Annotated in this window: 50 protein-coding genes (1 of these 50 running past the window's edge); 22 read left to right on the top strand and 28 right to left on the bottom strand. The window is 60.7% G+C overall.

The window, feature by feature from the left end; translation table 11 throughout:
- Positions 1-172: 172 nt before the first annotated feature.
- Entirely contained in the window at positions 173-1,444 is a 1,272-nt protein-coding gene (gene purD, locus JNB88_RS19000; RefSeq protein WP_220356814.1) for a phosphoribosylamine--glycine ligase, read from the top strand.
- Between the two features lie 103 nt (positions 1,445-1,547).
- On the top strand, positions 1,548-2,012 hold the full coding sequence (locus tag JNB88_RS19005; protein WP_220356815.1) for a plant virulence effector HPE1-like domain-containing protein: 465 nt from the start codon (positions 1,548-1,550) through the stop codon (positions 2,010-2,012).
- Between the two features lie 106 nt (positions 2,013-2,118).
- Here JNB88_RS19005 and JNB88_RS19010 read toward each other — a convergent pair whose 3' ends face one another.
- Positions 2,119-2,343, bottom strand: coding sequence for a hypothetical protein (locus JNB88_RS19010; RefSeq protein WP_037135638.1), 225 nt, complete (start codon positions 2,341-2,343; stop codon positions 2,119-2,121).
- Positions 2,344-2,443: 100 nt separating this feature from the next.
- Positions 2,444-3,970, bottom strand: coding sequence for a winged helix-turn-helix domain-containing protein (locus tag JNB88_RS19015; RefSeq protein ID WP_220356816.1), 1,527 nt, complete (start codon positions 3,968-3,970; stop codon positions 2,444-2,446).
- Positions 3,971-4,368: 398 nt separating this feature from the next.
- Here JNB88_RS19015 and JNB88_RS19020 point away from each other — a divergent pair, with 398 nt between their 5' ends.
- Positions 4,369-6,186 (top strand): methyl-accepting chemotaxis protein, encoded by a 1,818-nt coding sequence (locus JNB88_RS19020; protein WP_220356817.1) that lies wholly within the window; start codon positions 4,369-4,371, stop codon positions 6,184-6,186.
- 309 nt (positions 6,187-6,495) lie between these two features.
- On the opposite strand, the gene JNB88_RS19025 is transcribed toward JNB88_RS19020, so the two are convergent.
- On the bottom strand, positions 6,496-7,002 hold the full coding sequence (locus tag JNB88_RS19025) for a 2-thiouracil desulfurase family protein (protein ID WP_220356818.1): 507 nt from the start codon (positions 7,000-7,002) through the stop codon (positions 6,496-6,498).
- A 96-nt stretch (positions 7,003-7,098) separates the two neighbouring features.
- Here JNB88_RS19025 and JNB88_RS19030 point away from each other — a divergent pair, with 96 nt between their 5' ends.
- Positions 7,099-7,539, top strand: a complete 441-nt coding sequence (locus JNB88_RS19030) for a YqaA family protein (RefSeq protein WP_220356819.1) — start codon at positions 7,099-7,101, stop codon at positions 7,537-7,539.
- A gap of 113 nt (positions 7,540-7,652) precedes the next feature.
- Here JNB88_RS19030 and glyS read toward each other — a convergent pair whose 3' ends face one another.
- The 3 genes from glyS to JNB88_RS19045 form a co-directional block, all read right to left on the bottom strand.
- On the bottom strand, positions 7,653-9,824 hold the full coding sequence (glyS, locus tag JNB88_RS19035) for a glycine--tRNA ligase subunit beta (protein WP_220356820.1): 2,172 nt from the start codon (positions 9,822-9,824) through the stop codon (positions 7,653-7,655).
- Positions 9,825-10,074: 250 nt separating this feature from the next.
- Positions 10,075-10,395, bottom strand: coding sequence for a hypothetical protein (locus tag JNB88_RS19040; protein ID WP_220356821.1), 321 nt, complete (start codon positions 10,393-10,395; stop codon positions 10,075-10,077).
- 104 nt (positions 10,396-10,499) lie between these two features.
- Entirely contained in the window at positions 10,500-11,000 is a 501-nt protein-coding gene (locus JNB88_RS19045) for an Lrp/AsnC family transcriptional regulator (RefSeq protein ID WP_220356822.1), read from the bottom strand.
- Positions 11,001-11,089: 89 nt separating this feature from the next.
- Here JNB88_RS19045 and JNB88_RS19050 point away from each other — a divergent pair, with 89 nt between their 5' ends.
- From JNB88_RS19050 to ubiA, 5 genes are all read left to right on the top strand, one after another.
- A complete protein-coding gene (locus JNB88_RS19050; RefSeq protein WP_220356823.1) occupies positions 11,090-12,262 on the top strand; it encodes an MFS transporter in 1,173 nt (390 codons plus the stop codon).
- Between the two features lie 378 nt (positions 12,263-12,640).
- Positions 12,641-14,950, top strand: coding sequence for a Tex family protein (locus tag JNB88_RS19055; protein ID WP_220356824.1), 2,310 nt, complete (start codon positions 12,641-12,643; stop codon positions 14,948-14,950).
- Between the two features lie 135 nt (positions 14,951-15,085).
- Complete coding sequence (locus tag JNB88_RS19060; RefSeq protein ID WP_220356825.1) at positions 15,086-16,345, top strand: SAM-dependent methyltransferase; 1,260 nt, start codon at positions 15,086-15,088, stop codon at positions 16,343-16,345.
- Between the two features lie 57 nt (positions 16,346-16,402).
- Positions 16,403-16,984 carry a histidine phosphatase family protein gene (locus JNB88_RS19065; protein WP_220356826.1) on the top strand — a complete coding sequence of 194 codons (582 nt, stop codon included), beginning with the start codon at positions 16,403-16,405 and terminating at the stop codon, positions 16,982-16,984.
- A 64-nt stretch (positions 16,985-17,048) separates the two neighbouring features.
- Complete coding sequence (gene ubiA / locus JNB88_RS19070; RefSeq protein ID WP_220356827.1) at positions 17,049-18,008, top strand: 4-hydroxybenzoate octaprenyltransferase; 960 nt, start codon at positions 17,049-17,051, stop codon at positions 18,006-18,008.
- 70 nt (positions 18,009-18,078) lie between these two features.
- Here ubiA and JNB88_RS19075 read toward each other — a convergent pair whose 3' ends face one another.
- The gene (locus JNB88_RS19075) at positions 18,079-18,645 is read right to left on the bottom strand and encodes a DUF6101 family protein (RefSeq protein WP_220356828.1); all 567 of its coding nucleotides are present in this window, start codon (positions 18,643-18,645) and stop codon (positions 18,079-18,081) included.
- 299 nt (positions 18,646-18,944) lie between these two features.
- Between JNB88_RS19075 and JNB88_RS19080 the strand changes: the two genes are divergently transcribed.
- Positions 18,945-21,680 carry a DUF1217 domain-containing protein gene (locus tag JNB88_RS19080; protein ID WP_220356829.1) on the top strand — a complete coding sequence of 912 codons (2,736 nt, stop codon included), beginning with the start codon at positions 18,945-18,947 and terminating at the stop codon, positions 21,678-21,680.
- 40 nt (positions 21,681-21,720) lie between these two features.
- Here JNB88_RS19080 and JNB88_RS19085 read toward each other — a convergent pair whose 3' ends face one another.
- From JNB88_RS19085 to JNB88_RS19095, 3 genes are all read right to left on the bottom strand, one after another.
- Complete coding sequence (locus JNB88_RS19085; protein ID WP_220356830.1) at positions 21,721-23,148, bottom strand: FAD-binding oxidoreductase; 1,428 nt, start codon at positions 23,146-23,148, stop codon at positions 21,721-21,723.
- Between the two features lie 19 nt (positions 23,149-23,167).
- Positions 23,168-24,142, bottom strand: a complete 975-nt coding sequence (locus JNB88_RS19090; RefSeq protein ID WP_220356831.1) for an L-threonylcarbamoyladenylate synthase — start codon at positions 24,140-24,142, stop codon at positions 23,168-23,170.
- Positions 24,143-24,245: 103 nt separating this feature from the next.
- Positions 24,246-24,854 (bottom strand): DUF6656 family protein, encoded by a 609-nt coding sequence (locus JNB88_RS19095; RefSeq protein WP_220356832.1) that lies wholly within the window; start codon positions 24,852-24,854, stop codon positions 24,246-24,248.
- A 412-nt stretch (positions 24,855-25,266) separates the two neighbouring features.
- Here JNB88_RS19095 and JNB88_RS19100 point away from each other — a divergent pair, with 412 nt between their 5' ends.
- On the top strand, positions 25,267-26,511 hold the full coding sequence (locus tag JNB88_RS19100; RefSeq protein WP_220356833.1) for an aromatic ring-hydroxylating oxygenase subunit alpha: 1,245 nt from the start codon (positions 25,267-25,269) through the stop codon (positions 26,509-26,511).
- Positions 26,512-26,580: 69 nt separating this feature from the next.
- Here the strand turns inward: JNB88_RS19100 and JNB88_RS19105 are convergent, their stop codons facing one another.
- On the bottom strand, positions 26,581-27,579 hold the full coding sequence (locus tag JNB88_RS19105; RefSeq protein WP_223217259.1) for a glycoside hydrolase family 25 protein: 999 nt from the start codon (positions 27,577-27,579) through the stop codon (positions 26,581-26,583).
- Between the two features lie 155 nt (positions 27,580-27,734).
- Here JNB88_RS19105 and JNB88_RS19110 point away from each other — a divergent pair, with 155 nt between their 5' ends.
- Positions 27,735-28,274 (top strand): BA14K family protein, encoded by a 540-nt coding sequence (locus JNB88_RS19110; protein WP_037135655.1) that lies wholly within the window; start codon positions 27,735-27,737, stop codon positions 28,272-28,274.
- Positions 28,275-28,325: 51 nt separating this feature from the next.
- On the opposite strand, the gene JNB88_RS19115 is transcribed toward JNB88_RS19110, so the two are convergent.
- Positions 28,326-29,327, bottom strand: a complete 1,002-nt coding sequence (locus JNB88_RS19115) for a transporter (protein WP_037135656.1) — start codon at positions 29,325-29,327, stop codon at positions 28,326-28,328.
- Between the two features lie 216 nt (positions 29,328-29,543).
- Between JNB88_RS19115 and JNB88_RS19120 the strand changes: the two genes are divergently transcribed.
- From JNB88_RS19120 to JNB88_RS19135, 4 genes are all read left to right on the top strand, one after another.
- Positions 29,544-31,322: an acyl-CoA dehydrogenase family protein gene (locus JNB88_RS19120; RefSeq protein WP_220356834.1), complete on the top strand. Its 1,779-nt coding sequence runs from the start codon at positions 29,544-29,546 to the stop codon at positions 31,320-31,322.
- Between the two features lie 9 nt (positions 31,323-31,331).
- The gene (locus JNB88_RS19125; protein ID WP_220356835.1) at positions 31,332-32,084 is read left to right on the top strand and encodes a crotonase/enoyl-CoA hydratase family protein; all 753 of its coding nucleotides are present in this window, start codon (positions 31,332-31,334) and stop codon (positions 32,082-32,084) included.
- A 195-nt stretch (positions 32,085-32,279) separates the two neighbouring features.
- Positions 32,280-34,367: a methyl-accepting chemotaxis protein McpU gene (gene mcpU, locus JNB88_RS19130; protein WP_276572936.1), complete on the top strand. Its 2,088-nt coding sequence runs from the start codon at positions 32,280-32,282 to the stop codon at positions 34,365-34,367.
- Positions 34,368-34,613: 246 nt separating this feature from the next.
- The gene (locus tag JNB88_RS19135; protein WP_220356837.1) at positions 34,614-36,428 is read left to right on the top strand and encodes a HAMP domain-containing methyl-accepting chemotaxis protein; all 1,815 of its coding nucleotides are present in this window, start codon (positions 34,614-34,616) and stop codon (positions 36,426-36,428) included.
- Positions 36,429-36,631: 203 nt separating this feature from the next.
- Here JNB88_RS19135 and JNB88_RS19140 read toward each other — a convergent pair whose 3' ends face one another.
- The 3 genes from JNB88_RS19140 to JNB88_RS19150 are packed head-to-tail and all read right to left on the bottom strand — an operon-like array spanning position 36,632 to position 39,068.
- Positions 36,632-37,045 (bottom strand): VOC family protein, encoded by a 414-nt coding sequence (locus JNB88_RS19140; protein WP_220356838.1) that lies wholly within the window; start codon positions 37,043-37,045, stop codon positions 36,632-36,634.
- A gap of 29 nt (positions 37,046-37,074) precedes the next feature.
- Positions 37,075-38,325, bottom strand: a complete 1,251-nt coding sequence (locus JNB88_RS19145; RefSeq protein WP_220356839.1) for a class I SAM-dependent RNA methyltransferase — start codon at positions 38,323-38,325, stop codon at positions 37,075-37,077.
- Positions 38,322-39,068, bottom strand: a complete 747-nt coding sequence (locus JNB88_RS19150) for a TlyA family RNA methyltransferase (RefSeq protein WP_220356840.1) — start codon at positions 39,066-39,068, stop codon at positions 38,322-38,324. Before JNB88_RS19150 ends, JNB88_RS19145 begins: the two co-directional genes overlap by 4 nt.
- 283 nt (positions 39,069-39,351) lie before the next feature.
- Between JNB88_RS19150 and JNB88_RS19155 the strand changes: the two genes are divergently transcribed.
- Positions 39,352-41,292, top strand: a complete 1,941-nt coding sequence (locus JNB88_RS19155) for a methyl-accepting chemotaxis protein (protein ID WP_220356841.1) — start codon at positions 39,352-39,354, stop codon at positions 41,290-41,292.
- Between the two features lie 185 nt (positions 41,293-41,477).
- On the top strand, positions 41,478-41,876 hold the full coding sequence (locus JNB88_RS19160) for a VOC family protein (protein WP_220356842.1): 399 nt from the start codon (positions 41,478-41,480) through the stop codon (positions 41,874-41,876).
- 62 nt (positions 41,877-41,938) lie between these two features.
- On the opposite strand, the gene dxs is transcribed toward JNB88_RS19160, so the two are convergent.
- From dxs to JNB88_RS19180, 4 genes are all read right to left on the bottom strand, one after another.
- Positions 41,939-43,861 (bottom strand): 1-deoxy-D-xylulose-5-phosphate synthase, encoded by a 1,923-nt coding sequence (dxs, locus tag JNB88_RS19165; protein ID WP_220356843.1) that lies wholly within the window; start codon positions 43,859-43,861, stop codon positions 41,939-41,941.
- A 106-nt stretch (positions 43,862-43,967) separates the two neighbouring features.
- Positions 43,968-44,891, bottom strand: a complete 924-nt coding sequence (locus tag JNB88_RS19170; protein WP_220356844.1) for a pirin family protein — start codon at positions 44,889-44,891, stop codon at positions 43,968-43,970.
- 100 nt (positions 44,892-44,991) lie between these two features.
- On the bottom strand, positions 44,992-45,243 hold the full coding sequence (locus tag JNB88_RS19175; RefSeq protein WP_025582353.1) for an exodeoxyribonuclease VII small subunit: 252 nt from the start codon (positions 45,241-45,243) through the stop codon (positions 44,992-44,994).
- A 2-nt stretch (positions 45,244-45,245) separates the two neighbouring features.
- The gene (locus JNB88_RS19180) at positions 45,246-46,181 is read right to left on the bottom strand and encodes a histone deacetylase family protein (protein WP_037135668.1); all 936 of its coding nucleotides are present in this window, start codon (positions 46,179-46,181) and stop codon (positions 45,246-45,248) included.
- Between the two features lie 160 nt (positions 46,182-46,341).
- Between JNB88_RS19180 and JNB88_RS19185 the strand changes: the two genes are divergently transcribed.
- Complete coding sequence (locus JNB88_RS19185; RefSeq protein ID WP_220356845.1) at positions 46,342-46,737, top strand: acyl-CoA thioesterase; 396 nt, start codon at positions 46,342-46,344, stop codon at positions 46,735-46,737.
- Here the strand turns inward: JNB88_RS19185 and JNB88_RS19190 are convergent.
- The 3 genes from JNB88_RS19190 to JNB88_RS19200 are packed head-to-tail and all read right to left on the bottom strand — an operon-like array spanning position 46,734 to position 48,604.
- The gene (locus JNB88_RS19190; RefSeq protein ID WP_220356846.1) at positions 46,734-47,297 is read right to left on the bottom strand and encodes a biotin transporter BioY; all 564 of its coding nucleotides are present in this window, start codon (positions 47,295-47,297) and stop codon (positions 46,734-46,736) included. The genes JNB88_RS19185 and JNB88_RS19190 overlap by 4 nt on opposite strands.
- 12 nt (positions 47,298-47,309) lie before the next feature.
- Complete coding sequence (locus JNB88_RS19195) at positions 47,310-47,930, bottom strand: CbiQ family ECF transporter T component (RefSeq protein ID WP_220356847.1); 621 nt, start codon at positions 47,928-47,930, stop codon at positions 47,310-47,312.
- Positions 47,927-48,604, bottom strand: coding sequence for an energy-coupling factor ABC transporter ATP-binding protein (locus JNB88_RS19200; RefSeq protein ID WP_220356848.1), 678 nt, complete (start codon positions 48,602-48,604; stop codon positions 47,927-47,929). Before JNB88_RS19200 ends, JNB88_RS19195 begins: the two co-directional genes overlap by 4 nt.
- A 148-nt stretch (positions 48,605-48,752) precedes the next feature.
- On the opposite strand from JNB88_RS19200, the gene JNB88_RS19205 reads away from it, so the two are divergent.
- Both JNB88_RS19205 and JNB88_RS34650 read left to right on the top strand, forming a co-directional pair.
- Positions 48,753-49,943 (top strand): winged helix-turn-helix domain-containing protein, encoded by a 1,191-nt coding sequence (locus JNB88_RS19205; RefSeq protein WP_220356849.1) that lies wholly within the window; start codon positions 48,753-48,755, stop codon positions 49,941-49,943.
- A gap of 123 nt (positions 49,944-50,066) precedes the next feature.
- A complete protein-coding gene (locus JNB88_RS34650; protein WP_223217260.1) occupies positions 50,067-50,411 on the top strand; it encodes a KTSC domain-containing protein in 345 nt (114 codons plus the stop codon).
- A gap of 45 nt (positions 50,412-50,456) precedes the next feature.
- Here the strand turns inward: JNB88_RS34650 and ribB are convergent, their stop codons facing one another.
- The 4 genes from ribB to JNB88_RS19230 form a co-directional block, all read right to left on the bottom strand.
- Positions 50,457-51,557 carry a 3,4-dihydroxy-2-butanone-4-phosphate synthase gene (gene ribB, locus JNB88_RS19215; RefSeq protein WP_220356850.1) on the bottom strand — a complete coding sequence of 367 codons (1,101 nt, stop codon included), beginning with the start codon at positions 51,555-51,557 and terminating at the stop codon, positions 50,457-50,459.
- A 10-nt stretch (positions 51,558-51,567) separates the two neighbouring features.
- A complete protein-coding gene (gene aroC / locus JNB88_RS19220; RefSeq protein WP_220356851.1) occupies positions 51,568-52,665 on the bottom strand; it encodes a chorismate synthase in 1,098 nt (365 codons plus the stop codon).
- A gap of 160 nt (positions 52,666-52,825) precedes the next feature.
- Positions 52,826-55,996, bottom strand: a complete 3,171-nt coding sequence (locus JNB88_RS19225) for a bifunctional diguanylate cyclase/phosphodiesterase (RefSeq protein WP_220356852.1) — start codon at positions 55,994-55,996, stop codon at positions 52,826-52,828.
- A 133-nt stretch (positions 55,997-56,129) separates the two neighbouring features.
- Entirely contained in the window at positions 56,130-56,348 is a 219-nt protein-coding gene (locus JNB88_RS19230) for a hypothetical protein (protein WP_220356985.1), read from the bottom strand.
- Here JNB88_RS19230 and JNB88_RS19235 point away from each other — a divergent pair.
- Positions 56,242-56,502 carry a DUF1344 domain-containing protein gene (locus JNB88_RS19235; protein WP_037135682.1) on the top strand — a complete coding sequence of 87 codons (261 nt, stop codon included), beginning with the start codon at positions 56,242-56,244 and terminating at the stop codon, positions 56,500-56,502. The two genes, JNB88_RS19230 and JNB88_RS19235, sit on opposite strands and share 107 nt — an antisense overlap.
- Positions 56,503-56,508: 6 nt before the next feature.
- On the opposite strand, the gene JNB88_RS19240 is transcribed toward JNB88_RS19235, so the two are convergent.
- On the bottom strand, positions 56,509-57,099 hold the full coding sequence (locus tag JNB88_RS19240; RefSeq protein WP_220356853.1) for a histidine phosphatase family protein: 591 nt from the start codon (positions 57,097-57,099) through the stop codon (positions 56,509-56,511).
- An 84-nt stretch (positions 57,100-57,183) separates the two neighbouring features.
- A protein-coding gene (gene fabI, locus JNB88_RS19245) for an enoyl-ACP reductase FabI (RefSeq protein ID WP_220356854.1) crosses the window boundary here: on the bottom strand, positions 57,184-57,671 show its 3' portion. Its footprint extends 331 nt past the window's final position; 488 of the gene's 819 nt are visible here — the last part of the coding sequence; its start codon lies off the right edge, out of view; the stop codon is at positions 57,184-57,186.

A 57,671-nucleotide genomic window follows, 5' to 3' on the forward strand; every position in this document is an offset into this window, starting at 1 on the left:
GTGGTGGCGGCGGCTGGTAAGGCTTCTTGCTCAAGCATTCTCGCTTGACCCCGGGCGAGCATTCTCGCTTGACCCCGGGCGAGCATTCTCGCTTGACCCCGGGCGAGCATTCTCGCTTGACCTTTCGGCGCTCTCCCCTTAACCGCCAGACGGAAACGCGAAAGGGACGGGCATGAAGGTTCTGTTGATCGGATCGGGCGGACGCGAACACGCATTGGCCTGGAAGCTGGCGCAATCGCCTCTCATGACGGAATTCTACGCCGCACCCGGCAATCCGGGCATTGCCGAGCACGCGACCCTAGTCGCCGTCAATGTCGACGATCATGACGCCGTGATTGCTTTCTGCAAGGACAAGGCGATAGACTTCGTCGTCGTCGGCCCGGAAGCGCCGCTCGTCGCTGGTATCGCTGACAAGCTGCGCGCCGCAGGCTTTGCGGTCTTCGGCCCGTCGGCTGCTGCTGCCCAGCTCGAGGGCTCCAAGGGTTTCACCAAGGATATCTGCGCCCGTTACGACATTCCGACAGGCGCCTACCAGCGCTTCAACAACGCCCCGAAGGCGAAGGCCTACATCCACCAGCAGGGCGCCCCGATCGTCGTCAAGGCCGATGGTCTTGCCGCCGGCAAGGGTGTGACTGTCGCCATGACCGTTGATGAGGCGCTTGCAGCCGTCGACGATTGCTTCGAGGGTGCCTTCGGAGCTGCCGGCGCCGAAGTCGTTATCGAAGCCTATCTCGATGGTGAGGAAGCGAGCTTCTTCTGCCTCTGCGACGGCAAGCATGTCCTGCCGCTCGCAACCGCCCAGGATCACAAGCGGGTAGGCGAGGGCGATACTGGTCCGAACACCGGCGGCATGGGCGCATATTCGCCGGCGCCTGTCATGACTACTGAGATGGTCGAGCGCACGATGAAGGAAATCATCGAGTCGACCATGCGCGGCATGGCCGACAGCGGCTATCCCTTCTCCGGCGTCTTCTTCGCCGGCCTGATGATAACCGCCAAAGGCCCCGAGCTTATCGAATACAATGTCCGCTTTGGCGATCCCGAGTGCCAGGTGCTGATGATGCGTCTGAAGAGCGATCTTCTGCCGCTTCTCCACGCCACCGCCACCGGGACGCTCGATCAGGTGTCCGCCGAATGGACGGATGATCCGGCCCTGACGGTCGTGATGGCATCGAAGGGCTATCCGGGCTCCTACGACAAGAACACCCCGATCCGCCACATCCCGGAAGCGGGCGAGGGCGCCAAGGTGTTTCACGCCGGCACAGCCCTCAAGGACGGAGCGCTGGTCGCAACCGGTGGCCGGGTCCTTAACGTCACGGCCACGGGCAAGACGGTCGGCGAGGCGCAGACGCGTGCCTACGCATTGCTCGACAAGGTCGATTGGGACAACGGCTTCTGCCGCCGCGACATCGGCTGGCGCGCCATTGAACGCGAAAAAGCGTGAGCAAACCCGAAATCGGGGCAGTTCTCTAAATTTTTACCCTTTCCCCTGACGGGATGGAAACAAAGCTCCGCTAGTCTCTTCTCAACGTGAGACGGAGTGTTCCATGCGTCAGGTCATCTTGGGTGCGATAGCTGTGTTTGCGGCAGGCTCTGCCTTGGCCTCCTCGATCGAGGTGGTCGGAAAGGACATGCGCGCCAACGGTGGGAGCATTAGCCAGGAAAGCTGCCAGAGCTGCCCGCCGCTTGAATCCGTCGAGCGCAAGAAGGACTACACCGTCCCGACCTTGGCACCTGGCTCGCTGCAATCCTCTGAGATTCGCGACGTCAACGGCGAGAAAAAGCTCTATCGTACCGAAGGCTGGATGGGCGGCTCGCCCGTCGTCTTCGTAACCAAGGCTCCGGCCGAGCCAATGACAGCTGCCACCCAGCCGGCAGACAATATCGACCGCGCCTCGACGACCGCTGCCGTCATCGGTGGCGACGTCAAGCCGATCGCGGCGGGCGTGTCCGGGGTGCCAACGGAACAAACGGCCCCGCTGGACGTTTCCAAGTTTGAGCTTCGGCCCTGATTTCCAGTTCCCTGCCCCAGCCTGACCAAAGTTTCGGTCGACCGGGGTCCACCCTCGCGGTGGATAAAATGCGTCCCTGAGAGAAGCAGGGACGCATTTTTCGTCTCTAGCGGGCTTTGCCGACAGGTGTGTTCCCGAAGGTTGGCGCAAGCACGCGCGCCAGCGCTTGCAATCCGCTCGAAACATTCAACCAACGCCGATGCGGCGTGCCTTGCGTGTCAGCCATGGCCGGTGCTTCGCCCTCGACAACCGTCGGTTCTTGCTCCGGCTCTGGCGGAGGGGAGTAGATGCGTCCCTGATCGAGGGAAAGGATGGTCAGCGTCGTTATCATGTCCGTCTCCCAATTGCGTGTTGCAGTTGGAGACAGTCTTTGCCGATTGGCGCCTTCCGGTCCTGAATCGTCCGGGGAAAAGTTCCGAAACGATCCGAAATCAGCGCTCAGGGACGCCAGCCAATCTCAATCCTTCGAGAATGCCTGCAATACGGTCCGGATATTTGCCCGGTTGGCCGGCGCGGATGCGCTCGACGGTGATATCGGGCGTCAGCCGCTTCAGCCCGGCCAGGTGACGATGGGCATCTTCCATGTGGCCAAGGTGCGCGTTCGCCGCGATCAGCATCCACAGCGTCGGCTCGAAATTCGGGTTGCTGGCGAGCGCTCTCGAAGCCCAGGCAAGGGCCTGGTCGTACTCTCCGAGAACCACATGGGCGTGGGCTATGCCGCAAAGCGATAGATGCGCGCCTCGATCACCCGGGGTCAGGCGATTGGCCCTGTGGTAATGGTTGAGTGCGTCTTCAACATTGCCGCAGTGCAGATGCCCGAGGCCTGCCCTGACAACGGCCAGCGGATTGTTGGGATTGGATTCCGCGGCCGCCTGCAGGACGGCGAGACCCCAATCGTAGTCCTTCACCGTCTGCATCAGAGCGACGCCGCAATGGGCCATGACCATGGCGTCGCCAGCACCATGTTCCAGCGCGCGCCGCGCCAACGCTGCGCACGCTTGCACATCGTCGTCGGTGAGCGCCGGCCAACCCATCGTGTAGCGATGCTCAAGCGCCCATGTTGCATGGGCAAGCAGCTGCGCATTGTCGGGCTCGACCGCAAGCCCCTGCATGAGAAGGGCGTAGGCCGCCGCATTGTCGCTTTCGATCTCGGTCGAGATCTTCGCTAGTGCCTGCAGGTAGATGTCGTAGGTAGCCACGCTTCCGGGCCGCTCTCGCCGTGATCGTTCGATCTCGGCGGATTGGATCAACGGTTCGATCAGCGTTGCGACGCGGTCGGTGATGCGATCCTGAAAATCGAATACCTCATCCAGAGCGCCATCGAATGTCTGCGCCCACATATGCGTTCCGCTTTGACCTTCGACGAGTTCGGCGACGATGCGGAGTCGATTGCCCGCTTGCCGGATGCTGCCCTCAAGCACGTATCGAACGCCGAGTTTGGCAGCGATCTTTCGCACGTCGATTCCCCTGTAGGCAAAGGAACAGTCCCGGGCGACCACGGCAAAGCTCCGGAATCGGCTGAGCGCAGCAATAATCTCGTCCACGATTCCATCGGCAAAATAGTCCTGCCGTGGGTCGCCGCTGAGATTGTTGAAGGGTAGAACGGCAAGGGCCGGCCGCAATTCGGGCGGCGAAGCTACTCTTGTCTCCGCATTCGTCCCGATGAAACGGTATCCGACACGCGGCACCGTCGCGATCCATTCCTGCCCGTCAGGCGCCGGGCCAAGCGCCTTTCTAAGCGCCGCCACCTGAACAGTCAGGTTGCTCTCTTCGACCGCAATTCCGGGCCAGACACGCTCCATCAACGCGTCCTTGGAAACGATGCTCCCGCGGGCTTCAAGTAGTGCTTCAAGAAGAGCGATGCCCCTCTGGCCGAGCGCGATCGCCCGCTTGTTCCGCAGCAGGCCGCGGCCGGGGTCGAGAACGAATTCACCGAAGGCATGCGGAGCCTCTGCCATGCAGGCAATATAGCTCAAGCAGCAGAACCGGAAAACCGGGCAGCGTGCTTTGTGACAGTGCTTCAACTTGGGCGCGCGGGTGAATCAGCCTCTCTGGCGGCTGCAGGAAAGTATTGATTATGCCTGATAGTCCTTCGGATCGGACGAACTTCAATTGATCCTGACTCTAACGATAAGGGGACACACCCTTCTGTTTGTTTTTGTTTGAAAACTTTCCGATTTCATCATCATGGGAAGATGTAGGGCCTGGTTAAGTATTCCTTAGAATAAACTGACCATTTTTAGCGCCGACCGGTAGCCGCATGTCAATTTCGCAGCAGTAGGAGGGGCCAATCAGCCCTCGTGTACGCGGTAGGAAACCGCACCGGATACCCAACCGAGCTCTGTTGCGAGGCACAATGAAGAATTTGAAGATTTCCAGACAGCTTTCGCTGCTGGTCGCGGGACTGATGGTGGCGTTTTGTATCGCCTCCTACCTGCAGATCAGCGCATCGACCACCGCCATTTACAACGAGCGCTACGACATGCTGCGCACCCAGGCGGAGTCGGGCATCTCGCTGCTGCAGCAGTATTATGACCGCGAGAAGTCCGGTGAACTCACCCACGAGCAGGCCCAGGCGCAGGCGTTCAAGGCCCTCGGTAGCCTGCGTTTCGAACCGGATGGCTATTTCATCGGCTACGACAACGACGTGGTACTGAGAGTTCACTACGATACCTCAAAGCTGAACAAGAGCAGCAAGGGTGTGCCGGATAGCCAGGGCAAGATGTACCGTGACGAAATCGTCAAGGTCGGCAAGTCAGGCGGCGGCATCGTTGATTTCTACGGTCCAAAGCCCGGCCAACCGGCCGACGTACTGGTTCGCAAGGTCGTCTACGCCAAGGGTTTCGAACCCTGGCAGATGGCGATCGCCACAGGCGTCTATCTCGACGATCTCGATGCACAAGTCCGGGCGACGATCTGGAAGGCGATTTCGGCCGGTATCGTCGTGCTGCTCCTAGGCACCGCCGCTGCCGTCTACGTCGTTCGCAGCATCTCCACGCCGCTGACCCGCATTCACGATGCATTGCGGTCTGTGGCCGATGAGGACGTCACGGTCACCATCCCGCACACCGACATGAACAACGAAGTCGGCATGATGGCCAGGGCCACGCAGTCGCTTCAGCAGAAGGTCAAGGAACGCCACGCCATGTCCGAGCGCGAGGCCGCGCAGCAGATGGCTCTCGACGGCGAACGCGAAAACAGCCAGCGCATGCAGCGCGAGGAAGCCAGCGCCCAGACCCACGTCGTCTCGACCATCGGCCAGGCGCTCGAGCAGATCGCCCGCGGCGACCTGACGGTCCGTTGCGCCGATCTCGGCCAGAAATACGCCGCACTTCGCGACAACTTCAACGATGCCCTGTCGCACCTCGAAGCCGCGATGGCAAAGGTCAGCGCCAAGGGTGGTGATATCGCCGTCAGCAAGGAAGAGATCCGTCGCGCCTCCAACGATCTGTCGCAGCGCACCGAGCGGCAGGCCGCGAGCCTTGAGGAAACCTCTGCCGCACTCGACGAACTCACCGTCGCCGTCCGCCAGACTGCCGAAGGTGCGCATGAAGCGAGCAAGCGCGTCGAAGCCGTCAGCGGCGAAGCGAGCCGCAGCGATGCGGTCGTCTCCGAAGCGATCGAGGCGATGAGCGGCATCGAGAAGTCGTCGTCCGAGATCGGCAAGATCATCGGCGTCATCGACGACATCGCCTTCCAGACAAACCTCCTGGCGCTGAACGCCGGTGTCGAAGCTGCGCGTGCCGGCGAATCCGGCAAGGGCTTCGCGGTCGTTGCTCAGGAAGTCCGTGAGCTGGCACAGCGTTCGGCCGCAGCCGCCAAGGAGATCAAGGATCAGATCGCCCGCTCGTCCGGTCAGGTCGATCAGGGCGTTCGCCTGGTCGGCGAAGCCGGCGAGGCTTTGAAGCGCATCTCCGACCAGATCAAGGCGGCCAACGCGATCGTTGCCAAGATCGCGCATAGCGCCTCCGAACAGGACACCACGCTGCGCTCGATCTCGTCCTCGATGAACCAGCTCGACGCCGCTACCCAGCAGAACGCCGCGATGGCCGAGGAGACGACTGCGTCGGCCGAGTCGCTCGCCAGCGACACGGACGAACTCCTCAGCCTCATCCGCGGCTTCCGCGTCGGCGGCGGCAACAATTATGCGGCGCAGGTTCGTCGCGCCGCCTGAGGTCAGGCGTCAGATATGAAAACGGCCGCCGGAGCGATCCGGCGGCTGTCAGCCTTTTGACAAAGCCTTACCGCTTGTTGGGATGAATGCCCTATCCAGCGTCACCCCGGTCGACGAGCCGGGGTCCAGGGCGCGCAAGTCCTTGCGTGCAAAAGGCTCTTTCGCACCGCAGACGCGGTGCAGCTGGATGCCGGCTCAAGGCCGGCATGACGGAAAAACGATCGTTCCGCGAGAAAGAACACGTTGTCAGCAGTCTGACGGCCGTCGGAGCAATCCGGCGGCCGTTTTGCGTCGATGGTGCAGGCCTGGTCAGGTGTTCGTTTCTGCCTCGTCGGCGGCGAGCCGCGTGACGAGCGCTTCGATATCGCGATCGGAGTAGATGGCAATGCCGGCCCGCTTCAGGAGCGCAGCGGTCACACCGTTGCCGGTGTGCTTTTGTCCTGAGAACGTGCCGTCATAAACAAAACCCGAGCCACAGGAAGGGCTGCCGTCTATCAGTAGCGCATAGCGGCAGCCGGTCTGGGTGGCGAGCACCAGGGCGTTCTCGGCGGCCTGCCTGAACTCGTTAGTTACATCGCCACCAGTGCTCTCGACGACGCGGGCGTTGCCGGCAAGCACATCCTCGCCCGTCGCCCCACCCACGATTTCGGCCGGTGGGCGCGGCACCGGCATTCCGGCTGACATCTCGGGACAGATGGTCACCAGCCTGCCTTCCTCAATCCACTGCGCGATTGCCGGATGGGCAAGCGGCTTCGATTGGCCGTCGTAGCGAACGGCATGGCCCATGAGACAGGCACTGACCAGAATCTTTTCCATGGCTTTGGCATAGCCCCAAGGACGTGATAGTTCCAGTCCGCCATCAAGAGTGAGGAAGGGGAAAAGGGTGCAGCGAAGCATTGGCGCGGACAGGCCATGACTGATCTCGCTGTCTATGCCAGCCTTTTCCTCGTGGCCTTCGCGGCAGCGACGATCTTCCCGATGCAGTCAGAAGCCGGTCTTGTCGCTCTCATCGCGATGAAACAGTACCCGGTGCTCGCGCTGATCGCCGTGGCGACAACAGGCAATGTTCTCGGCTCTATCGTCAACTGGCTGCTCGGCGTCGGTATCGAACGCTTTCGTCACAAGCGCTGGTTTCCAGTCAGTCAGCCTGCCCTCGACAAGGCGCAGGGCTGGTATCGCCGCTATGGCAAGTGGTCGCTGCTTCTGAGCTGGATGCCTGTTGTCGGCGATCCCATCACCATCGTTGCCGGCGTGCTGCGCGAACCGTTTCCGATGTTCCTGCTGCTCGTGACCATCGCCAAGACCGTGCGCTACGGTGTCCTCGCAGCCGCTACCCTCGGGGTGATGAGCTGACGCGTACAGAATTCCATCCTTGAATCAGAATCTGAACAAGGAGGAAATTCTGTAAATGACGCCAAGTGTTAGGGCGCCATCCGCATCTCAAATCTGACGCCGGAACTTTTGACTCAGCCCGAGATCTTCGAGAAGTCGGCGACGGTGCCGGTTGCCTCGCGGATCAGACGCAGCAGGGCCAGACGATTGGCGCGGATGGCCGCGTCCTCGTCATTAACAAGCACGTCCTCAAAGAAACGGTCGACCGGCGCGCGCAGCTTGGAAAGCGCCTCCATGGCCGAGCGGAAGTCTTCCTTCGCAACGGCAGCGGAAGCCTCGGCCGAAGCCTTGGTGATTGCCGCGTAGAGTTCCTTTTCGGCATCGAGCTTCAACAAAGCGTCAGAAACGCCGTCGGCGACAACAGTGCCCTTCTTCTCTTCAGCCGCGAGCAGCTGCGTCGCACGCTTGGTGCCGGCCAAAAGGTTCTTGCCGTCTTCCGAGGTGATGAAGGCCGTCAGTGCCTCGACGCGACGGGCCACCATCAACAGATCGTCCGTCTCGGGCGTCAGTACGGAATCGATGAGATCGTAGCGGGCGCCCTGATCGCGGAGGTAGACCTTCAGGCGATCGTGGAAGAAGGAGAGGAGGTCGAGGGCACGTGAGGCATCGGCGGTTTCGGCACCGAGATCGCTGTCGATCCGCGCCATGTGCGAGACAACAGGCGTCAGCAGCGGAATCCGGACCTTGCGCTCGAGCAGGATGCGGATGACGCCGAGGGCTGCGCGGCGAAGCGCGAAGGGGTCCTTCGAGCCGGTCGGCTTCTCGTCGATGGCCCAGAAGCCGGCCAGCGTGTCGAGCTTGTCGGCAAGCGCGACCGTGATCGCGACCTTGTCCTCCGGAACACGGTCGTTCGGCCCCATCGGCTTCCAGTGATCCTCGATCGCAGCGGCGACGGACGCATCTTCACCCTGGAGCGCCGCATAGCGACGGCCCATCAGGCCCTGCAGTTCCGGAAACTCGCCGACGGCTTCGGTGCGAAGGTCGGCCTTGGCAAGCACGGCCGCGCGGTCGACGAGCTTGTAATCAGCGCCGATCTGCATGGCGAGCTTGGCGGCCAGCGCACGGATGCGCTCCACGCGCGCGCCCTGTGTGCCGAGCTTGGCGTGGAAGGTCACGTTCAACGCGTCGAGCTTGGCCATGCGCTGGTCGAGCGGCTTCTTCAGGTCGAGGTCGAATTTCCTTGCCGAGGCTTCCAGCGTTTCGAGATCCGGCAGGCTGCCCTGGTCGCGCTTCCAGAAGTGCAGGGCGTCGGAAAGGCGCGCGCGCACGACCTTGCCGTTGCCGTGAACGATCTCCTTGCCGCCGTCGCTCGCCTGGATGTTCGAGACGAGGATGAACTTGTTGGAGAGCGTGTCGCCGCCCACCGGGCGCGTCACGAAACACTTCTGGTTCGTCTTGATGGTCAGGCGGATGATGTCTGAAGGGATCGAGAGATAGTCTTCCTCGAAGCTTCCCATCAGCACCTGCGGCCATTCGACGAGGCCGGAGACCTCTTCCAGCAGGCCTTCGTCCTCGACGAGTTCGAGGCCGCTTGCAAAGGCGATGTCGCGGGCGTCGTGCAGGATGATGTCCTTGCGGCGATCCGCATCGAGGATGACCTTCGCCTTCTCAAGGTTGGCGACGTAGTCGTCGAAGCGCTTGACGGTAATGGCGCCGGGCGCATGGAAGCGATGGCCGTAGGTCACGTTCGAGGCAACGATGCCATCGATCGCAAACGGGATGACGGCGGTTTCCTCATGCTCGGTTCCAAAGGTGCAGACGATCGACTGCAGCGGGCGAACCCAGCGCAGCGAACCCGGCTGTGCGGAGGCAGCACCCCAGCGCATCGGCTTCGGCCACGGGAAATCGCGGATGATGCCGGGCATCACATCGCTGATGATCTCCTCAGCGGCGCGGCCAGGCTTGGAGATGACGGCGATGTAGAAATCGCCCTTCTTCGGATCGCTCTGGACCTGTGCCTCCGAAATGGAGGAAAGACCGGCGCCGCGCAGGAAGCCTTCGATCGCCTTCTCGTTGGCGTCGGTGCGCGGGCCCTTCTTCTCTTCACGGACGTCGGCGGAGCGCGCCGTCAGGCCGCGGATGTCGAGCGTCAGCCGGCGCGGCGTCCAGTATTCGCGCGCACCCTCGTAGGAAAGTCCTGCCTCGACCAGCGCATCGGTCACGAGCTTCTTCAGGTCGCCGGCAGCCTTGCGCTGCAGGCGGGCCGGGATCTCTTCGGAGCGGAGTTCTAGGAGCAGATCTGGCATGTCACTTTCCTTGCCTTCCCCGGGGAAGGCGCCACAAAGGCGGGGCTAAAAACGGTCGCCTCTGCTAGCAAAGAATGCCGCATCTGCACAACCGCAAAAACGGATGACGGCGGCGGGGAGGGGATTTTGGTGGGCAGCGTGCCGTGCCGCGGCCTTTGGGGGTGGACATAGGCTCTTACCTCGCGGTCGAATGTCGATGTCGGCTATCGGCCCGAAGCGGCCATAGCCTTAGGGTCGTACAACGGCATTCCTATAGGTCCAACCTCAAAGGATCCAAGGATTGTATAAATGCGTACGGAAGCTGCCCAATTTCAACAACGTCGAAACTCTCAATGCCTGCGGGTGTGACGCGGAAATCGTATGTCTCAAAAGAGCCGTTGAAAACTTCGACTTCCATCGGCGGATCATCCCAGATTATGCGCACTGTGGGAAAGACCCCCTCTAGAATCTCGGACGGTGACACGAAGTTTGCGCTTCCATAGCTTACAAGGGATGCGACAGCAGACTTTGTAACTATGTCGATACGCTCTGATAAATGCTCAACGGCTTCCAAAACTTTCTCCCACTTCATGCCAAATCGCGCGCTCCGAGTGTGCCTATTAACATGCTGTCTAAGTCGCGGAACGAATGACTGCAATTGGCGCAGAGTTGTCTAAGTCCTCCGGCAATTCGTTGCTATTCTGGCAATGGCCCTCTCTCAAGGAATGTCGAAAGTGCAATGTAACTGCGTACGGATCGGACGCCTTCGAGACTCTGGATTTCCATCAGGAAATTCTCCAGCGACTCCGTATCGTTTGCCCGCACCTTCACAAGAACACATCCATCGCCGGCGACGGTGTGTATTTCCTCGACCTCGGGTCTGTCAGCGAACCTCAACAACGCACGCGTAGCATTGTAGCTGCTCGTGTCGATGACGAGGAATGTCAGCAACGTGCGGCCAAGCTTACATCCATCGAGCCTCGCGACGGTGCCCTTGATAACCCCATCGCGTTTAAGACGCTTCACCCGGTCGTGCACTGCGGGTGCCGAGAGGTTCACAATCGTGCTGAGTTCCGAATAGCTGCGCGTCGCGTCCTTAGCGAGTGCGCCTAATATCTTTCGGTCCGTGGCATCGAGGTCGGCCGGATTATGTCGCGCGAGCCGAACAGCATCTGTTTCTGTCTTTGACGTAGGCATTTTCTATTTACACCCGAATTTCATATCCAATATCAGCACTATTGCCGAACGCTGTTCGGATATCAATATTGCAATAGATGGAGTTGTGAATGCCCCTCGCTCTTTTTGCCCTAGCGATAGGCGCATTTGGTATCGGACTTACCGAATTCGTCGTGGCTGGCATCCTCCCTCAAATCGCCAACGATTTCGCCATCGACATCCCGACGGCGGGTCTTATGGCGACGACCTACGCCTTGGGCGTTTTCGTCGGCGCACCGATTCTGACAATTCTGGGAGCTTGCGTTCCGCGGAAGACGATGCTGATCGGCCTAGCCGTGATCTTCACCGTCGGGAATGTCATCACCGCTATCGCTCCAACGTTGCCGATTGCCCTTGCCGGACGAGTTCTGACGGCGTTCAATCATGGTACCTTCTTCGGCATTGGCTCCATCATCGCTGCATCGGTTGTCGCAAAGGATCGCCAGGCCAGTGCCATTGCCTTCATGTTTTCCGGATTGACGGTGGCGAACCTCTTGGGAGTGCCCCTTGGCACCTGGCTTGCACAGGTCTTCGGCTGGCGGTTGGTGTTCTGGATTGTCGCCGTGATCGGGCTCGTCACCATACTGAGTATTGCTCTCTTAGTGCCCAGGATTGAGGCGGGGAAGGCCATTCCAATCAAGGCAGAGCTCCGCGCCTTCGTCGATCCTCAGGTCCTGCTTGCCATGGGCATCACGATCTTCGGCCCAGCGGCCTTCTTCACCTCGATCACCTACATCGCTCCTATGATGGTGAATAACGCAGACTTTTCCGATAAAGGCATAGCATGGTTGATGGTGCTGTTTGGTCTGGGACTGGCCGGCGGCAACTGGCTTGGTGGTCGCTTTGCAGACAGATCGCTCTTCGGAACCTTGTTCGTGACGCTCGCGGCGCAGGCTGTGGTGCTGATCGTATTCTGGATCGGCGTAGAAAACGCCGTCGTCGCCTCGGTGTCGGTATTCCTGATGGCAGCCTTCGGCTTTGCGACGGTCTCGCCTATTCAAAAGCTGGTGATGGATCGTGCGAGCACCGCTGGCGCACCCACGCTGGCGGCGTCCGTAAACATCGGCATGTTCAACCTCGGAAACGCGATTGGCGCATGGGCTGGAGGAGCGGCCATCGCGGCAGGTTTTGGTCTGGCTTCCCCAAACTGGGCAGGGGCAATCCTATCAATTGTCGCTCTAGGGTTGGCAATACTGGCGTGGGCAAGTGCTGGTCGAGAAACTTCAGCGGTACCGGCAGAATGACGCTCTACTTTCCGTAACAAGCAGCAATGGAAGCCGGGCGCTTCCGCCTTCCATTGCGGTGCCGACACTCAGAGTACATCCGCTTTTGGCGCAAAGCGGTCAACCGCCGGCGTCGGCAATCGGCCCTAAGTGCGTATTCCGGACGACACCGGCTGGGTGGACCAGAGGGGATGAAGGCAAATAATCCCCGCCGATAGCTCTGGTGGCATGCTGTATTTTCGGAGCTGGCGCAGGCCGGAAAAGGCCAACACAGAGGGCGCAATGTTCCTGCGCCCAACGCGATCCCGACTACTTCCGCTGTGGAAACGCCACTAGGGCATTGCCTTGCCGCTTTTCGCCGCTATGGTCCCGCAACTTTCGTGAAACGCAGGAACTCTCATGGCCGCTGATATCCGTTCGCTCTCCGCAGTCATCTCTTCCGAAATCAACGCCCGGCCGGATCAGGCAAAGGCCGCGATCGAGTTGCTCGACGAGGGGGCGACCGTGCCCTTCATCGCCCGCTACCGCAAGGAAGTGACCGGTGGGCTTGATGATACGCAGTTGCGTAATCTGGCGGAGCGGCTGGTCTATCTGCGTGAACTGGAAGCGCGCCGCGATACGATCGTCGAGTCCATCAACGGCCAGGGCAAGATGACCGACGAGCTGATGGCGAAGATCGGCAAGGCCGGCACCAAGGCGGAGCTTGAGGATCTTTATCTCCCCTACAAGCCGAAGCGCCGCACCCGTGCCGAAATCGCCCGCGAGCGTGGCCTCGGTCCGTTGGCCGAAGCAATCCTCGGTGACCGCTCGAAGGAGCCCGCGGTCCTTGCGGAAGGGTTCATCACGTCAGATGTGCCTGATGTGAAGACGGCGCTCGAAGGCGCGCGAGACATCGTCGCGGAAGGCATCTCTGAGAATGCCGATCTGCTCGGCAAACTGCGCGCCCACATGCGCAGCGCTGCGTTGCTGAAGGCGAAGGTCGTCGACGGCAAGCAGGCGGCAGGTGAAAAGTTCTCCGACTATTTCGATCATTCCGAGCGCTGGGCGACGGCACCGGGCCACCGCGCGCTCGCCATGCTGCGCGGCTGGAACGAGGAAGTGCTGACGCTTGTTATCGAGGCCGATGCCGAGACCGCATCGCCGAACAAGCCGGTCGAGCGCATGATCGCCGCCGCCTACGAGATCGGCAGCAGTCGCCCCGGTGACCGCTGGCTGATGGAGGTCGCGAGCTGGACCTGGCGCGTCAAGCTCTCCATGTCGCTGTCGCTCGACCTGATGCGCGAGCTGCGCGAACGCGCCGAGGAGGAGGCGATCCACGTCTTCGCCCGCAATCTCAAGGACCTGCTGCTGGCCGCACCTGCCGGTTCGCGCGCCACGATGGGCCTCGATCCGGGTATCCGCACCGGCGTCAAGGTTGCCGTCACCGACGCAACAGGCAAGGTGGTGGCGACATCGACCGTCTATCCCTTCCAGCCGAGAAACGATGTGCGCGGCGCGCAGCTCGAACTTGCCTCGCTGATCCGCAAGCACAATGTCGAACTGATTTCGATCGGCAACGGCACCGGCAGCCGCGAGACGGAAAAGCTGGTGGCCGACATGCTCGCCGATCTGCCGGCGCCGAAGCCGACCAAGGTCATCGTCTCGGAAGCAGGCGCCTCTGTCTATTCCGCATCAGAGACTGCGGCTCTCGAATTCCCCAACCTCGACGTGTCGCTGCGCGGCGCCGTCTCCATCGCTCGTCGTCTGCAGGACCCGCTTGCGGAACTCGTCAAGATCGAGCCGAAGTCGATCGGTGTCGGCCAGTACCAGCACGATGTCGACCAGCAGAAGCTGTCGCGTTCGCTGGATGCGGTCGTCGAAGACGCGGTGAACGCCGTGGGTGTCGACCTCAACACCGCGTCGGCGCCGCTGTTGTCACGTGTTTCGGGCCTGGGCTCCTCGATTGCCGAGGCGATCGTCCGGCATCGCGACAGCGAAGGCCGGTTCGAAACACGTCGCGATCTCCTGAAGGTTGCCCGTCTTGGCCAGCGCACCTTCGAACAGTGCGCCGGCTTCCTGCGCATCCGGGACGGCAAGGAGCCCCTCGATGCCTCTTCCGTACACCCGGAAGCCTATGGCGTTGCCAAGAAGATCGTGGCTGCCTGCGGCCGCGACCTGCGCTCCCTCATGGGCGACAGTGCAACGCTGAAGGCGCTTGATCCCCGCAAGTTCATCGATGAGCAGTTCGGCCTACCCACGGTGAAGGACATTCTGGCTGAGCTGGAGAAGCCCGGCCGTGACCCGCGTCCGAGCTTCAAGACTGCAACGTTCGCCGAAGGCGTTCACGAGATCTCCGACCTCAAGCCGGGCATGACGCTGGAAGGTACGGTGACCAACGTCGCGGCCTTCGGCGCTTTCGTCGATATCGGCGTTCATCAGGACGGCTTGGTGCATGTGTCTCAGCTTGCCGACCGCTTCGTCAAAGACCCTCACGAAGTTGTGAAGGCTGGCGACGTCGTAAAGGTTCGCGTCGTGGAGGTTGATGCCAAGCGCAAGCGCATCGGTTTGTCGATGCGGAAGGACGATGGCTCGCAGGCTCCCGCTCCACGTGGCGAGTCACGCGGAAACCAGCCTGTTCGCGGCCAGAACGATCGTCGCTCGGCCCCTCCAAAGCAGGAGAGCCAAGGTGCCTTTGGCGCCGCGTTGGCCGAGGCGATGAAGCGAAAATAAGCGCTTAGCAATCACCTTTGCAAAAATGTCACACTTCGGCGATCATGTTGCCGAGGTGCGAAATACGGCGCTTGTAAGGCGGATGAGAGATACTAAGTTGATCGGACTATCCTGTCACATTGCGAGGCCTTACTTATGGCGTCGGCGTTTCTATCGATTGTCAAAAAAATCATCCGTAAGGGTAATCTGAGACTCACTCTCGCCAATGGCGAGACGCATGCCGTCGGCGACGGTTCCGGCGATCTTGTGGTCGTCCGCGTCGCCGATGAAGAGGCGGAACAGCTGATCCGCCGGGATCCCACCCTGAAGCTTGGCGAAATGTACATGGACGGCCGGTTCATTCTTGAACAGGGCAACATCTACGATTTCCTGTCGATGGTGAAACAGAACACCACCAACGAGATCTTCGATATCCCGATGGCGGCTCTCCTGATCGGTCGCATTGCCCTGCAGCAGCTGAAAAGCCGGCTTCCGATCAACCACAACAAGCGGAATGTAGCCCACCACTACGACTTGTCCGAACGGCTCTTCGAACTCTTTCTCGACGAGGACTGGCAATATTCCTGCGCCTACTACAATCCGCCCGGCATAAGCCTGGAGGAGGCGCAGGTAGCCAAGAAACGGCATATCGCCGCGAAGCTCCTGTTGGAACCGAACCAGCGTGTGCTGGAGATCGGCTCCGGTTGGGGCGGCATGGGCATGTATCTGGCTGAATCCACGCCGGGACTGGAGCTGCTCGGCATTACACTCAGCGAAGAGCAGCTGAAGATCTCGCGCGAGCGATCGCAAAAGCGCGGCCTTAACGATCGTGTCCGCTTCGAGCTGCAGGATTACCGCACGCTGACGGGCAAGAAGTTTGACCGCATCGTCTCGGTCGGCATGTTCGAGCATGTCGGCATCGGCAATTTCGGCAACTTCTTCAAGAAGGTGCATGAATTCCTCACCGATGACGGCGTCATGGTCCTGCATTCCATCGCGCGTCCGAAGCCGAGTTTCGGGACGAATGCCTTCATCGAGAAGTACATCTTCCCGCAAGGCTATATTCCCTCGATCGGCGAGACGCTGCCGTTCATCGAAAAGGCGGGACTTCTCGTGCGCGATGTCGAGGTTCTGCCGCTGCACTATGCATATACACTGCGCCATTGGCGCGAGCGTTTCGTGGCGCGCAAGGCAGAGGCGGTTGCTCTTTACGATGAACGGTTCTTCCGCATGTGGGAGTTCTACCTCGCCGGTTCGGAAATGGGCTTCCGCTGGGACGAACTGTTCATCATGCAGATCCAGATTTCGAAGAACCAGTATTCGACACCGGACAGCCGCGACTACATCCAGGCGACGGAGAAGAAGCTGAAAGAGTTCGAGGCGACGCGAGCGCCGCTCGAAAAAGTCATTCTCTGATCCAGATCAAGGGGCGCGGCGAAAATCGCGCCTTCTCAAATTCGGAGGCATCGTGGAATGGCAGGCGTCTTTCCGGAAATCCATCTCGTGCGTCACGGCGAAACCGCGTGGAGCTTGTCTGGCCGGCATACCGGTCGCAGCGACATCCCGCTCACGGAAAACGGCGAAGCTGCGGCGCGTCAGGTCGGCCCACGGCTTGCGGGCAGGAGTTTTGCCGCCGTCTGGTCTAGCCCCTCGCAACGGGCCCGCAACACCTGCGAACTTGCCGGTTTTGGTGCCGGCGTGATCGTCAAGGACGATCTGGCGGAGTGGGACTACGGCGCCTACGAAGGCATTACCACGAAGGAAATCCATGCGAGCCGGCTCGGCTGGCAACTGTTTCGCGACGGCTGCCCAAAGGGCGAGGCGGCGGCGGATGTCGGTGCGCGCGCAGACAGGGTCATCTCGGAACTGCGCCAGGCCAATACCTCGATCCTGATCTTCTCCAGCTCGCACTTCCTCCGCGTGCTTGGTGCTCGCTGGCTCGGATTGCCACCCGCTGATGGCGCGCGCTTCATCCTGGACACGACAAGCATCAGCGTCCTTGGCTACGAGCACGACTTGACAGAGCCGGTGATCAGACGATGGAACCAGCGCTGAAAGATCGCTGCGGTGGCTGAGAATTGACCTTGACCCGCGCCTTGACCGATCGCTAGATGGCGGCATGCAACAGATCGGCGGAATAAACGGGCGTGTCGCGGATGCGCCTTCGAACAACTGGGTTTATCGGGTCCTGCCGGCATGGCTCTGGCCCTATGCGCAGCTCGCGCGCTGGGATCGACCGATCGGCTGGCAGCTCCTGATGTGGCCATGCTTCTGGTCGGCGGCGATGGCTGCAAATGCGGCAAGTCATCTCGGCCAGTTCTCCGGCGGTCAGCTGATTTTCCATCTCGTGCTCTATTTCATCGGCTCCGTTGCCATGCGCGGGGCAGGGTGCACCTACAACGATCTCGTCGACCACAAGATCGACATGGAAGTGGCGCGCACCCGTTCGCGGCCGCTGCCATCCGGTCGGGTGACTCGAACGCAGGCCAAGGTGTTCATCGTCCTTCAGGCGCTTGTTGGGTTGCTGGTCGTTCTGCAACTGAACTGGTTCTCTGTCATTCTTGGGATTGTTTCGCTCGCCATCGTGGCGCTCTATCCCTTTGCAAAGCGCTTCACCGACTGGCCGCAGTTCTTCCTCGGCCTTGCCTTTTCCTGGGGTGCCTTGATGGGGTGGGCGGCGATTTTCGGCCGACTGTCGTTGGCGCCGATCCTCCTCTATCTCGCCTCGGTGGTCTGGACGATCGGTTACGACACGATCTACGCCCATCAGGACAAGGAGGACGATGAGCTGATCGGCGTTCGTTCCACCGCACGTCTGTTCGGCGACAAGACCAAGCAGTGGCTCGTCGCTCTCTATGGTTTGACCCTCGTGCTCGCCTTCGGTGCGTTCCTTGTCGCGGGAGTCGGCCTGTTTGGCTATCTCGGTCTGCTTGTCGCAGCCGGTATGTTTGCATGGCAAATCGTCACGCTGGATATCAACGACGGCGATCAGTGCCTGGCATTGTTCAAGTCGAACAACCGCGTCGGCCTCATCATTTTCCTCGGCCTTTTTGTGTCGCTGCTCGTCGCCTTGCCTTAGGCCGGGACGGAAGCCAAAAGAAAAACCCGGCACAGCGGCCGGGTTTTTCTTTTCTAACAGGTCGCATCGCTCAGCTACGGGCGATGATTTCCTTGCCTTCAATCTTCATGGCGACGCCGAGCTTGCCGGTCGTCCGACGCACGAGGAAGCGCGGACGGCGATTGGCGAAATAGGAGTGGCGGCGGCGCGGCTTCAATGCATTGGTGCGCAGGTCGCCGAGGTGCTCTTCCAACGGGCGGGCAACGCCGTCGGCCTCGACCATCAGCATCGGAATGCGGAAGGCCTCGGACCAGCTGCGCCAGTCGGCTGCAATGTCTGCGAGGTCGTGAGCGACCAGCAGCGGGACGCAGAGCTCGGGATCTTCATGGTGAAGTTCGAGCGTTACGGTGACTTCGCCGTCGCCATGGTCTATGGCGCGGGCGGCAACGCCCTTGAAGGCGCGCTTGGGGAGAGCGATCGAAAGCGGCAAGCCGCTCGCGGGAAGAACCTTGCGCAGGATGGCGCCACGTTCGTCGATCGTTATGCTGACGTCACTTGTGGAGTCGTGGATGGCGTAGCTGACCTGCTGGGGAAAGCGAGACGGATCGAGACGCAGTGTCGTTCCAGCCCATACGGGCTTCATAACGGTGTTGTTCATGTTCATTCTACCCTTGTCTTACCTGAGAGCCGGTTTCCGGTCTTCTCCTCGGGGCTTTTCGCCCTCTATGGCTCGACAATAGGCGCCGCCTCTTCCGGACAGCTTAAAAATCGCGGTTAAGAAAACTTTGCCTCCCTGGATGGTTATCAAAACCGAACGGGGCAAGGTTTCCCAAGGGTGAACGGCGGCTGTGCCATATTGCGACGCGGCACGAGTAAGTCTCGGGTAAGCTTTTTATCGCAAAATGACGCAGAACCACTCTGTCATACTTTGAAGACTTTGCCGGAAAAGGGCGCGTTATGATCTCTGCTTCGATGGCCTACAACATTCTGTCGGGGAACATGAAACAGAGCCTTGACCGGGTAGCCTCGCAGGCGACGATCAAGCGCGATGCCGAGTACTACGAAGCGAACATCAACAAGGTCAAAGACGTCGACGATTTCCTCGGCAACTATCGCCTCTACAGCTATGCGATGAAGGCTTACGGTCTTGAGGACATGACCTATGCGAAGGCCTTCATGAAGAAGGTGCTGGAAAGCGATCTCACGGACGCCAACAGCTTCGCCAACAAGCTCACGGACACACGCTACAAGGAATTCGCTGCGGCGTTCAATTTCAGTGCTCCGGCAGCAGATGCGCAGAGCGACTCGCAGGAGGACGATCTGATCGGCCTCTACACGCAGTCCTTTGCCGATGAGAGCACGAAGGCCAAGACGGAGACAGATTACTACAGCAGCGCAATCGACAAGGTGCAGGACGTTTCCGACCTCGTTGGCAACAGCCGCCTGCGTACCTATGTCCTCAAGGCCTACAATATCGATCCGACCTACGTTACCAAGGACTTCCTTGCGCAGGTGTTGACCAGCGACGTCAACGATCCCTCGAGTTTCGTCAACGTCAATGGAAATGCCAAGTACAAGGCGCTCGCAGCGCAGTTCAGCTTCAACGCGGACGGTACGATCAACGGTGCCGCGCAGACGGCGACCCAGAAGAATGCCGTCATCGAGCAATACAATCTGACAGTCCCGTCGACGGTCACGAAAACCGCAGCCGAATACAACAAGGCTTACTATCTGTCCAACATTGGCTCGATCACCAATGTCGACGAGCTCATCGCAGACACTCGCCTGACGTCCTATATCAAGGCAGCGTTCGGGATGAGCGCCAATTTCAGCAATGCCGCGTTAAAGACCGTCCTTACAAATTCCAGCTATGCGGAAACTCTCGGATATGACGCGGCCTATCAGGCATTCAATTTCAATGCGGATGGCACAATCAACTCCGCTGCTGCGTCCTATGTGGCCCAGACATCTGAGCAGATGAGTTCGATGGCCGCGAAGGCCGCCGACGCCACCAGATCCTACCAGGCAAAAATCGCTAACATCACCAACGTCGATGACCTCATCGCCGATGCGACAATGACCCGGTATGTCAAGGATGCCTACGGCATGCCGCAGGATATGAGCGACACGGACCTTCGGGCCGTGCTGACGGACTCGAGCTATGCTGACCAGCTCGGATACGGCATCGTCAAAGCCGCCTTCAATTTCCAGGCGGATGGCAGCCTGCCTGAGAGTACGTCGGCACAGACCTCGAGCCAGATGCGGCAGACAGGCACCGCCTCAAGCGATAACCTCGACTATTTCCAGGATAGCATCGGTGCCATCTCCAATGTCGATGACCTGATGGCCGACACCCGGATGACGAGCCTGATCAGATCCATCTACGGAGTGCCGGGGAGCGTCAGCGACGGTGACCTGAAGGATATGCTGATCGATCCCGATTTTGCCGCAGCCCAGGGCTTCAGCGAGCTCAACGCTGCATTCAGCTTCGCCGCCGATGGATCGGCTGGCGTTGCATCCGGTCCGCAATCGAGCGACCAGTTGAGGCTCATCACGACCTTCTATGACGCCCGCTACGACGACGCACAGCAGGCGGAGATCGACAGCGCGGTTGCGAACTACAAGAAGCGGATGACGGACGGCAACATCAAGAAGATCGACGACTTCCTGAAGAGCAATGCAACGGCCGACACCGACAAGAAGAACGATGACCTGCCGGAGCTTTATCAGATGGCCCTTCGCGCCTACGGGCTGACGGAGCAGGAAGTGCCGCGTTCGATGATGCGCAAGCTGCTCGAAAGTGATCCCTACGATCCCAAAGGCTATGTGGCTTCGCTCAAGGACGAGCGTATCACCAATATGGTCCGCGCGTTCAATTTCGGCAGCGACGGCAAGGTAACAGCGGAACTGGAAGTCTTGCCCGCAGCAGTCATGGCCAAATATGCGACGGACTACAAGTCGCAGATGCTGATGGGCATGAGCGACGGTCCGCTCAAGGACAAGGCCTCCAAGGACGCAACGACGGCGGTTGACGAGTTCGCAAAAGGCATGGCCAAGGTGAACTCGCTTGACGACTTCCTCAAGAACGACAAGCTGACCAGTCTGGTGTTGAAGGCCAACGGCCTTGATCCGAAAGAGTACGACGCGGCGACGCTGAAGAAGATCTTCACGTCGGATCCCTCTGATCCCAAGAGCTATCTGAACACCGAGGCCGATACGAGGTTCAAGGAGATCGTCGCTGACTTCAATTTCGATACGAAGGGCGAACTGACACGCGCCAAGATGGGCGCCATCCAGAACGTCGGTGCCGAGGAACGCACCCAGCAGGGCTATATTCAGCAGATGCTGGAAACGCAGGAAGGCGAAAAGAACGATGGTGTACGCCTTGCGCTCTATTTTGCCCGCAAGGCGCCTGACATTACCTCGCTCTACACAATTCTCGGCGACAAGGCGTTGTTCCAGGTGATCACGACGACATTCAACCTGCCGAGCGGCGTCTCCAGCATGGATGTCGACAAGCAGTTCGACATGCTTGGGAAGTTCGTCAGCCTGGACGACCTGCATGATTCGAAGAAGCTCGACAAGCTGATGAAACGCTTCACGGCCATGTACGACCTGCAGAACAACACCGGCACGTCGGCAGCGCTGACCATCCTCACCAACGGCGGCACGACAAGCACCAGCCTTCTCTAGGCGGAGGGGAGATCACGACGGGCGCAAGGCCGTCCCGTGACTAGTCGACGCTGACGACCTTTCCAGGATTCATGATGCCGGCCGGGTCGAACGCGCGCTTGATCCGGTGCATCAGGTCCATTTCGATTACCGGACGGATGGAAGCCAGTTCATCACGCTTGAGCTGGCCAATTCCGTGCTCCGCCGAAATCGAGCCGCCGTGGGCCAGCACGAAGCCGTGGACGATGTGGTTCATCTCGTGCCAGCGCCCCAGAAATTCCTGCTTGTCCGCACCGACAGGCTGGGAAATGTTGTAGTGAATATTGCCGTCGCCCATATGGCCGAAGGCGCAGATGCGGGCGCCGGGCATCGCGGCCATGACCGCTTCTCCGGCCTCGCGCATGAAGGCCGGAACTGCCGAAACCGGCACGGAAACGTCGTGCTTGATCGATCCGCCTTCCGGCTTCTGGGCGTCCGACATGCTTTCACGCATGTGCCAGAGCGCCTTCTGCTGTGCGACCGACGAGGCGATTGCTGCGTCCTGGACCAGTCCAGCCTCGAAACCCTGTTCGAGCAGCGCAGTCATCATGCGTTCGGCGGTTTCGGCTGAATCAGACGTGGAGATATCGACAAGGACGTACCAGGGATGAGCCGATTCCAGCGGATCGCGCACGCCGTCGATATTGCGGACGGTAATCTCGACGCCGAAGCGCGGCATCAGCTCGAAGCCGGTCAGGGAGGTGCCGCAAAGGCTGGACGCAAGGTTGAAGAATGCAAGCGCATCCTCCACCGAATTGAGACCCGCGAAGGCGACCTGCTTTCCGAGTGGTTGCGGAAAGAGCTTCAGCACGGCGCCGGTGATGATGCCGAGTGTGCCTTCCGCGCCGATGAAGAGGTCGCGCAGATCGTAGCCGGTATTGTCCTTCTTCAGTCGGCGCAGACCGTTCCAGATTTCTCCGGTCGGCAGCACCACCTCGAGGCCGAGGCAGAGCTGGCGCATGTTGCCGTAGGCAAGCACGGCAGTACCGCCGGCATTCGTCGACAGATTGCCGCCGATCCGGCAGGAGCCCTCGGAGCCGAGGGACAACGGAAACAGTCGACCGTGCGTCTCGGCTGCCTTCTGCACGTCCGCGAGAATCGCGCCGCCATCGGCGACAAGAATGTTGGCAACCGGATCGACATCGCGAACCTTGTTCATCCGCTCGAGCGAGATGATGATATCGGACTTGCCCTCGCGCGGCGTCTGGCCACCGACAAGGCCGGTGTTGCCCGTCTGAGGAACGACCGCCGTACCGGTCTCGGTCGCAAGCTTCAGGATCTCCGACACTTCTTCGACGGAGCCCGGCTTCAGCAGCAGAGGCGAGGAGCCATGGTACAGGCCGCGGTTTTCGATCAGATGCGGCGCAAGATCCGCTTCGCTGCGGAGTGCATGCTTCTCGCCGACGATGGCGGCAAAACGGTCGAGAAGTTCGGGGGAAACACTGCTCATCGAAACTCAGTCCTTCTTGTTATTCGCGTGGCGCGGCGGCGCGACGTAGCCGGTCGTTGATGGCCTCGCCCAGCCCTTCATCGGGAATGGCCGAAAAGGCGATCGTGGTGGCACCGCTGGCGTCTGCCTTCTTCATGAAATCGAACAGATTGGCCGCCGCTTCGGCAAGATCGCCGTCCTTGCTGAGATTGAGGATAATCCTGGCGCCATCGATACCGGAGACGGAAGTCTTGCCGAAGGCAATCAGCGCTTCGCCAGCATCGACGTGTGTTGCGTCCAGTCGGACCGTTGCTCCGGGAGCATAGTGCGATGCCAACATGCCTGGTGCCTCGATCGCCGCCGACGCCTTCCGAGACCTCAGAAGCTTCTGACCGGCCACGCGTTCGATCTCGGAGGCGGGCAACCCGCCGGGTCTGAGGAGCCTGACTTTGCCGTCCTCTACCTTCACGATCGTGGACTCGACGCCGACGGTGCTGGCACCCGCATCGAGGATCAGCTTGATACGCTCGCCGAGATCGGCATCGACATGGTCCGCGCTGGTCGCGCTGATCTTGCCTGAGGTGTTGGCGCTGGGTGCTGCAAGCGGCCGTCCGAAGGCGCGGATCAATTCTCCCGCAAAACCCTTCGGAACGCGGATGCCGACAGTATCAAGTCCGGCGGTCGCCAGCGAATGGATGGCGCTATCAGGCTTGAGCGGCAGCACCAGTGTGAGCGGGCCGGGCCAGAAGGCTTCGGCCAGCGCTCGCGAAACGGGGTCGAATTCCGCGTGCTTCTCGGCCATGGCAAGATCGGCCATATGGCAGATCAGCGGGTTGAAGCGGGGGCGGCCTTTGGTCTCGTAAATATGGGCAATCGCAATTGGGTTGGTCGCATCGGCAGCGAGCCCGTAGACGGTCTCCGTCGGGATGGCGATCGGAAACCCCGCGCCAAGTACCTCACAACCGGCCTCGATAGCCTGCTGCCTGTCTTTCCTGATGTCGATCGATCGTGCCATGCGCTGCCCGGATTGCTGTCCGGCAGTCCTTATGCCTTCCCGGCGCGAGGATCAATATGAGAGCGAACCGGTAATGCCGATCAGAGCTGGCGAATGATCCCGATCAGAGTTGGCGAATGATCTCGCGCAACTGTTCGTTCCGCGCGCCGAGCAACAAAACGTTCTTGATGGCGACTTGCGGATCGTCTGTTCTGAAGAGCAGCCCATTGCCGCGCACCGTACGGTCGATCGTCATCTTCTCCAGCGTATGTTCACCTGGCTTGATCGCAACGGCGAAGTACATGCGCGAATACTTCACATCGATCTTGTGAAAGAAATTGTCGTTGTCGCCGATGTCGGCATAGAAGTTCGCGATGTAGAAGGCCCAGCTAACTTCCTCGTAACGGGCGAACTTCGTCCGAGACGCGGTCACATGGCAATAGCCGAGATGCGGGCTGTCCTGCAGCGTCCGATGGAACAGCAGCTTCGGAAACTGGATCGAGCGGTGAAAGCCGTTGATATGCTGATGCGTCTTGGCACCTGCCGTCTGCAGCTTTTGACCGGTCTTCTTGGCGACTTCGTCGTGCGTGAGGTAACGCCGTTCGGCCGCCAGCCAGTGCGCCCGGGTCCTCGTGATCTTGCCGGTTCGAAGAAATTCGGAATGAGAGGTGGTGAGTCCCCCTTCACGATTGCTGGTCTTGTTGCTGGCGTCGAAGTAGCGAAGGTTCGCCATGGTGCGTATCCGCATGCGTCTCTGATGGAGCAAGGATAGGCAATCATGCTTAATGCTGTGTTAAGCGCGTCAATTGACGCGTCCGGCCCGGAATGGGCAAGGAGACAATGTCGCAGATACGATAGTTCCCGGAATGTTGGCCGAGGAGACGTGGCTTGTAGCGGATTGCGTCGATGTCGCAATTGGCCTCAACTGCCAACGATGGAGCCGGCTGGGCCTGAATGCCATCTCGGTTCACACGCTCCTTTGCCTCCTGTCGCCATTTTCGAAGCCGATGTCGCTTTACAACCAAGCACCGGGCCCGGGCGGTGCTTAAATGTCTCCTAAGCAAGTCTCCTGATGGAGAGGGAGCAAAGCTTCCGGCGGCTCTCGCTTTCGATCAAGCGATGGCCCCAAATACGAGGATGTGCAGATGGATATTCGCAGCAACGTATTGCGGCAATTGAAGGGGCGTCGTGAAGGCTTCAGTCTGGAGCAGCCTTTCTATATCGACGAAGATTACTTCAAGCTCGATATGGAGATGATCTATTACCGCGATTGGCTTTTCATGGGCCATGACTGCGAACTGCCAAAGGCCGGCGCTTATTTCACGGTCCAGATCGGCGACTATCCGGTTGTCATCGTCCGTGGTCGCGACAACGTCATCCGCGCCTTCCACAACAGCTGTCGCCATCGCGGCTCGCGTGTTTGCACCAAGGAGCACGGCTCCTCGGTTCGCCTCGTCTGCCCGTACCACCAGTGGGCCTACGATCTCGACGGCAAGCTCGCTTTCGCCCGCCACATGGGCGATGATTTCGACAAGAGCGGTTACAGCCTGAAGCCGGTGCATTGCGAGAGCTTCGGCGGCTATATCTTCATCTGTCTTGCCCAGAACGCGCCGGACTTTCAGCCGATCCGCGACATGGTGGCGCCTTACATGCTGCCCCATCGCTTGAGCGAGGCGAAGGTCGCCTTCCAGAGCACCATCATTGAGAAGGGCAACTGGAAGCTCGTCTGGGAGAACAACCGCGAGTGCTATCACTGCGCGGCAAACCATCCCGAGCTCTGCCGCACTTACCCGGAAGCCCCGAGCGTCACGGGTACAGATGGCGGTGCCGACGATCCGGAGATATCAGGTCACTGGGCGCGCTGCGAGGCCGCCGGACTGCCGAGCAAGTTTCAGATCTCGCCGGATGGCCAGTTCCGCACGGCCCGCATGCCGTTGATCGAGGACGCCGAGAGCTACACCATGTCCGGCAAGCGCGCCGTCAAGCGGTCGCTGTCCGACGACGTGACGATCGACCGCATCGGCACGATGCTGCTCTTCCATTACCCGACGACCTGGAACCACATTCTCGGCGACCATGCGATCTCCTTCCGCGTACTGCCGCTCAGCGCCAACGAAACGGCGGTCACGACGAAGTGGCTTGTGCACAAGGATGCCGTCGAGGGCGTTGATTACGACCTGACCGAACTCACGCACGTCTGGACGGAAACCAACGATCAGGACCGCCGCATCGTCGAGGAAAATGCCTTCGGCATCCACTCGCCGGCATACGAGCCCGGCCCTTATTCGATGCTGCACGAAGGCGGCGTCATGCAGTTCCTCGAATGGTACTCGAACTTCATGGTCAATCGCCTGCAAGGCGATCAGGCAAAGCTCTCCGTTGTCGCCTGATCCAAGGAAGACTTCCTCCCGAGTGACCTCGTCTCCCCGAGAGGCGGGGTCTTTTTTTGAACGGGCTGCTTAGAAGTCGCGCCGGGTGCGGACCACTTCGCCCTGCGGGATCGACGAGGTCACGATCGGATCGGACGCGGCCGGTGGAGCTGCTCTCGTCTCTTGGGCAGGTCTTCTGCGCGGTTCCATCTCGATCTTGGCAAGGATGAGCGGCGGGTCGGGGGCGCGAGCGGGCAGGAGGTCGCCGCGGGCCCATACCTTGGCGAGTTCGGTACCGCTCATCGGCGCTACATTGACGTCGATATCGGTCAGAGTGCCCGGAACGCGGTATGGGCAGCGGCGCTTGCTGCAATTCAGCCCCGACGAGAATTGCCACATCAGGTAGTTGTCCCAGTTTCCCATCGGAAACACGCCTTTCACCTCGGGCTTGTATCGCGCATACCAGATCGGCAGTCGTGCGAGCACCGGATAGTCGTTCCTGTAAGCGGCGATGTAGCGGGCCGTGTTGTGATTGGTGTAGAGAACCGGATAGCGCCCTGTCCGGACCCTGATGTGGCCCGCGAATATCTGCGCATCCTCGAGCGACATGAACTTTTGCGGATCAATGCCTTCCAGGTCGAGGATCATCATCTCGTCGTCCTGTGGATCGGCATAGTCCAGGAAATGGTTGGCCTGATCGACCGGGTTGCCTGGCCGCGCAAGGTGATAGGAGCCCCACAGCAGCCCTGCCGCTCTGGCAACGAGCCGCCGTGTCTGAAAGAGTTCGCGGCTGACAGCGTATTTGCGCCACATCGTCTTGCAATGCGCGACCGTGTCCCCGGCGTGGTCGCCGATGCACGAGAAGCTTTCCGGTAGTCCATCCGAGGCCTTGGAGATGAAGGCGGCGATCCGCTTGTCGGAAAGCAGCGCCTTCCAGTCTATCGTGTTCAGCTCGTAGGCGTCTATGACGAGGGCGTTTCTGGGGTTCTTCCAGGGCAGGGTGTCCGTGGCCGCAACCTCGGGCGCAGTCCCCGCGACCAACGCCGGAACCATAAGGCGAAGCAGAAGATTTCTCCAGGATTGCTTCATGGAACGAGCGTGGGGAATGTCGGTTAATGTCCAGTTAATCCGTGATCGCTTAAGAACGGAAAGTCGCGACAACGGCATGAAAAATTGGCCATAGGAACGTTTTCACAGCCTTCGCGTTATCGTCCGCGCTTATTCCAACTGGGAATGGAGATTCCATGACTGGATTTTTCAAGAAGATTGCGATCGCCGCCATTTCAATTGCAGCGCTTTCGAGCAGCTTTGTGACGTCTCAGGCAATGCAGATGCCGGCGCTGCCGCATGTCGAGAACTCCGGCGATATCCAGGGCGTGCAATATTGCCGCGGCCCGTATTGCGGGCCGGGATATCGCCCGGGCTACCGACCTGGCTACCGGCCCGGCTACCGGCCTGGCTATTATCCGGGCTATCGCCCGCCGGCCTACCGCCCTGCCTACCGTCAGGGCTGGTATGGGGGCTATCGCGGCTATCCCTACTATCGCAGTGGTTATCGCTACTACGACGGATACTGGTTCCCTCTCGCTGCCTTCGGCGCTGGCGCCATCATCGGCGGCGCAATCGCTTCGCAGCCGACCTACGTGGCGCCTCCTCCGGCGGCTCCCCTTGGATCGGGTCATGTTGCCTGGTGCCAGTCGCGCTATCGCTCGTACCGCGTCTACGACAACACTTTCCAGCCGTACAACGGTCCGCGCCAGCAGTGCGTTTCGCCGTACTACTGAGTGAAGGTTGATCGCTTCAAGAGGCCCGGCAGCGATGCCGGGCCTTTTCATTTAAAGGATGTTGACGCGCTTGAGCAGCCACCATGCCAACAGAATCGAAGCGATGATAATGGCGAACGCGTATTCCGTCCCACCGCTGCCGCTGCCTTCGGCAAATGGCAGGTTCGTCGTGTTCATCCCGAAGAAACCCGTCACCAGCGTCGGCGGCAGCAGGAAGGCCGTCATGATCGACAGAATGTAGAGGTGCCGGTTCGTCTCGGAGGATAGCTTCGAGTCGATTTCTTCATGCAGCAGGCGCGCGCGGTCCTGCAGGGCATAAATATCGTGATCGACCGTTTCGAGGCGGCTTGTGAGCCGTCCCGCGACGTCCTCGAAGCCGAAAGGCATTTCGTCGTCGTGCGAGGCAGCTGCCCGCCGCATCAGGGCGAGAACCGTTCTCAGGTGCCTGTGTAGTCTGACGACTGTGCGCCGGACAGGTGCCAGGCGTCGGCGTTCGTCACGTGGCGTGTTGTCGTAAACGAAGTCCTCGATGATGTTGAGCTCGTCGGTCATCTCCATAACGATCGAGAGCAGCGTGCGCTGGAATTCGATGACAAGGGTTTCGAACAGATCGACGGGACGTTCAAATTTAGTCGGGTTCTTCTCGACGAGTGCCCGCGCGCGCTCGATGCTTCGTAGCGGTTGCAGCCGCGTCGTGATGATGAAACCATCGGATATCGCAAAGTGCAGCCAGCCAAGATCGGCCGTCTCGTGATCGAACTCGCGCTGACAATCGACAAGCGTGCCGTAAAGCATCTGCTCGTCCACGGTAATCGCGGCATGCGTGTCGCGCGTGATCAAGGCGGCCTTGGCATCGTCGTTCAAGCCCTCGATGCTATCGAGTAGGGCGGGAACGCGGGCATCGGCAAGGTTGAGATGCAGCCAGTAGAAGCCGCCGCCGTTTGTGAGTTCGCTCTGCGGCGCGCTATTCGGGAGACGCATGGCCTTGCCGCCTTCGGGCGGAAAGCGATAGGCCCACACGAGTCCCGGTATGTTGGCGGGCAAAGTATCCATTGGTGCGCCGGTCCTCTTGCGATGGCGGTCTGTGTCCTTAGACATTCTCTATGACGGTTGTTTGTGCAAGTGCTCAATAGCGCAGACATTCCTTACTTCCCGCGCACAGACGCGGGAAAGTTTGAAATTGACGTTTACGTAAAAATCAATTAGCTCTGCCGTCGGAGAGGTCAAAGGGCGTTTCGCTCGGCGGCCAGGGATGCGAGGAGATCACTGATGTACAAGGCGCCCGTCGAAGAGATTTCGTTTACGCTGAAGCACGTGGCTGGCTTGGGCAGTGCAATCGAGGCCGGTTTGCTGGGTGATCTCGGCGAAGATCTCGTTGACGCGATCCTTCACGAAGCGGGACGGTTCGCCACGGATGAAGTGGCTCCGCTGGCCGAAATCGGCGACCGCCAGGGGTCGCGCCTGGTGGATGGCAAGGTGGTGACCCCAGACGGTTGGCGCAATCTCTACCAAGACTGGATCGCCGGCGGCTGGAACGGCCTGACCGCACCTGAGGAGTTCGGCGGACAGGCGCTGCCGCACATGCTGAATGTCGCGGCGCTCGAGATGTGGAACTCCGGTTCGATGGCATTCGCGCTCTGCCCGACGCTCACTATGGGCGCGATCGAGGCGATCAACAACCACGCTTCGGACGAACTCAAGCACACGTATCTCGCAAAACTCGTCTCCGGTGAATGGACCGGGACGATGAACCTGACGGAGCCGCATGCCGGCTCCGACCTTGGTGTCCTCAAGACGCGGGCCGAACGCCGCGACGACGGCACTTATCGCATCTTCGGCCAGAAGATCTTCATCACATGGGGCGAACACGACGCCGCCGATAACATCGTTCACCTCGTGCTCGCCCGCCTGCCGGATGCGCCAGCCGGAACTCGCGGCATCTCCCTGTTTCTGGTGCCTAAATTCCTCGTCAATCCGGATGGATCCCTCGGCGCCCGCAACGATCTCTTCGCACATTCCCTGGAACACAAGCTCGGCATCCACGGCTCACCGACTTGCACGATGATTTATGGGGATGGCAAGTTTGGCGGGGAGAAGGGGGCGATCGGCTGGCTGATCGGCGAAGAGAACAAGGGCCTCGCCTGCATGTTCACGATGATGAACAACGCCCGCCTTGCGGTCGGCATGCAGGGCGTGGCGATTGCCGAGGCGGCGACGCAGAAGGCGATCGCCTATGCCAAGGAGCGCACCCAGGGCAAGGCGCCCGGCTGGACGGGCGCCGGCATGAGCCCGATCATCGAACATCCCGACGTTACCCGCATGCTGCTGACGATGAAGGCGCTGACCCAAGGCGCCCGCGCGATTTCCTATGCCTGCGCCCACGCCATCGACATGTCGCATCGCGCGACCGAAGACAACAAGCATTGGCAGGAACGCGCTGCGCTGCTGACGCCGATCGCCAAGTCCTTTTCCACCGATGTCGGCGTTGACGTCGCCTCGCTCGGCATTCAGGTGCATGGCGGCATGGGCTTCATCGAAGAAACGGGTGCCGCGCGCTACCTGCGTGATGCGCGTATCGCGCCGATCTACGAGGGGACGAATGGCATTCAGGCTATCGATCTCGTCACCCGCAAGCTGACGCTTTCGGACGGCGAACAGGTGCATGGCTTCATCGGCGAGCTCAAGCAAATTGCCGATCAGGTTCGCCACTCCAATCTGGACGGGTTTGGTGCGACCGCGAACCGCCTCGACGCGGCCATAACCGACCTCGGCGAAGCGACGGACTGGTTGCTGGCGCAGCTGCGTGACGGCAAGGCAGTCGAGGCTTTGGCCGGTGCAACACCCTATCAGCGTCTCTTTGGCCTTGTCCTCACCGGTTGCTATCTTGCCAAGGGCGGGCTCGCGCAGGCGCCTGATGGTGGCTCTGAGAGACGCATTGCGGTCTGCCGCTTTGCCGCAGAAAACCTTCTTTCCGAGGTTGCTGCGCTAAAGGATAGCGTCATCAGCGGTGCTGCGAGCCTTGCCGCCGCGAAAATCGTTCTTGCTTGAGGAGCCATCATGACAGAGCAGGTCATCGTCGAGCAGAATGCAGCACACCCTGGCATCCAGATCATCCGCTTCAACAGGCCGGAGAAGAAGAACGCCATCACCCGCGCCATGTATCGGACGATGGCGGACGCGCTGACTGCGGCCAATGGCGACACCGCGATCCGTGCAACGGCTTTTCTCGGCACGGAAGGCTGCTTCTCCGCCGGCAACGACCTTGGCGATTTCCTCGCCGCCGCCATGGGTGGCGCCATGCCTCGGGAGATCATCGAGTTTCTCTATGCGCTGGTCCGCTCCGAAAAGCCGATCGTGTCAGGCGTCGACGGGCTTGCCATCGGGATCGGAACCACGATGCATTTGCATTGCGACCTGACTATCGCCTCCGCGCGCAGCCAGTTCCGCACACCGTTCGTCGATCTTGCCCTCGTCCCGGAAGCGGCGTCCAGCCTGCTTGCGCCACGCATCATGGGACAGCAGCGCGCTTTCGCGCTGCTTGCCGCAGGCGAGGGCTTTTCAGGCGAGGAGGCGCGAGAGGCCGGGCTCGTCTGGAAGGTCTGCGCGCCCGACGAAGTCGAAGCCACGACCCTCGCCACCGCAAACAAGCTTGCGGCAAAGCCGCCCGAAGCGCTGAAGATCGCGCGCAGTTTGATCCGCGGCGACCGCGATGAGATCATTGCCCGCATCGACGAGGAAGCTCGCCACTTCTCCGATCGCCTGCACAGCGCCGAAGCACGGGCGGCTTTCGAGGCTTTCATGCGGCGCTGACGACGGAAAAGTTTGAGTTTCGTCAAATTTTAAGCATGTCTTAAATACCCCTCTAATATTAGGGTCATGACACCGCGCCGATGTCGCGGTCGTCCGGGCGCATGAGGCGCTTTGTCCAGTTTTGCCCATAGCCTGCGCATCGAGCAGCCCGCGTCTCGTCAAGTACGGCGCGGACCGCTCACGAAAGGGAAATCATTGAAAAAGAAGACGAATTTGATGACGCGCATCCTTGTTGCCGCGTCTGCCGTTGTTCTCGTGGCCTTTGCCGCCTTTTCCTACTACATCAACTCAGTCGAGCGGAGCACCGCGACGGCCGCGATCGAAGCCAACATCAGCTCGTCCGGCGAGCAGGCCGCAAACAGCCTTGCCAACTGGATGAACGGCCGTGTGACGCTGACCGCCATGGTCGCCAACGCCATCGGACGCGCCGCGGACCAGAAGGGCGTCGAAGCCGTGCTGCAGAACGATGTCCTGACCAGCCAGTTCGTCAGCACATATTTCGGCGACGAGCAGGGCGTCTTCACCATGTGGCCGAAGCTGCCGATGCCGGATGGCTATGATCCGCGCAAGCGTCCGTGGTACCAGGATGCCGTCAAGGCCAACGCGAGCGTCATGACCGAGCCCTATGTCGATGCGTCGAGTGGCGATCTCATCATCAGCTCCGCTGTCCCTGTAAGTCACGACGGCAAATTGGCCGGCGTCGTCGGCAGCGACTTCTCGCTGAAGACCATGGTCGACATGATCAAGGAAATCGATCTCGGTGGCAAAGGCACGGCCTTCCTCGTCAACAAGAGCGGTCAGATCCTGATCCACCCCGATGCAAAGCTGGTAACAAAGACGCTTGCCGACGCTTTCCCGGCTGAGACACCGGCGATCAAGGCCGGGCTCGCTCCGGCTGAGTTTGCCGGCAAGGATGTCCTCGTCAGCTTCATGCCGGTTGCAGGGTTGCCGTCGGTCGAATGGTACCTCGGCTTCGTCGTGGACAGTGACGCAGCCTTCGCTTCGCTGAACGAGTTCCGCATTGCCGCGACCATTGCCACGATCCTTGCGGTCGGTCTGATGATCGCCGCCATGGCTTGGCTGCTGCATGGCCTCGTGATCCGTCCGGTCACCGACATGACCGCAGCGATGCAGAAGCTTGCTGCCGGCGATCTGTCGGTCGCCATTCCAGGTGAGCAGCGCCGCGACCAGATCGGCTCGATGGCCGAAGCCGTTGCCGTCTTCAAGAAGAACGCAATCGACCGCCAGCGCCTCGAGGGTGAAGCCGAAACCGGCCGTGCCCTTACCGAGCACGAGCGCCAGGAACGTGAGCAGCAGAAGAACCGCGAAGCGGCGGAAATTCGAGATGCCGTCGACGCGCTTGCAGGCGCGCTCGGTGCTCTGTCGGACGGCAACCTCGCGCATCGCATTGACGCACCGTTTGCCCCGCATCTCGACCGCCTTCGCAACGACTACAACACCGCTGTCACCAAGCTCCACGGCGCGCTGCATGCCGTCGGCAACAATGCTCATGCGATCGATGCCGGCGCGAGTGAAATCCGCACCGCTGCGGACGGGCTTGCTCGCCGCACGGAGCAGCAGGCGGCCTCGGTCGAGGAGACTGCGGCGGCGCTCGAGGAGATCACCACGACCGTCAAGGACACCGCTCGCCGCGCCGAGGAAGCCGGCAGCCTCGTCGCCCGCACCCGCAGCGGTGCAGAAGAGTCCGGCAATATCGTCCGCAAGGCTGTCTCGGCGATGAACGAGATCGAGGAATCCTCGCAGAAGATCGCGAACATCATCGGTGTGATCGACGACATCGCTTTCCAGACCAACCTGCTGGCGCTGAACGCCGGCGTGGAAGCGGCCCGTGCCGGTGAAGCCGGCAAGGGCTTTGCCGTCGTCGCTCAGGAAGTGCGCGAGCTGGCCCAGCGTTCCGCCCAGGCGGCGAAGGAAATCGAAAGCCTGATCACCGCGTCGAATAGTCAGGTTCGTTCCGGCGTGACCCTCGTCGGCGATACCGGCAAGGCATTGGAGGCGATTGTCGGCCAGGTTCAGGAGATCAGCCGCCATGTCGGCGCTATCGTCACGGCAACCCGCGAGCAGTCGACCGGGCTTGCGGAGATCAATACCGCCGTCAACACGATGGATCAGGGCACGCAGCAGAACGCCGCCATGGTCGAGGAGCAGACGGCCGCTAGCCACGGACTGGCGCAGGAGGCGGCCAAGTTGATGCAGTTGCTCAGCCAGTTCAACCTGCAGGCCGCAGCTCAGGCTTCAGCGTATAACCGCCGCGCCGCCTGATCCGTAATTCGCGACGAGATTGAGAACGCCCGCGCTTGTCGCGGGCGTTTTTCGTTGGACGCCGACGAGTGCTTAAAAATATTACTTTTAATCAAATCTTACGGATCTTCGGCTTTAGTGAGATCCAATGCATGACGCAGGACGGATATCGTCCGTACCGTTTCCCGACATCACCAAGGCAAGTGGCCGCGCAGGCGATCGATTCCGATCGATCGCGCCTTGTCACTTTGGCCGTATGAGACCGCCATGTCCAAACTGAAGATAAAAACGCTCCTTCCGCTTCTCTTCCTGTCTCTCGTTATCATTGCCTTGGTTCAGGGGGCGATCGCGGCCTTCTCGCTCACCAATCTGGAAGCCAACACCCGGCAGATCGGCGCGCAGAACATTCCGAACACCGAGCGGCTTCATGCGATCGTCACGACGCTGAACGACGTTCGTCGCAGCTACGCCGACTATCTCCTTGCAACTGGCAAGACGGACTTCCGCAACGCCGAGACGACACTGAAGGCCCGCCGGCAGCGTCTCACGACGGCGATTGCCGCTTTCGACAAGCAGCCGAAGAGCGACTACATGAACCAGAATTTCGGCCGGCTGCAGAAGGCGCTCGCCAACGATGCGGCGCTTGCCGACAAGATCATCGCTCTGGCGCTCGATAACAAGCGCAGCCTGGCGAACAGCATCTATCGCGGCGAACTCTCGATGTCCGCCAACAACATCCAGACCCTCGTCGACGGAATGCTCGCAAAGGATCGGCAGTCGACTGACGCGGCGCTCGCTGCCGCAGCCAACAACTACGGAACCGGCGTCCTGTCGATTGTCGGTGGTCTCGTCGTTGCGGTTGTTGTCGCCATTGGCGCCGCCTTCCTTGCCTGGAAGCGTATATCGCAGCCGATCTCGACGATTGCCGCTCGTATGGCCCGTCTCGCCGATGGCGAACTCGACGCTGCCGTCCCCTACGCCGGTCGCAAGGATGAGATCGGCGACATGGCGGCTGCCGTTGGGGTCTTCCGCGATAATTCCTTCGCCCGCCTCGATCTCGAGCGCAATGCCGAGCATAGCCGCGAACAGGCGCAGCAGGAGCGCTCGCGCAACGAAGCATCGAAGGCCCGCGAAACCGCTGAAATCCAACATGCCGTGGCAGCGCTCGCGGAAGCGCTTGGCGCCCTCTCTGAAGGCGATCTGACGCGTACGATCGAGACACCGTTTGCCGATCACCTCGACCGGCTGCGCAACGATTTCAACGCATCCGTCGCCAAGCTACGGGCCGTCCTGCAGGAAGTCGGCGACAACGCCCATGCGATCGACGCGGGCGCCGGAGAAATCCGCACCGCAGCCGATGGACTCGCCCGGCGTACCGAGCAGCAGGCAGCCTCCATCGAGGAAACTGCGGCGGCGCTGGAAGAGATCACCACGACCGTCAAGGACACGGCTCGCCGCGCCGAGGAAGCCGGTACGCTGGTCACCCGGACACGCAACGGCGCCGAAGAATCCGGTAACATCGTCCGCAAGGCTGTCTCGGCGATGACGGAGATCGAGCAGTCGTCCGAAAAGATCTCCAATATCATCAGCGTCATCGACGACATCGCTTTTCAGACCAACCTGCTGGCGCTGAACGCTGGCGTGGAAGCGGCCCGTGCCGGCGAAGCCGGCAAGGGCTTTGCCGTCGTCGCTCAGGAAGTGCGCGAACTGGCCCAGCGTTCCGCCCAGGCGGCAAAGGAAATCGAAAGCCTGATCACCGCGTCGAACAGTCAGGTTCGTTCCGGCGTGACCCTCGTCGGCGATACCGGCAAGGCGCTGGAGGCGATCGTTGGCCAGGTTCAGGAGATCAGCCGCCACGTCGGTGCTATCGTCACGGCAACCCGCGAGCAATCGACCGGGCTTGCGGAGATCAATACCGCCGTCAACACGATGGATCAGGGCACGCAGCAGAACGCAGCCATGGTCGAGGAACAGACGGCCGCTAGCCACGGACTGGCGCAGGAAGCGGCCAAACTGATGCAGTTGCTCAGCCAGTTCAACCTGCAGGCCACATCCCCGGCATACGGCCGCTACGCTGCCTGATTGAACCGGATACTGGACAATCAAGAACGCCCGCGCTGGTCGCGGGCGTTCAGACTTGCTGACGACGTGTTCTTTTTGCGGAACCGTCGGTTTCTCCGTCATGCCGGCCTTGAGCCGGCATCCGGCGGCACCGCGTTAGCGGTGGGCAAGGCCTTTTGCGCGCACTTGGACCCCGGCTCAATCGGCCGGGGTGAACGGGCCCTTCATTGCTGAGATCGCGAATTCTCGGAATGGCCCTGAGGTCCTGGATTTTGAGGCTCCCCGATCTCGATTGCGTGCCTGTCGGGGTCATAAAAGCGGAACACCCTCTGCCCCCACTCCTGTCGTTCGACGGGATGGATCAGCTCCACCTGCGGTGCGATGCGTTCGAAGGCGGCATCGACGTCCTCATGTTCGAAATACAGAAGCAGATTTCCTCGCCCGTAGGGTCCTTCACTGACAAGCGGTCGCCGCCAGATCGTTTGCTCCAGCGACTTTCCATCGTGGATCGCAAAACCAGTCTCGAAAAGCACGAAGGTTCCGAAGTCCTCCAAGATCTTCAGGCCAATCGTCGTGCGATAAAATTCCTTGGAGCGATTGATGTCGCGGACGAAAGGAATGGGATTGATAAAACGCATCGAATTCCTTTCGGGCCGGGACGAACCTCTTACTTCTCCAGGGTCGCCACGACCTCAATGTGCGGTGTCCACAGGAACTGGTCGATCGGGGTCACACCGGTAATACGATAGCCGCCCTCGACGAGCAGAGCGAGATCGCGGGCGAGCGTCAGCGGATTGCAGCTGACTGCCACGATCTTCTTGACGTTCGAGCGGGCCAATTCCTTGCACTGGAATTCCGCTCCTGCACGCGGCGGATCGAAGACGACGGCATCATAGTGTTTCAGTTCGGCCGTCATCAGCGGCCGACGGAAGAGGTCGCGTTTCTCGACACTGAGCGGCTTCAGCCCTTGCGATTGGCGTGCGGCATGGTCAAGCGCTGCAAGCGGCTTGTCTTCGCCTTCGACGGCATGCACTCGTCCGACACGGGCGAGGCGCAGCGAGAAGGTTCCGGCGCCCGCAAAAAGGTCGGCAATCCGCTTCGCCTTGCCGACATGGGAAACGACGAGCTCGGCCATGGCTTCTTCGGCGGGCTTCGTTGCCTGCGTAAAGCTGCCTGGAGGCGGAGAGACATTGACGCCGCCAAAGTCCACAAACGGCTTGGCGGGCTCGACAAGGATCTCGCCATTCGCCGATACCCGCGCTATGCCGCGCAGGCTGAGCACGGTTTCGATGGCTTTGCGACGCTGTTGATCCGACAGCTTCTTGATGCCGTCGACAGCGAGGTCGAGCCCCGACAGGGTTTCCAGAACCGAAATCCGAAAGGCCTCGGCACCGGTGGCAAGCGCCGCACCCACCGCCCGGATCGCCGGCAGCCTGTCGATAATGGCCGCCGACGAGATGGGACATTCCTCGATCGCAACGATGTGGTGGCTTTCCGCCTGGTTGAAGCCGATCAGCATCTGCTTCTCGGTGCGCCGCGCCGCAAACACCACGCGCCGGCGCTCGCCGGGGTGGGCGACAACGATCTCGCCGACCTCAGGCGTCAGTCCCTTGGATTTGAGCGCGTCGACCACAAGCTGGCGCTTGAAGGCGTTGTAGGACGGATCGTTCATATGCTGCAGCGTGCAGCCGCCGCAGGTGCCGTTGACGCCATCAGGGCCGAAGTGCCGACAGGCAGGCTGCTGCCGGTCGGCAGAGACGGTTGATATCGATATGATCGTGCCTTGGTTCTTGACGCGCGCGATGGCGACGGTTTCCCCCGGTAGGGCGAAGGGGACGTAGATTGGTCCGTCCGCCCCATTCGCGATGCCATCGCCCTGTGCGCCGAGTTTCTGGATGGTGACTGATTCAGCGCTCACGGTTTTGTTCCTGCTAGTAGAAATTCCTGGTTTCCGTCTCCGCCTGCGATCGGGGAGGGGATGAGTCCAAGGCTTGTCCAGCCCATGTCCTCAACGAACCAGCGTTCGAGTTCGGCGGCAACGTCAGGTGCAGAAGACGGGTCCTTCAGGAGCCCGCCCTTTCCGATCGCGTCGCGGCCGGCTTCGAACTGTGGCTTGACGAGGAGGACCGCAACCGCTCCCGTCCCGGCAAGATCAAGCGCTGGGGCGAGCGCCAGCTTCAGCGAGATGAAGGAGACGTCTGACACAATGAAGGTGATCGGGTGTCCGATATCCTCTGCCGTCAGATTGCGGGCATTCAGGCCCTCGATATTGGTCACGCGAGGATCGCCGGAGATACGCGGATGCATCTGCCCATGGCCGACATCGATGGCGGTGACATCAGTTGCGCCGTTCTGCAGCAGGACCTCGGTAAAGCCGCCCGTCGATGCGCCGACGTCAAGGCAATGGTGCCCGGACGGATCGAGCTTGAAGTGATCGAGTGCAGCCGCAAGCTTCAGGGCGGCGCGCGAGACATAGTCCTGTGCCGGATCATCGATCTCGATCACGGCATCGTCGGCGAAAAGCGCACCGGCTTTCGTCACCACCTTGCCGTCGATTTTCACGGTGCCGCGTTGTACCGCATCCCGTGCACGGGAACGGCTGGCGAAAAGGCCGAGGGTGACCAGCAACTGGTCCAGGCGTTGAGTATCTTGATCGGGCATGGGCTGTCCATGACCGGCAAAGCCGTTCGTTGCAAGCCTTTTGTTGAGATCGCGGAAGCCGCGCGGCAAACCGGGCTTTGATCACCCGGCGTGCTGCGACGCACAATTTTTAAATAAATTGAAAGCCTTGCTGCCTATGGTTTCGTTGATTGCAGCGGTCCGTGGCCGCTTTTGCCATGATGGCCCTCAATCAGATCTGCCGATCATGTTCGCCGAATTACCAAAGTATGCGTCCGCATGCTCTGGCTTTGCCATGCCTGTGCGCTTCAAGAGAGATTGACTGATGTTGGCCAAGAACATGTCCCTGAACGGTAAGCTCGCCGCGACTTTCGCTGCGCTGATCCTTATCTTTCTATCCGTTTCCAGCTTTGTTTACTTCAAGGCGAATGTGGTTGCCGAAGCTGCCATTCAGCAGAAGAAGTCGGAACTGCTCGTCAACCAGATCGACGATGCGCTGCAGGCGATGCTCGAGCAGGCCGTCAACCTGCGCGGCTTCCTGCTGTTTCGCAGCGACAGCACTTATGGCGATATTTTCGCGAACCGCGAGCGCATGCTGAAGGCGATCGATGCAGCACGGACGACGGCCGCCGGCAACGGTGATTTCGTCGGCCAGATCGACGCCATGCAGAAGGCCGCAGATCTCTATTTCCATCAGCTTGCCGAGCCGCAGTCGAAGGCTCGCAAGGAAACCGACATGCCGATCGACCAGATCGTCAAGATCGGCGTCAACGAGACCAAGGGCCAGCTCGATGGCTTCCGTCAGGCTTCCGCCAAGATCAAGGAGGCTGCACGTGATGAGTCGAACGCGCTTGCCGACAGCAAGGCGCAGGCGAGCCGTGCGCTGAACATCAGCCTCCTCACCGGTGGCATCGCCGCTGCCGCTGCTGCCATCCTGCTTGCCTGGATGCTGTCGCGCAGCATCGTTCGCCCGATCGTCGGCATGACGTCTGCCATGGGCCGCCTGGCCGGCGGTCAGCACGATATCGACGTTCCGGCTCTCGATCGCCAGGACGAAGTCGGCCGCATGGCCCAGTCTGTTCTCGTCTTCAAGGATGCCGCGATCGAGAAGCTGCGTCTGTCGGGCGAAACCGATCGCATGCGTGGCGATGCAGAGCGCCAGCGCCAGATGAGCGACGAGCAGAAGGCGCGCGAGGAAGCGGAACTGCGCTTCGCCATCGAAGGCCTCGCCAGCGGTCTGTCCGATCTTGCCAACGGCAATGTCGCCGTCCGCATCACAACGCCTTTCGCGTCGCAGTTCGATCGCCTGCGCAACGACTTCAACAATGCCGTCGAGAAGCTGCAGGCTGCCCTTCAGTCGGTTGGCCGCAATGCGTCCGCCATCAATGCCGGCGCCGGTGAAATCCGTTCGGCCGCCGATGATCTCGCGCGCCGCACCGAGCAGCAGGCCGCCGCCGTCGAGGAGACCGCGGCAGCGCTCGAGGAAGTCACCACCACCGTTCGCGACTCCGCCAAGCGCGCCGAGGATGTCGGCCAGCTGGTCGAGCGCACGCGCCTTGGTGCCGAGAAGTCGGGCGATGTCGTCCGCAAGGCGGTTGCCGCCATGCAGGAAATCGAAAAGTCGTCCGATGCGATCAGCAACATCATCGGCGTGATCGACGACATCGCGTTCCAGACCAACCTCCTCGCCTTGAATGCCGGCGTCGAAGCCGCGCGTGCCGGCGAAGCAGGCAAGGGCTTTGCCGTCGTCGCGCAGGAAGTGCGTGAGCTCGCTCAGCGCTCGGCAAATGCCGCCAAGGAGATCAAGGCGCTGATCAACACCTCGGGCACGCAGGTCGATGCCGGTGTCTCGCTGGTTGACGAAACCGGCAAGGCGCTCGCGGAGATCGTCGGCGCGGTCCAAGAGATCAACAAGCACGTCAGTGCCATAGTCACCGCAACGCGCGAGCAGTCGGTCGGCCTGCAGGAGATCAACACCGCCGTCAACAACATGGACCAGGGAACGCAGCAGAATGCCGCCATGGTCGAGGAGCAGACGGCGGCGAGCCACTCGCTGGCACAGGAAGCAGGCGCTCTCGACGATCTGCTCGGCCAGTTCAATCTCGGTCATGCCCGCGCCGAAGCGCCAAGGGCGGCAGTCGCCAGCCCCGCGTCCCACCCGGTCGCATCGCCGGCCCGCGCACTGACCCGCACGGTGGCCAAGGCCTTCGGCGGCGGCAGGGCTGCAACGGCGGCTGCGGTTCAGGAGGACTGGACGGAATTCTGAGCTGAAAGGCAGTGACTGAAGAAAGAGAAGCCACCTTCTCCAATTCGCCACTGACTTGAATGCGGAAATCCGTACCTACGAGAAATGGGAAACGCTCGCAGCAAGCTGCTGCGAGCGTTTTCGTTTTCCGAAACACTGTTCTACGGTGTGATGGAGAAACCTACGGAATAGGAGATTGCGGACGCATGCTTCATCACATCTCTTTCGGCGTCTCGGACATCGAACGTTCAGCGGCGTTCTACGACGCCGCTCTGGCGCCCCTCGGCTATATTCGTGTCTGGGAGGATCTGAGGCCCGGAGAAGCGGATCAGGCCGTCGGCTACGGAATTGCTGGCGGCGGCGATAAGTTTGCGATCAAATTTCGTCCGGAGGACCAGCGCGCCCCGGGTGCCGGCTTTCATCTGGCCTTCGCTTCCACGAGCAGGCGAGCCGTCGCCGATTTTCATCAGGCGGCGATCGCGCACGGAGGCATCGATAACGGGCCGCCTGGTCTTCGTGCCCACTACGGCCCGCATTACTTCGCGGCCTTCGTGGTAGATCCGGATGGTCACCATATCGAAGCCATTTTCAATTCTCCCGACTAGTCGCGAGAAAGGTCAAAGTACTGTGGGAGCTTCGCGCTTCCGCGGTTGATGGCGACGCCGGACTAGCCAGCGGCGCCGACGCCGAAGGCTGCAGGGCGTCCAAGCACCCGGAAGACGGTCGAGACGATCCCGGCGCGGTCGAGACCGGCATGGGCGTTCATCACCTCGGGCTTTGCCTGCTCCATCCAGATGTCGGGCATGACAAGCGAGCGGATCTTCAGGCCGTTGTCGAGCAAGCCGTCAGACGACAGGAACTGCATGACCTGGCTGCCGAAGCCGCCGACAGATCCTTCCTCGACGGTGATCAGGATTTCGTGGTGACGGGCAAGCTGGCGGATGAGGTCGTGATCCAGCGGCTTGGCGAAGCGCGCATCGGCAACCGTCGTCGAAAGACCGGCTGCATCCAGATCCTCGGCGGCAAGCAAACAGTCGGCCAGGCGGGTGCCGAACGACAGCAGCGCTACCTTTGCGCCTTCCTTGACGACGCGGCCCTTGCCGATCTGCAGAATCTCGCCGCGAACCGGCATTTCGATGCCGACGCCTTCGCCGCGCGGATAGCGGAACGAGATCGGGCCGGCATCATAGGCAGCGGCAGTGCGCACCATATGCTTCAGCTCTGCCTCATCGGACGCCGCCATGACGACGAAGCCGGGGAGGGTGGCGAGGAACGCCGTATCGAACGAGCCCGCATGCGTCGGGCCGTCGGCACCGACGAAACCGGCGCGGTCGATCGGGAAGCGAACCGGCAGTCCCTGGATCGCTACGTCGTGGACAACCTGGTCATAGGCGCGCTGCAGGAAGGTCGAATAGAGCGCGGCAAACGGCTTGAAGCCCTCGGCGGCAAGGCCGGCCGCGAACGTCACCGCGTGCTGCTCGGCAATCCCGACATCGAAGCAACGCGACGGGAACATGCTGGCGAGCTTGTCGAGGCCGGTACCATTCGGCATGGCGGCGGTGATACCGACGATCTTGTCGTCAAGCTCGGCTTCCTGAACTAGCGCTTCGGCGAAGACGCTCGTGTAGCTCGGCGCATTCGGCTTCACCTTCGCCTGCGCGCCGGTGATGACGTCGAACTTGTTGACGCCGTGATACTTGTCGGCTGCGGCCTCCGCCGGCGCGTAGCCCTTGCCCTTCTGCGTCACGACGTGGATCAGGACAGGGCCGTTGGCATGGTCGCGCACATTGCGCAGAACCGGCAGCAGGTGTTCGAAGGAGTGACCGTCGATCGGGCCGATATGGTAGAAACCCATCTCCTCGAACATGGTCCCGCCGGTCACATAGCCCCGCGCGTGCTCGACGGCGCGGGTAATGGCGCGGTCGACATTCTTGCCGAGATAGGCCGTCAGCTTCTTGCCGAAATCACGGAAGCCCATGTAGGTCCGGCCGGAGGCGAGACGCGCGAGATAGGCGCTCATCGCCCCCGTCGGAGGCGCGATCGACATGTCGTTGTCGTTGAGGATGACGATCAGCCGGGCGTCGAGTGCGCCGGCATTGTTCAGCGCCTCATAAGCCATGCCGGCTGACATCGCGCCGTCGCCGATCACGGCGATCACGCGGCGGTCGGTCTTGTCGAGGTCCGACGCAACCGCCATGCCGAGACCGGCAGAGATCGACGTCGAGGAGTGAGCCGCACCAAACGGATCGTATTCGCTTTCGGCGCGACGCGTGAAGCCGGAAAGGCCGTCTTCCTGGCGCAGCGTGCGGATACGGTCACGGCGACCCGTGAGGATCTTGTGCGGATAGCACTGATGCCCGACGTCGAAGATCAGCCGGTCGTCAGGCGTGTTGAACACGTTGTGGATGGCGATCGTCAGTTCGACGACGCCGAGGCCCGCGCCCAGATGCCCGCCGGTCTTCGATACCGCATCGATCATCTCGTCGCGGACTTCGCGCGCCAGCTGCGGCAGGTCGCGATCCTCCAGCTTTCGGAGGTCGGCCGGATAGGTAACCTTGTCCAGCAGCGGCGTCTTCGGCGGTTGTGTCACGGGTGGGCGCTCTTTCTTGTCTTTCTTGGGCGGGATGCCTTTAAGCTATAAATTGCGGTGAAAAAAGTCGATTTCAAGAACGGCTGTACCTCCTTTCTAAAGGAGATCAGCCTTCGGGCAAAGGTATGAATTCTTCTTCATCCCCCGGAACGATGTCGAACTTGCCGGTGCGCCACTCTTCTTTCGCCTTTTCGATGCGCTCTTTCGAGGAGGAAACGAAGTTCCACCAGATGTAGCGTTTCGAGTTCAGCGCCGCTCCGCCGAACAGCATGAGATGACAGCCCTGGCTGCCCGCTTCGAGTGTAATCTGGTCGCCGGGGCGGAAGACGAGCAGCTGGTCGGCGGCAAACGTGTCGCCCGATATCACGACTTCGCCCGACAGTACGTAGGCGGCGCGCTCCTCGTGGCCCGCGGCAAACGGGAACTTGACGCCGGGTTCGAGACTGATGTCGACGTAGAGCGTGTCCGAGAAGACTTTCACAGGAGATTTCATCCCCTCGAAGCCGCCGATCACGACGCGCCCGCGCATGCCCCGCTCGTCGATCACGGGCATGTCCGTCTTTTCGGTATGCGTGAAGGAAGGATCGATCTCCTCCTTGTCATCGGGCAGCGCCAGCCAGGTCTGCAGGCCCGACATCAAGAGCGGGTGTCCGCGCAGGTTATCCGGCGTGCGCTCGGAATGGACGATACCGCGTCCGGCCGTCATCAGATTGATGTCGCCGGGGCGGATGACCTTCTCGGTGCCGAGGCTGTCGAGATGCCGGATTTCGCCGTCGAAGAGGTAGGTCACCGTCGAAAGCCCGATATGCGGGTGCGGCCGCACATCCAGCGCTTCATTCGGTTTGAGAATCGCCGGTCCCATGCGATCGAAGAAGATGAACGGTCCGACGAGCCGTCGCTCTCGGGTCGGTAGCGCACGCCGCACCTGGAATCCACCGAGGTCGCTGGTGCGCGGGAAGATGAGGTTTTCGATCGCGTCGCAGGCGAAGGCATCGCCGGGCCGGGGGTCTTTACCGGGGAAGAAGGACATCGCAGGTCTCCGATGAGCGTTCGTTCTACGCTAGCCCTATTGACGATGGCGGACTAGGAAAACTTGTCGCCCGAAAGGCGACGCTCCGTTCAGGATGATGTTATGCGCCGTCCAGCGGCTCCACGCCCTGCGGCTTGCCCGATCGGTCGAGCCGGATCTTCTCGATGCGGTTTTCGGCCGCCGAAAGCAGCGTTTCGCAATGCTTCTTCAGCGCTTCGCCGCGCTCGTAGATCTCGATGGATTCATCCAGCGCCACGTCGCCACGTTCAAGACGGGCCACGATGCTTTCGAGTTCGGCAACGGCCTTCTCGAAGGAAAGACCGGAAACCTCCGGCTTGGCGCTGTCAGTCATACTCAACCCTTCATCATTCTGAGAATATGCAGGCCAGCCGACTCGGCGAGGCCTTCAAGATCATAGCCGCCTTCCAACAGGCTGACGACCCGGTTTGCGGCACTTTTGTCGGCCACCTCGAGCAAGCGCCCGGTCGCCCAGTCGAAATCCTCGCCGACGAGGTTGATCTGCGCCAGCGGATCGCGGTGATGCGCGTCGAAACCGGCGGAGATGATGATCAGGTCCGGCCGGAAATCGAAGAGCGCCGGCAGCACGCGCGATTTGAACGCCTCGCGGAAGTGATCGCTGCCGACATTCGGAGACAATGGCGCGTTGACGATGGTGCCGTGCTTGCCATTCTCGTCCTTTGCACCGGTGCCGGGATAAAGCGGCATCTGGTGCGTCGAGCAGAAGAGCACCGAGGGATCGTCCCAGAAAATGTCCTGCGTGCCGTTGCCGTGGTGCACGTCCCAGTCGACGATCGCCACACGCTCGGCACCGTGCACCTTCTGGGCGTGGCGGGCGGCGATCGCGGCATTGTTGAAGAAGCAGAAGCCCATCGCCGTCGATTTTTCGGCATGATGGCCGGGCGGGCGCGAGGCAACAAAGACGTTATCAGCCTTGCCGGTAAACACATCGTCGACAGCGGCCATCGCGCCACCAATCGCAGTCAACGCCGCCTCAAGGCTTTTCGCGCTTGCGTAGGTATCAGCCTCGAGCTGATTGATCTCGCCATCTTCTTCAGGCACCTGGCGAATGACCGAAAGCAGATGCTCCTCCGGATGGGCGAGCAGAACCGCTTCCTCCGCGGCCTGAGGGGCGCGCTTGCGGTCAAGTCCTGCAAAATTCGGATGCTCCAGCGCCACGTTGATCGCCCGCAAACGGTCGGACCGTTCGGGGTGACCGGCGGGGGTGACGTGTTCGAGGAAGATCGGGTGCTCGTAAAGGCGGGTGCTCATGGGATCACTCTATCTTTCCGTCCCGTCATGATCCACAGCAGATGGGGCTCGACGCCGCGATTTCAACAAGCGCGCACCGTATGCCTTGCCGCAGTCCTCCGTTTACTTCGTCTGGTCTCGCGGCTAGTCTTTCGACAGGGGAAAATTGGCAGAAAGATCAATGAACGAGGTTACGCGCACCGTTGAGATGAATGTGCCGTTTCGCGACGTCGACATGAACGGCCAGGTGTTCCTGGGTTCCTATATTTCCTATGCCGAATCCGTGTTGGCGACATTCTGGTCGTCGCGGCCGCAGCTGGAGAACGAACCGCTTTATATCGCCAGCAAGCTGACCTGCATCCTGCATCGGCCGCTGCATTACGATGAGAGAGTTGTCTTCACAGCATCGGTCGACAAGATCGGTGTGCGGTCGGTGGGCTTCATCATTGCTGCCGACATTGGTGATGAACGCTCCGCCGAGGTCGAGATCATCTGGCAGGCGCGCTCGCGCGAAGATCGTTCGCCAGTCCCGCTTCCCGAAGTCACGCGTGACTGGCTCTATGGTTTCGTCGACTAGCTGCGCATCGGAAGCAGGGGATAGCCGACCATGACAGCGCGGCCGACCAATGCCGCAACGAACGCCTTTATGACGTCACCGGGTATGAACGCCATCGAGCCGAGGAACGCCTTGGAGAGGCCAAGCTGGGCAGCAACTGCCAGGTAGACGATACCGAAGGCGTAGAGAACCACGATGCCGCCGATCATGGCCGCAAAGAAGAAGCCGACTGTCTGCAGCAGCGCCGACTGTTCGGATTTGACCAGCCGCTCGCTGAGGTATCCGGTCACGAAAGCGGCGAATACCCAGCCGATCAGGAAGCCGGTCGTCGGTGCGGCGAAGGCCGCAAGCCCGCCACGACCCCCGGAAAGCACGGGAAGGCCGATTGCGACAAGCACGAGAACGATTAGCACCGCGATCGCGCCGCGGCGCGAGCCGAGCACGACACCCGCCATCATCACGCCGAGCGACTGCGCGGTGATCGGCACCGGAATGAATCCGAGCGTGATCGGCGGCAGAATGCCGAGCGCGACGATGATGGCGGCAAAGAGGGCAGAGAGAACGAGGTCGCGAGTGCTCATGCATGGCTCCTGTTAGCGAGTTCTGAAATTGACATGCCGCCGAACGCCTCGCGCGTCAATTGCCGCGGCGATGTTATCCGCATCCCTCAGCGTCAGAATGATCAAAGGCACGAGCACGGTGGTCGGCCGCACCTTGAGGCCGCGCGCCGCATGCGCCTCGCGGATGGCGCGGTAGCGGTCGAGAATCTCGGGAACAAAGCGGACAACGAGCCCGACTGCCAGCCCGACATCGTCGGCCCGAAGAAGTCCTAGACGCTCCAGCGGCCTGGCCAGCAGGGTAATCTCGTCGATGAATTGCGCAATCGTGGTGGTCGCCGTCACGGCGGTGGCAAACAGCATCAGCGCCGTCAGGCGCAGCAGGGCAACGACCGCGACATGCCAGGGATTGAAGGCCAGGCTGAACAAGGCAACGATGAGAATGGTCAGGAATATCGGCTTTAGCCGCGCAAGCGCGGAGCGCGCCGGAAGGCCTATGCTGAAGTAAAGCACGGCCGTCGCAATGACTGCGAGAGAAAGCAACAGCAGGTTCGCCGAGAGGAAGAGCGTGACGCCGAGGGCAGCAAGCACGAGCAGCTTGGCGCGAGCCGAAACCCGATGCATGGCGCTGTTGCCTTCGACGAAAAGCGACCTCATGAGTTCGCGATCTCCCTATAGCGACGGATCGCTTCTTGAGCGGGCGCATCGGCAACGAGACTGCCCTCATGGAAAACCAGCACGCGCTCGTAGTCAGCGACCAGTTCAAGATCGTGGCTGATGACGATTGCGCTTTCGGGAAGGCTTTCCACCAGCCGCTGCACGAGGCTGCGGTTCTTGAGGTCCAGCTGGTTCGTCGGCTCATCCAGGATGAGGATGTCGGGGCCCGTCGCCAGCACCGAGCAAAGAGCTGCGAGTTGGAGCTCCCCGCCCGAAAGTTCGTGCGCGCGTCGGTCGGCGAGATGGGAGGCGCTGAAACGCTGCAGGACCGCCTCTACCTTCGCGGTTATTTCCGCCGGCTTGTAACCGCGGCTCTTCAGCCCGAAGGCGATGTCGTCGCGCACGACGGGCAGGATGATCTGGTTTTGCGGGGACTGGAAGATGAAGCCCACATCGGTAAGAACGGCCTTGGCGTCGGCCGTATCGCGGCCGTTGACGATGACGCGCCCGGCGCTCGGCTTGGTCAGGCCGTTGATCAGGCGCGCAAAGGTCGTCTTGCCCGAGCCGTTGAGGCCGATGATCCCAATGCGTTTTTCTGTGAGCTGCAGCGTCACGGGCGCCAGCGCGACGCGCGCACCATAGCTGACCTCTGCGCCTTCGAAACGAATATCCACCTGGTCCCTCGTGAATTGAGAGGCCGTTCTATAATGAATTTCGCAGTTTGAAAGCTCTAAATCTTGTAATGACGACGCGTGTTGCTGCCTTCCTTTCCCCTCAAACTTATCGGGTGGCTAGGAACATTTTCCGTCTTATGATGCCCCCATGACGAATCTCATTTCGAATTCCGATGCCCGCCGCATATTCCTTGCCAAGCAGGGTCTGAGCGCGCCGCCAAACAAGGCGTTGACCAAGGCCGGGCTGCTGGAGCTCATCCACGAACTCGGCTTCGTGCAGGTGGATAGCATCCAGACGGTGGAGCGCGCCCATCACCAGATCCTGTTTTCCCGCAACCAGACTTACAAGCGTGAGCACCTGAAGGCGCTTCTGGAGAAGGAAGGCTCGCTGTTCGAGCACTGGACGCATGATGCGTCGATCCTGCCCAGCGCCTTCTTCCGATACTGGAAGCACAAGTTCCGCCACGAGGAAGAGGTGATCGGCGAGCGCTGGCGCAAATGGCAAGGGGAGGGGTTCGAACACGCCTTCGACGAAACGTTTGAACGCGTCACTCGTGACGGCGCCATCATGGCGCGCGAGATCAAGGCGGACGGGCATGTTTCCGGCGGCTGGTGGAACTGGCACCCAAACAAGACGGCGCTGGAATATTTCTGGCGCACCGGCAAGTTCGCCATATCAGGACGGTCCAACTTCCAGAAGATCTATGATCTCGTCGAACGCGTCATTCCCGCCGAGTTTCACGAGCCCGAAGTCTCTTACGAGGAATTTGTCGATTGGGCTTGCCGCAGCGCGTTGACGCGACTGGGTTTTGCGACACACGGCGAGATCGCCGCCTTCTGGGATCTGCTGTCGCCGGATGAAGCGAAAGCCTGGGTTGCCTCCCATCGCGACGAGTTGACCGAGGTCTTGATCGAGCCGGCGTTGGGCGGCAAGCCGCGCCCGTCCTGGGCCTTCCCGGACCTGCTCACGAGCCTTCCGGACTATCCCGGTGCTCCGCCACGCGTTCGTGTCCTCAGTCCCTTTGATCCGATGATCCGCGACCGCAATCGCACCGAACGTCTGTTCGGCTTCTTCTATCGCATCGAGATTTTTGTTCCCGAACCCAAGCGGGAGTACGGCTACTACGTTTTCCCGCTGCTCGAAGGGGATCGACTGATCGGTCGCATCGACATGAAGGCCGACCGCAAAAACGGCCGCCTCGATGTCAAGCGTCTGTGGCTGGAGCCGGGAGTTCGCCCGTCAGCCGGGCGGATCGAAAAGCTGCTCGCCGAACTTGACCGACTGGCGAAATTCGCCGGCGTTGAAGAGGTCGTTCTATTGGATGGCTGGCAGGGCTGAGCGGCGCTCGCCGATGCCAGGCATTTTAAGAAATTTCATCGTAATTACAAAGAATTAATGTTGATGCGCGCTTTACCATGCTTGTCTTGAACTCTTTAAGAGCCGCCTGCGTAGGGTGGCTGCATGAAAACACGAGCCATCAAATTCGCCGCATTGGCGGCACTGAACAGCCTTCGCCGTGAAGTGAGGGCCTTGCTGCGCAAGCGGCGCGATGCGCGCGCCGCCACGATCGTCACACGGGCCGGACGGCTGGCGAAGATGGAACCGTTGACGGTGAAATCAACGCTGATCGACGCGGTCTATTTCAGCCAGGAGGATGGCCGGCTTCGCGTCTGTCTGAGCAACGGCGAAGAGCGGCAGTTCGAGGGCGTGACGGAAGCCGCGGTGATCGCCATGGTCACTTCGCAATCGCCGGGAAAATATTACATCGAGAACGTCAGCGGCCGCTTCAAGCGCATCGCCGCCTGAGCGTGGATCCGGCGGCCTTTTCACCGCCGGCGCAATTCATCGATCTCAGCAGATCTGTGTTTCGGCAATCTTGATGCCGAAGCCCTCGAGGCCGACATAGTGGCGTTCGCTGCGGGTCAGAAGCTTGATCGAGGTGACGCCGAGATCCTTCAGAATCTGCGCGCCGAGACCGATTTCCAACCATTCGCTTTCACGGTTCTGCGCTTCGGCATGGGCTTCGCGCCCTTGGTTCAGCGCCTTGCGGCCGTTGTCGTGGTGGCCGACGCCCACGGACCCTTCGCGCAGATAGACGATGATGCCGCGTCCCTGTTCGGCGATCTTCTTCATGTAGTGGTCGACGGAGCGTTTCCCGAACAGGTCGTCCACGACGTTTTCCGTGTGAAGGCGCACAGGGATGTCGATGCCGTCTCTGATGTCGCCGAAAACGACGGCGAGATGCTGCATCGGATCCCAGGGCAGGGAATAGGTGTGCGCCTTGGCCTTGCCGAACGGCGTTTCGACGTCGAAGCTAGCCTGCAGTTGAATCAGCGTTTCCTTGCGCTGGCGATAGGCGATGAGATCCGCCACGGAGACCAGCTTCAGCCCATGATCGCTGGCGAAATCCGCGACCTGCTGGCCGCGCGTGACGGTGCCGTTGTCGTTGACCAGTTCGCAGATCACGCCGATCGGCGGTAGGCCGGCGAGCCGGCAGAGATCGACTGCAGCTTCCGTATGGCCGGAGCGCATCAGGACGCCGCCTTCTCGGGCAACCAGCGGGAAGATGTGGCCGGGGCGCACGAAGTCAGCGGCGCCAACGTTCGGGTTCGCGAGGTTGCGGACCGTCAGCGTCCGATCATCGGCGGAGATACCTGTCGTCGTACCATGCTTGAAATCGACGCTCACGGTGAAAGCTGTCGTGTGTGCAGAGTCGTTCTCGGCCACCATGGCGTTGAGGTTCAGGCGCTTGGCCTCTTCCTTCGGCATCGGAGTGCATACGATACCGGAGGTGTGGCGCACGATGAAGGCCATCTTCTCCGGCGTACAGTGGACGGCGGCGACGATGAGATCGCCTTCGTTCTCGCGGCCGTCGTCATCGACGACAACGACTATTTCGCCGGCCTCGAAGGCTCTGATCGCATCGACGACGCGCTTCTGATCGTAAGGCATGTCAGTATTCCTATTTCAGCCGGCCGGTCTGGCCGCGGTCACGGAGATAGTGGTCGGCAATGGCGCAGGCGACCATGGCCTCGCCAATCGGCACGGCGCGGATGCCGACGCAGGGATCGTGCCGTCCCTTGGTGCGGATATCGACATTCTTGCCGTCGGCATCGATCGACTGGCGCTCGGTCAGGATCGACGACGTTGGCTTGATGGCAAAGCGGGCGATGACAGGCTGACCGGTGGAGATACCGCCGAGGATGCCGCCGGCCTTGTTCGACAGGAACAGCGGCTTGCCGTCATTGCCCATTCGCATTTCGTCGGCATTTTCCTCGCCGGTGATCTCGGCGGCTTCGAAGCCGTTGCCGATCTCGACGCCCTTGACGGCATTGATCGACATCAGCAGCGAAGCGATGTCCTGGTCGAGCTTGCCGTAGATCGGTGCTCCAAGCCCTGCCGGCACGCCTTCGGCCACAACCTCAACAACCGCGCCGATCGAGGAGCCATTCTTGCGGATGCCGTCGAGGTATTCTTCCCATACGGGAACGATCGCGGCGTCCGGTGCAAAGAACGGATTCTGGTCGACCTGATCCCAATCCCAGTTCTGGCGGTTGATCTTGTGCTTGCCGATCTGAACCAAGGCGCCGCGCACCTTGACCTCAGGCACAACAAGACGGGCAATACCGCCGGCCGCCACGCGCGCCGCCGTTTCGCGGGCCGATGAGCGGCCGCCGCCGCGGTAGTCGCGAATGCCATATTTCACATCATAGGTGTAGTCGGCATGGCCGGGCCGATACTGCCGGGCAATCTCGCCGTAATCCTTGGAGCGCTGGTCGGTATTCTCGATCAGCATCGAGATCGGGGTGCCGGTCGAAATCATCGTCTCGCCGTCAGCGTCCAGCATCACGCCGGAGAGCACCTTGACCAGATCGGCCTCGCGGCGCTGCGTCACAAAGCGCGATTGGCCGGGCTTCCGCTTGTCCAGCCAGACCTGAATGTCCTCGAGCTTGAAGCGCAGGCCCGGAGGGCAGCCGTCGACGACGCAGCCGAGCGCCGGCCCATGGCTTTCGCCCCAGGTGGTTACGCGGAAGAGATGACCGAATGTATTGTGCGACATGTGTCCCGACCGGATCACGCCAACCGGTCGTCACCGGTGGCGTCCTTAATCTTGAATGCGCGACACTCATAGGCCAAAAAAACGCGGCGGCAAAAGCCTTTCTTTGCTCGAAACCGTCAACGAAAGGAAATGGTGTTTCCGCAGATTGTAGACGATGGCTTCAGGAGGCGATGCGCCAGGCCGTCCCGGTCGCGACCTGGGTGAAGTCCTCGAAGGAGAGTGGGCGGGAGAAGGCGTAACCCTGCAAGAGGTCGCAGCCGAGCTCGTTGAGAAGGGTTGCATGGGCGGCCGTCTCCACACCTTCCGCCACGGTCTCGACGCCGAGGGAGCGTGCGATCTCGATGATCGAGCTGACGAGCGCGCGCTCCTGCGGCGAATTCGTGATCGGCTGGACCAGCTGCCGGTCGATCTTGAGCCGCTTCGGCTTCAGCTTGAGAAGGCTGACGATCGACGTATGCCCCGTTCCGAAATCGTCGATCTCGATGTCGATCCCAAGCGCCTTGATCCGTTCGAGGTTGTTGGTGGCGACCGCTTCGCTTTCGTCGAGAAAGATCGACTCGACCAGCTCGAAGGATAGCTCGCCTGGTCGAACCTGAAGGCTGCTCAGCGATTGTGCCAGCGTCTCGTCGTGGAGGCGCCGCGCCGAAACGTTCACCGATATTTTGGGTACAACGATACCCATGGCCGTCCAGCGCATCTTGTCCTTGAGCGCCGTGTCGAGGACGATGCGATCAAGAGTCTGCACCACGTTGATCTCGTCGGCGATCTTCAGGAATTTATCCGGGGTCAGCAATCCCCTTGTAGGATGCTGCCAACGAACCAGCGCTTCGACGCCGGTCAGCGTCATGGTGCGTGCCGAGAATTGCGGCTGATACCACGCCGTGAACTCGCCGTTCTCAATGCCCGAGAGGATCTCGTCCGCCAGACGCTTGTTGTTGATGATGTCGGCCTGCAGATTGTGGCTGAAGAATTCGTGGCGGTTCCGCCCCTGGCTCTTCGCGCGGTAAAGAGCGATGTCGGCGTTGATCAGTACCTTGCGGGCATCGACATGCAGGCCGTTGGCGAGCGCAATGCCGATGGAGACGCCGCAGCGGCAGGCAAACCCCTCAAAATCGATCGGCTGGCGCATTTCTTCGATGATGCGCCCGGCAAGCGCCGACATGTCGGCATCATTGGCGTTGAGTGCCAGAATGACGAACTCGTCGCCGCCGATACGCGCGACAAGGTCGTCGCCGCGAAGGTTCCTCGACAACACCCGCGATGCGTGGATCAGCATCGCATCGCCGGCGGCATGGCCGAGTGTGTCGTTGATTTCCTTGAACCTGTCGAGGTCGATATGGAGGATGGCGAATTTCTGCCGCTCGCTCCGGCCGTCGAGTGTCAACCTCTCGAGTGCGATGTCGAGCTTTCTGCGATTGGGAAGCGCCGTCAGCGGATCGTGAAGCGAATTGTGCTCGATGCGGTTTTTGGCGATCTCAAGCTCGATGTTTTTGGCGATCGCCTCGTCCTTGGCGGCCTTGAGCTGGGCCGTCATCAGCGCATCTTCTGTGATATCGAATGCAACGCCGATGATCTTCAGCTTGCCGCTTGGGGTCTGGTGAACCTTGCCCGTCGAGCGGACATAGCGCATCGTGCCGTCCTCGACGGGGACGCGGCAGATCAGCGTGTGAGAGTCGCCCAATTGCTGAAAATGGTGGGCGCTTTCGAGTGCCAGTTTGCGGTCTTCAGGCAGAATGCAGGAAAGCCAGACCTCTTCGGTCATGAAGCCTGTCCTTGGCTTCAGACCGTAGAGCTCGTGCATTCTGTCGTCCCATATGGAGCCCTCGTCACCGAGGGTGGCCTCCCAGATGCCGCACTGATAGGAATCGAGCGCCAGATCCAGCTTGCCGGAAAGCTCGGAAAGCTCGGCCTCCCGTCGCGACAGTTCATCGAGTGCCATTTCAAGCTCGGCATTCTTGATGTCGCTCACATCCTTCGCCCTGCGCAGCGTTTCTGCGGCTTCCGCGTCAGCTGTGACATCCCAGACAATACCGATGGTTTTGTCGTCGCCGGCCGCGTCGGTGTAGAAGGAACCGACTGAGCGGAGATGCCGGACAGTGCCGTCCTCAGCGACAACGCGATACTGCGTGGCATAGGCGGAACCGGCAACGTGGTAGTTGAAGAAGTGAACCTCGGCGATGTGCCGGTCCTCGGGAGCGATCGCGGCAAGCCAGTCTTCCAGTGAATGATTGCCGTCCTGCGCGGGCTTGCCATGGAGCGCCGCGGCGCGGGCATCCCAGGACAGGGTATGCGCGTGGTCGTGCAACTCCCAGATGCCGATATTCGACGATTCCAATGCGAGATTGAGGCGCTGTGACAATTTCAGAAGCGCCGCTTCGCGCACCTTGAGCTGCGCGATGTTGCGGTTGCGTTCGCCAAGCAGCAAGGACGCAAAGAAGACAGGGACAACCGTGATGCAACCGGCGGCGGCAATGATGAGCCGAAGCGTGAACTGGTTCTCAGGAACCGCATTCCAGCCGGTTTTAGGAACTGCCGCGATCTCCCAGCGCCCACCTGCAAACGCGATCTTGCGCTTCAGGGGCTGCTGGCCCAGCAGATCGGGGGAGCCAAAGAAGGCGCTCGCTCCGTCCGCGCGTGCAAGATCGCGAACTGCGATCGAGAGATGATCGAGGTGCGGATACTTTTCCTGATTCTCGCTATTGCGCGCGGGTTTTAGACCGGTGTTCTGGTAGAACATGTCCGCATCGACGACGACTTCGACGGCACCCCAGACCCGGCGCTGCCCATTCTCCTTTACAAAGACTGGAAAGAAGATCGCGAATGCCTCATCATCGCCCGATGTCTTAAACGGTCCATAGAAACGAGCCTGCTGGGCGCTGGCGATGCGCGTCATCGCTTGCCTCATCGAAGGAGTATCGCGCAAATCCTTGCCGATACGTTCGTTCCCTGCTTGTGGCGGATAGACCGCGTGGGTGATGAAGTCGGGCGCGATGGCGACGTTCAGGAAGTGGGGATTCTGGATGAGCAGCCAGTTGATCTGCCGCTCCATCTCCTCGGCATTCACGCTCGAATTGACTGCCACCATGTTGGCCAGGTCGCGAACGACTGTAATGTCCATGTTGATCTGCGCGGTCATTCGCGCGCGAATCAAACTGACTTCGTTTTCTGTTCGCATCGTCAGTTCACGCAGATGAGCCGCAGTATTGGCGCGGTCGAGCCCGAAGCCGACAACAACCACGATAACAGCGACCAGGCTGGAAACCAGGAAGGCGATGCGGGTATTCCTGAAGACACGACGCAACTTATTGCGGTCTTTAAGGCGGAATAGCAAAACCCAGTCTCCCATGTTCGGGACGACTTTAAATAGGAGCGGTTAATTTACGATTTCCCGGGAATCCACTTTGCCCAGCGTGGGTGCGTACTGGAAATACGACTAACGGACGCGTTCTTTTATTCTTAAAATACTATTCACCAATTGGGCGTTGGCGGTCATTCTTCAGGGCAAATTTCGCCATATTCGGAAGGTTATCTGTGCGCAGTTGGATTATCGAGTCGTGTTTTCGAGGGAAAGCCGCCATGCGCTTCGTAGTAGCTACGCTTTTGGCAACAGCCAGTTTCTTGTCGCCGATCAGCGGATTTGCAGAAAGCGCGGATGTCGAGGCGACGATAAAGAAGATCGACATGAGCAATCTCAGCCTCACGCTGGATGACGGAAAGACCTACCAGGCGCCGGAAGAATTTAATTTCGAAGGGCTTAAGGCCGGCGTGAAGGTGATCGTCTTCTACACCGAGGTCGACGGCAAGCGCGTCATCAACGATCTCGACATCGTTCAGTAGTCGGAACTAGATCCAGCCAATCAAACCGTTGTCGCGATCGATCTTGAGTATGCGGTCCTGCGGGATCTCACCTTCGGCAGCCTCGTTCTTGGGCAAACCGGCGATCGTCCTGAAGAGACTACGTATGACACCGCCGTGGGTTACGCAAACCGTTGGCCTGTCGACGGAATTCAGCCAGGAAGCCACGCGCCAGGACATTATTTCGTAGCTCTCCGCGTCGTCTCCCGGTGGAATGAAATCCCACTTGTTGAGATTGCGTTCGGTCACGCGGTCCCGGACTGTCGCTTTCAATTCCTTGATCGTGAAGCCTTCCCAATCACCAAAGGAAACCTCGACCAGGCGCTCGTCCGTCCGATAGTCTTTTGATGGAAGCCCCATCGCTTCGCGGGCGATCTCCATGGTGGCACGGGTGCGCGCCAGCGGGCTTGCAACGAAATCAAAGGGGATTGCCTCGACCTTGAGGATCTCTGCGAGGTCGATGCCATTCTGCCAGGCCTGCGCTCTGCCGATGGCATTGAGCGGGATGTCCTTCTGGCCTTGCAGGCGACGTTCTGCGTTCCAGTCTGTCTGGCCGTGTCTGACGACGTAGATAAGCAATGATCGGCTCCGTTTAGGGCGCGCAACCCCTTGATCGCTATCGCGAAGAAAGGGGTCGCGAGCGCGACGCAGCAAAGAGTGCGATCAGTCCTTTATGACGGAAATGTCGGGCGCGTCTACCGCCTTCATGCCGATGACGTGGTAGCCGCTGTCGGCGTGGTGAACTTCACCGGTGACCGAGCGCGACAGATCCGAAAGCAGATAGAGGCCGACATCGCCGACTTCCTCGATCGTAACGGTGCGGCGCAGCGGCGCATTGTACTCGTTCCACTTGAGGATATAGCGGAAATCGCCGATGCCGGATGCCGCAAGCGTCTTGATTGGGCCGGCGGAGACGGCATTGACGCGGATGTTCTTCGGTCCAAGATCGACCGCCAGATACTTCACGCTGGCTTCAAGCGCAGCCTTGGCAACGCCCATGACGTTGTAGTTCGGCATGACCTTCTCGGCGCCATAGTAGGTGAGCGTCAGCATCGAGCCGCCGTCCGTCATCAGCTTCTCGGCACGACGTGCGACCGAGGTGAAGGAATAGACGGAGATCTGCATCGTCTTGGCGAAGTTATCGGCCGAAG

Source organism: Rhizobium cauense, from assembly GCF_019511525.1.
GTDB lineage: Bacteria > Pseudomonadota > Alphaproteobacteria > Rhizobiales > Rhizobiaceae > Rhizobium > Rhizobium cauense.

Bases quoted from the DNA above. Each gene is read 5' to 3' on its own strand.
- purD (WP_220356814.1), top strand. From the start codon at position 173: ATGAAGGTTCTGTTGATCGGATCGGGCGGACGCGAACACGCATTGGCC.
- JNB88_RS19005 (WP_220356815.1), top strand. From the start codon at position 1,548: ATGCGTCAGGTCATCTTGGGTGCGATAGCTGTGTTTGCGGCAGGCTCT.
- JNB88_RS19010 (WP_037135638.1), bottom strand. From the start codon at position 2,343: ATGATAACGACGCTGACCATCCTTTCCCTCGATCAGGGACGCATCTAC.
- JNB88_RS19015 (WP_220356816.1), bottom strand. From the start codon at position 3,970: ATGGCAGAGGCTCCGCATGCCTTCGGTGAATTCGTTCTCGACCCCGGC.
- JNB88_RS19020 (WP_220356817.1), top strand. From the start codon at position 4,369: ATGAAGAATTTGAAGATTTCCAGACAGCTTTCGCTGCTGGTCGCGGGA.
- JNB88_RS19025 (WP_220356818.1), bottom strand. From the start codon at position 7,002: ATGGAAAAGATTCTGGTCAGTGCCTGTCTCATGGGCCATGCCGTTCGC.
- JNB88_RS19030 (WP_220356819.1), top strand. From the start codon at position 7,099: ATGACTGATCTCGCTGTCTATGCCAGCCTTTTCCTCGTGGCCTTCGCG.
- glyS (WP_220356820.1), bottom strand. From the start codon at position 9,824: ATGCCAGATCTGCTCCTAGAACTCCGCTCCGAAGAGATCCCGGCCCGC.
- JNB88_RS19040 (WP_220356821.1), bottom strand. From the start codon at position 10,395: ATGAAGTGGGAGAAAGTTTTGGAAGCCGTTGAGCATTTATCAGAGCGT.
- JNB88_RS19045 (WP_220356822.1), bottom strand. From the start codon at position 11,000: ATGCCTACGTCAAAGACAGAAACAGATGCTGTTCGGCTCGCGCGACAT.
- JNB88_RS19050 (WP_220356823.1), top strand. From the start codon at position 11,090: ATGCCCCTCGCTCTTTTTGCCCTAGCGATAGGCGCATTTGGTATCGGA.
- JNB88_RS19055 (WP_220356824.1), top strand. From the start codon at position 12,641: ATGGCCGCTGATATCCGTTCGCTCTCCGCAGTCATCTCTTCCGAAATC.
- JNB88_RS19060 (WP_220356825.1), top strand. From the start codon at position 15,086: ATGGCGTCGGCGTTTCTATCGATTGTCAAAAAAATCATCCGTAAGGGT.
- JNB88_RS19065 (WP_220356826.1), top strand. From the start codon at position 16,403: ATGGCAGGCGTCTTTCCGGAAATCCATCTCGTGCGTCACGGCGAAACC.
- ubiA (WP_220356827.1), top strand. From the start codon at position 17,049: ATGCAACAGATCGGCGGAATAAACGGGCGTGTCGCGGATGCGCCTTCG.
- JNB88_RS19075 (WP_220356828.1), bottom strand. From the start codon at position 18,645: ATGAACAACACCGTTATGAAGCCCGTATGGGCTGGAACGACACTGCGT.
- JNB88_RS19080 (WP_220356829.1), top strand. From the start codon at position 18,945: ATGATCTCTGCTTCGATGGCCTACAACATTCTGTCGGGGAACATGAAA.
- JNB88_RS19085 (WP_220356830.1), bottom strand. From the start codon at position 23,148: ATGAGCAGTGTTTCCCCCGAACTTCTCGACCGTTTTGCCGCCATCGTC.
- JNB88_RS19090 (WP_220356831.1), bottom strand. From the start codon at position 24,142: ATGGCACGATCGATCGACATCAGGAAAGACAGGCAGCAGGCTATCGAG.
- JNB88_RS19095 (WP_220356832.1), bottom strand. From the start codon at position 24,854: ATGGCGAACCTTCGCTACTTCGACGCCAGCAACAAGACCAGCAATCGT.
- JNB88_RS19100 (WP_220356833.1), top strand. From the start codon at position 25,267: ATGGATATTCGCAGCAACGTATTGCGGCAATTGAAGGGGCGTCGTGAA.
- JNB88_RS19105 (WP_223217259.1), bottom strand. From the start codon at position 27,579: ATGAAGCAATCCTGGAGAAATCTTCTGCTTCGCCTTATGGTTCCGGCG.
- JNB88_RS19110 (WP_037135655.1), top strand. From the start codon at position 27,735: ATGACTGGATTTTTCAAGAAGATTGCGATCGCCGCCATTTCAATTGCA.
- JNB88_RS19115 (WP_037135656.1), bottom strand. From the start codon at position 29,327: ATGGATACTTTGCCCGCCAACATACCGGGACTCGTGTGGGCCTATCGC.
- JNB88_RS19120 (WP_220356834.1), top strand. From the start codon at position 29,544: ATGTACAAGGCGCCCGTCGAAGAGATTTCGTTTACGCTGAAGCACGTG.
- JNB88_RS19125 (WP_220356835.1), top strand. From the start codon at position 31,332: ATGACAGAGCAGGTCATCGTCGAGCAGAATGCAGCACACCCTGGCATC.
- JNB88_RS19135 (WP_220356837.1), top strand. From the start codon at position 34,614: ATGTCCAAACTGAAGATAAAAACGCTCCTTCCGCTTCTCTTCCTGTCT.
- JNB88_RS19140 (WP_220356838.1), bottom strand. From the start codon at position 37,045: ATGCGTTTTATCAATCCCATTCCTTTCGTCCGCGACATCAATCGCTCC.
- JNB88_RS19150 (WP_220356840.1), bottom strand. From the start codon at position 39,068: ATGCCCGATCAAGATACTCAACGCCTGGACCAGTTGCTGGTCACCCTC.
- JNB88_RS19155 (WP_220356841.1), top strand. From the start codon at position 39,352: ATGTTGGCCAAGAACATGTCCCTGAACGGTAAGCTCGCCGCGACTTTC.
- JNB88_RS19160 (WP_220356842.1), top strand. From the start codon at position 41,478: ATGCTTCATCACATCTCTTTCGGCGTCTCGGACATCGAACGTTCAGCG.
- JNB88_RS19170 (WP_220356844.1), bottom strand. From the start codon at position 44,891: ATGTCCTTCTTCCCCGGTAAAGACCCCCGGCCCGGCGATGCCTTCGCC.
- JNB88_RS19175 (WP_025582353.1), bottom strand. From the start codon at position 45,243: ATGACTGACAGCGCCAAGCCGGAGGTTTCCGGTCTTTCCTTCGAGAAG.
- JNB88_RS19180 (WP_037135668.1), bottom strand. From the start codon at position 46,181: ATGAGCACCCGCCTTTACGAGCACCCGATCTTCCTCGAACACGTCACC.
- JNB88_RS19185 (WP_220356845.1), top strand. From the start codon at position 46,342: ATGAACGAGGTTACGCGCACCGTTGAGATGAATGTGCCGTTTCGCGAC.
- JNB88_RS19190 (WP_220356846.1), bottom strand. From the start codon at position 47,297: ATGAGCACTCGCGACCTCGTTCTCTCTGCCCTCTTTGCCGCCATCATC.
- JNB88_RS19195 (WP_220356847.1), bottom strand. From the start codon at position 47,930: ATGAGGTCGCTTTTCGTCGAAGGCAACAGCGCCATGCATCGGGTTTCG.
- JNB88_RS19205 (WP_220356849.1), top strand. From the start codon at position 48,753: ATGACGAATCTCATTTCGAATTCCGATGCCCGCCGCATATTCCTTGCC.
- JNB88_RS34650 (WP_223217260.1), top strand. From the start codon at position 50,067: ATGAAAACACGAGCCATCAAATTCGCCGCATTGGCGGCACTGAACAGC.
- ribB (WP_220356850.1), bottom strand. From the start codon at position 51,557: ATGCCTTACGATCAGAAGCGCGTCGTCGATGCGATCAGAGCCTTCGAG.
- aroC (WP_220356851.1), bottom strand. From the start codon at position 52,665: ATGTCGCACAATACATTCGGTCATCTCTTCCGCGTAACCACCTGGGGC.
- JNB88_RS19235 (WP_037135682.1), top strand. From the start codon at position 56,242: ATGCGCTTCGTAGTAGCTACGCTTTTGGCAACAGCCAGTTTCTTGTCG.
- JNB88_RS19230 (WP_220356985.1), bottom strand. From the start codon at position 56,348: ATGTCGATCTTCTTTATCGTCGCCTCGACATCCGCGCTTTCTGCAAAT.